The 57,671-nt window shown below is 65.8% G+C and carries 53 protein-coding genes and 1 pseudogene (1 of these 54 running past the window's edge); 38 read left to right on the top strand and 16 right to left on the bottom strand.

The features are described 5' to 3' along the window. Positions 1-348: pseudogene (locus HNO81_RS11540) on the bottom strand (hypothetical protein); the annotation flags it as partial. A 126-nt stretch (positions 349-474) separates the two neighbouring features. Continuing rightward, positions 475-1,344 (bottom strand): Fpg/Nei family DNA glycosylase, encoded by an 870-nt coding sequence (locus HNO81_RS11545; protein WP_175318270.1) that lies wholly within the window; start codon positions 1,342-1,344, stop codon positions 475-477. A gap of 167 nt (positions 1,345-1,511) precedes the next feature. Here HNO81_RS11545 and gcvH point away from each other — a divergent pair, with 167 nt between their 5' ends. The 5 genes from gcvH to HNO81_RS11570 all read left to right on the top strand — a co-directional run bounded on the left by gcvH (position 1,512) and on the right by HNO81_RS11570 (position 4,602). Continuing rightward, the gene (gcvH, locus tag HNO81_RS11550; RefSeq protein WP_159632264.1) at positions 1,512-1,898 is read left to right on the top strand and encodes a glycine cleavage system protein GcvH; all 387 of its coding nucleotides are present in this window, start codon (positions 1,512-1,514) and stop codon (positions 1,896-1,898) included. A 157-nt stretch (positions 1,899-2,055) separates the two neighbouring features. Then, complete coding sequence (locus tag HNO81_RS11555) at positions 2,056-2,532, top strand: FHA domain-containing protein (RefSeq protein ID WP_175318271.1); 477 nt, start codon at positions 2,056-2,058, stop codon at positions 2,530-2,532. A 23-nt stretch (positions 2,533-2,555) separates the two neighbouring features. After that, positions 2,556-3,272, top strand: coding sequence for a MerR family transcriptional regulator (locus HNO81_RS11560; protein ID WP_175318272.1), 717 nt, complete (start codon positions 2,556-2,558; stop codon positions 3,270-3,272). Then, a complete protein-coding gene (locus tag HNO81_RS11565) occupies positions 3,272-3,775 on the top strand; it encodes a bifunctional nuclease family protein (protein ID WP_175318273.1) in 504 nt (167 codons plus the stop codon). Before HNO81_RS11560 ends, HNO81_RS11565 begins: the two co-directional genes overlap by 1 nt. A 233-nt stretch (positions 3,776-4,008) precedes the next feature. Further along, positions 4,009-4,602, top strand: coding sequence for a MerR family transcriptional regulator (locus tag HNO81_RS11570; protein ID WP_175318274.1), 594 nt, complete (start codon positions 4,009-4,011; stop codon positions 4,600-4,602). Between the two features lie 99 nt (positions 4,603-4,701). Here the strand turns inward: HNO81_RS11570 and HNO81_RS11575 are convergent, their stop codons facing one another. After that, positions 4,702-5,520: a ParA family protein gene (locus tag HNO81_RS11575; protein WP_175318275.1), complete on the bottom strand. Its 819-nt coding sequence runs from the start codon at positions 5,518-5,520 to the stop codon at positions 4,702-4,704. Between the two features lie 301 nt (positions 5,521-5,821). Here HNO81_RS11575 and HNO81_RS11580 point away from each other — a divergent pair, with 301 nt between their 5' ends. After that, on the top strand, positions 5,822-9,220 hold the full coding sequence (locus HNO81_RS11580) for a pyruvate carboxylase (RefSeq protein ID WP_175318276.1): 3,399 nt from the start codon (positions 5,822-5,824) through the stop codon (positions 9,218-9,220). A 153-nt stretch (positions 9,221-9,373) separates the two neighbouring features. On the opposite strand, the gene HNO81_RS11585 is transcribed toward HNO81_RS11580, so the two are convergent. Together HNO81_RS11585 and HNO81_RS11590 are read right to left on the bottom strand one after the other, a co-directional pair. Next, positions 9,374-10,420, bottom strand: a complete 1,047-nt coding sequence (locus HNO81_RS11585; protein WP_175318277.1) for an AAA family ATPase — start codon at positions 10,418-10,420, stop codon at positions 9,374-9,376. A 96-nt stretch (positions 10,421-10,516) separates the two neighbouring features. Beyond that, on the bottom strand, positions 10,517-12,325 hold the full coding sequence (locus HNO81_RS11590; protein WP_175318278.1) for an AMP-dependent synthetase/ligase: 1,809 nt from the start codon (positions 12,323-12,325) through the stop codon (positions 10,517-10,519). A gap of 171 nt (positions 12,326-12,496) precedes the next feature. On the opposite strand from HNO81_RS11590, the gene HNO81_RS11595 reads away from it, so the two are divergent. Continuing rightward, complete coding sequence (locus HNO81_RS11595) at positions 12,497-13,585, top strand: ROK family glucokinase (RefSeq protein ID WP_175318279.1); 1,089 nt, start codon at positions 12,497-12,499, stop codon at positions 13,583-13,585. Between the two features lie 28 nt (positions 13,586-13,613). Here the strand turns inward: HNO81_RS11595 and HNO81_RS11600 are convergent, their stop codons facing one another. Genes HNO81_RS11600 through HNO81_RS11610 form a run of 3 tightly spaced genes read right to left on the bottom strand, consistent with a single transcriptional unit; the run spans position 13,614 to position 15,755 of the window. Beyond that, on the bottom strand, positions 13,614-14,177 hold the full coding sequence (locus HNO81_RS11600) for a hypothetical protein (RefSeq protein ID WP_175318280.1): 564 nt from the start codon (positions 14,175-14,177) through the stop codon (positions 13,614-13,616). Further along, positions 14,164-14,970, bottom strand: a complete 807-nt coding sequence (locus HNO81_RS11605; RefSeq protein ID WP_175318281.1) for a carboxylesterase — start codon at positions 14,968-14,970, stop codon at positions 14,164-14,166. Before HNO81_RS11605 ends, HNO81_RS11600 begins: the two co-directional genes overlap by 14 nt. Beyond that, the gene (locus tag HNO81_RS11610) at positions 14,967-15,755 is read right to left on the bottom strand and encodes a carboxylesterase (RefSeq protein ID WP_175318282.1); all 789 of its coding nucleotides are present in this window, start codon (positions 15,753-15,755) and stop codon (positions 14,967-14,969) included. Before HNO81_RS11610 ends, HNO81_RS11605 begins: the two co-directional genes overlap by 4 nt. Positions 15,756-15,865: 110 nt before the next feature. Here HNO81_RS11610 and HNO81_RS11615 point away from each other — a divergent pair, with 110 nt between their 5' ends. After that, entirely contained in the window at positions 15,866-16,651 is a 786-nt protein-coding gene (locus HNO81_RS11615) for a lysophospholipid acyltransferase family protein (protein WP_175318283.1), read from the top strand. Positions 16,652-16,749: 98 nt separating this feature from the next. After that, entirely contained in the window at positions 16,750-18,141 is a 1,392-nt protein-coding gene (locus HNO81_RS11620) for a class II 3-deoxy-7-phosphoheptulonate synthase (RefSeq protein WP_175318284.1), read from the top strand. Between the two features lie 44 nt (positions 18,142-18,185). On the opposite strand, the gene pknB is transcribed toward HNO81_RS11620, so the two are convergent. After that, positions 18,186-20,207, bottom strand: coding sequence for a Stk1 family PASTA domain-containing Ser/Thr kinase (gene pknB, locus HNO81_RS11625; protein WP_175318285.1), 2,022 nt, complete (start codon positions 20,205-20,207; stop codon positions 18,186-18,188). Between the two features lie 98 nt (positions 20,208-20,305). Then, positions 20,306-21,694 carry a LysM peptidoglycan-binding domain-containing protein gene (locus HNO81_RS11630; RefSeq protein WP_175318286.1) on the bottom strand — a complete coding sequence of 463 codons (1,389 nt, stop codon included), beginning with the start codon at positions 21,692-21,694 and terminating at the stop codon, positions 20,306-20,308. A 249-nt stretch (positions 21,695-21,943) separates the two neighbouring features. Between HNO81_RS11630 and HNO81_RS11635 the strand changes: the two genes are divergently transcribed. Then, positions 21,944-22,297, top strand: a complete 354-nt coding sequence (locus tag HNO81_RS11635) for a helix-turn-helix domain-containing protein (protein WP_175318287.1) — start codon at positions 21,944-21,946, stop codon at positions 22,295-22,297. 9 nt (positions 22,298-22,306) lie between these two features. Here the strand turns inward: HNO81_RS11635 and HNO81_RS11640 are convergent, their stop codons facing one another. Both HNO81_RS11640 and HNO81_RS11645 read right to left on the bottom strand, forming a co-directional pair. Next, positions 22,307-23,401: a polyprenyl synthetase family protein gene (locus tag HNO81_RS11640; RefSeq protein WP_175318288.1), complete on the bottom strand. Its 1,095-nt coding sequence runs from the start codon at positions 23,399-23,401 to the stop codon at positions 22,307-22,309. Next, positions 23,398-23,922 (bottom strand): hypothetical protein, encoded by a 525-nt coding sequence (locus HNO81_RS11645; RefSeq protein WP_175318325.1) that lies wholly within the window; start codon positions 23,920-23,922, stop codon positions 23,398-23,400. The genes HNO81_RS11640 and HNO81_RS11645 overlap by 4 nt, the downstream gene beginning before the upstream one ends. A gap of 124 nt (positions 23,923-24,046) precedes the next feature. Here HNO81_RS11645 and dinB point away from each other — a divergent pair, with 124 nt between their 5' ends. The 23 genes from dinB to dnaE all read left to right on the top strand — a co-directional run bounded on the left by dinB (position 24,047) and on the right by dnaE (position 50,992). Beyond that, the gene (dinB, locus tag HNO81_RS11650; RefSeq protein ID WP_175318326.1) at positions 24,047-25,279 is read left to right on the top strand and encodes a DNA polymerase IV; all 1,233 of its coding nucleotides are present in this window, start codon (positions 24,047-24,049) and stop codon (positions 25,277-25,279) included. Between the two features lie 252 nt (positions 25,280-25,531). Then, entirely contained in the window at positions 25,532-25,903 is a 372-nt protein-coding gene (locus HNO81_RS11655) for a DUF3040 domain-containing protein (protein ID WP_175318289.1), read from the top strand. Between the two features lie 354 nt (positions 25,904-26,257). Continuing rightward, a complete protein-coding gene (gene mraZ, locus HNO81_RS11660; RefSeq protein WP_175318290.1) occupies positions 26,258-26,686 on the top strand; it encodes a division/cell wall cluster transcriptional repressor MraZ in 429 nt (142 codons plus the stop codon). Positions 26,687-26,853: 167 nt separating this feature from the next. Continuing rightward, positions 26,854-27,846 carry a 16S rRNA (cytosine(1402)-N(4))-methyltransferase RsmH gene (rsmH, locus tag HNO81_RS11665; RefSeq protein ID WP_175318291.1) on the top strand — a complete coding sequence of 331 codons (993 nt, stop codon included), beginning with the start codon at positions 26,854-26,856 and terminating at the stop codon, positions 27,844-27,846. Continuing rightward, positions 27,843-28,562, top strand: coding sequence for a hypothetical protein (locus HNO81_RS11670; protein WP_175318292.1), 720 nt, complete (start codon positions 27,843-27,845; stop codon positions 28,560-28,562). Before rsmH ends, HNO81_RS11670 begins: the two co-directional genes overlap by 4 nt. A 48-nt stretch (positions 28,563-28,610) precedes the next feature. Next, on the top strand, positions 28,611-30,413 hold the full coding sequence (locus HNO81_RS11675; protein WP_175318293.1) for a penicillin-binding protein 2: 1,803 nt from the start codon (positions 28,611-28,613) through the stop codon (positions 30,411-30,413). A 96-nt stretch (positions 30,414-30,509) separates the two neighbouring features. Beyond that, positions 30,510-32,141, top strand: a complete 1,632-nt coding sequence (locus tag HNO81_RS11680) for a UDP-N-acetylmuramoyl-L-alanyl-D-glutamate--2,6-diaminopimelate ligase (protein ID WP_175318294.1) — start codon at positions 30,510-30,512, stop codon at positions 32,139-32,141. A gap of 6 nt (positions 32,142-32,147) precedes the next feature. Further along, entirely contained in the window at positions 32,148-33,611 is a 1,464-nt protein-coding gene (gene murF, locus HNO81_RS11685) for a UDP-N-acetylmuramoyl-tripeptide--D-alanyl-D-alanine ligase (RefSeq protein WP_175318295.1), read from the top strand. Further along, positions 33,608-34,717 (top strand): phospho-N-acetylmuramoyl-pentapeptide-transferase, encoded by a 1,110-nt coding sequence (mraY, locus tag HNO81_RS11690; RefSeq protein WP_175318296.1) that lies wholly within the window; start codon positions 33,608-33,610, stop codon positions 34,715-34,717. Before murF ends, mraY begins: the two co-directional genes overlap by 4 nt. Beyond that, complete coding sequence (gene murD, locus HNO81_RS11695) at positions 34,699-36,276, top strand: UDP-N-acetylmuramoyl-L-alanine--D-glutamate ligase (protein WP_175318297.1); 1,578 nt, start codon at positions 34,699-34,701, stop codon at positions 36,274-36,276. Before mraY ends, murD begins: the two co-directional genes overlap by 19 nt. A gap of 2 nt (positions 36,277-36,278) precedes the next feature. Next, a complete protein-coding gene (gene ftsW / locus HNO81_RS11700; RefSeq protein WP_175318298.1) occupies positions 36,279-37,613 on the top strand; it encodes a putative lipid II flippase FtsW in 1,335 nt (444 codons plus the stop codon). 6 nt (positions 37,614-37,619) lie between these two features. Then, positions 37,620-38,720, top strand: coding sequence for an undecaprenyldiphospho-muramoylpentapeptide beta-N-acetylglucosaminyltransferase (murG, locus tag HNO81_RS11705; RefSeq protein ID WP_175318299.1), 1,101 nt, complete (start codon positions 37,620-37,622; stop codon positions 38,718-38,720). Further along, entirely contained in the window at positions 38,717-40,093 is a 1,377-nt protein-coding gene (gene murC, locus HNO81_RS11710) for a UDP-N-acetylmuramate--L-alanine ligase (protein ID WP_175318300.1), read from the top strand. The genes murG and murC overlap by 4 nt, the downstream gene beginning before the upstream one ends. Continuing rightward, positions 40,086-41,012: a cell division protein FtsQ/DivIB gene (locus HNO81_RS11715; RefSeq protein ID WP_371818238.1), complete on the top strand. Its 927-nt coding sequence runs from the start codon at positions 40,086-40,088 to the stop codon at positions 41,010-41,012. Before murC ends, HNO81_RS11715 begins: the two co-directional genes overlap by 8 nt. A 188-nt stretch (positions 41,013-41,200) precedes the next feature. Further along, on the top strand, positions 41,201-42,454 hold the full coding sequence (gene ftsZ / locus HNO81_RS11720; protein WP_175318301.1) for a cell division protein FtsZ: 1,254 nt from the start codon (positions 41,201-41,203) through the stop codon (positions 42,452-42,454). A gap of 8 nt (positions 42,455-42,462) precedes the next feature. Continuing rightward, positions 42,463-43,152 carry a polyphenol oxidase family protein gene (locus HNO81_RS11725; protein ID WP_175318302.1) on the top strand — a complete coding sequence of 230 codons (690 nt, stop codon included), beginning with the start codon at positions 42,463-42,465 and terminating at the stop codon, positions 43,150-43,152. Beyond that, positions 43,145-43,891, top strand: a complete 747-nt coding sequence (locus HNO81_RS11730) for a YggS family pyridoxal phosphate-dependent enzyme (protein ID WP_175318303.1) — start codon at positions 43,145-43,147, stop codon at positions 43,889-43,891. The genes HNO81_RS11725 and HNO81_RS11730 overlap by 8 nt, the downstream gene beginning before the upstream one ends. Positions 43,892-43,981: 90 nt before the next feature. Beyond that, positions 43,982-44,512, top strand: coding sequence for a cell division protein SepF (locus tag HNO81_RS11735; RefSeq protein WP_175318304.1), 531 nt, complete (start codon positions 43,982-43,984; stop codon positions 44,510-44,512). Positions 44,513-44,650: 138 nt separating this feature from the next. After that, the gene (locus HNO81_RS11740; RefSeq protein ID WP_175318305.1) at positions 44,651-44,938 is read left to right on the top strand and encodes a YggT family protein; all 288 of its coding nucleotides are present in this window, start codon (positions 44,651-44,653) and stop codon (positions 44,936-44,938) included. A gap of 175 nt (positions 44,939-45,113) precedes the next feature. Further along, entirely contained in the window at positions 45,114-45,797 is a 684-nt protein-coding gene (locus tag HNO81_RS11745; RefSeq protein WP_175318306.1) for a DivIVA domain-containing protein, read from the top strand. Positions 45,798-45,890: 93 nt separating this feature from the next. Next, positions 45,891-46,463, top strand: a complete 573-nt coding sequence (gene lspA, locus HNO81_RS11750) for a signal peptidase II (protein ID WP_175318307.1) — start codon at positions 45,891-45,893, stop codon at positions 46,461-46,463. Beyond that, positions 46,456-47,382 carry an RluA family pseudouridine synthase gene (locus HNO81_RS11755; protein ID WP_175318308.1) on the top strand — a complete coding sequence of 309 codons (927 nt, stop codon included), beginning with the start codon at positions 46,456-46,458 and terminating at the stop codon, positions 47,380-47,382. The genes lspA and HNO81_RS11755 overlap by 8 nt, the downstream gene beginning before the upstream one ends. A gap of 49 nt (positions 47,383-47,431) precedes the next feature. After that, positions 47,432-50,992, top strand: coding sequence for a DNA polymerase III subunit alpha (gene dnaE / locus HNO81_RS11760; RefSeq protein WP_175318309.1), 3,561 nt, complete (start codon positions 47,432-47,434; stop codon positions 50,990-50,992). A gap of 73 nt (positions 50,993-51,065) precedes the next feature. Here the strand turns inward: dnaE and HNO81_RS11765 are convergent, their stop codons facing one another. Next, on the bottom strand, positions 51,066-51,566 hold the full coding sequence (locus HNO81_RS11765; RefSeq protein WP_371818239.1) for a flavin reductase family protein: 501 nt from the start codon (positions 51,564-51,566) through the stop codon (positions 51,066-51,068). A 126-nt stretch (positions 51,567-51,692) separates the two neighbouring features. On the opposite strand from HNO81_RS11765, the gene HNO81_RS11770 reads away from it, so the two are divergent. From HNO81_RS11770 to nrdR, 3 genes are all read left to right on the top strand, one after another. Then, positions 51,693-52,223: a hypothetical protein gene (locus tag HNO81_RS11770; RefSeq protein WP_175318310.1), complete on the top strand. Its 531-nt coding sequence runs from the start codon at positions 51,693-51,695 to the stop codon at positions 52,221-52,223. A gap of 4 nt (positions 52,224-52,227) precedes the next feature. Continuing rightward, positions 52,228-53,601: a histidinol dehydrogenase gene (gene hisD / locus HNO81_RS11775; protein ID WP_175318311.1), complete on the top strand. Its 1,374-nt coding sequence runs from the start codon at positions 52,228-52,230 to the stop codon at positions 53,599-53,601. A gap of 136 nt (positions 53,602-53,737) precedes the next feature. Next, a complete protein-coding gene (gene nrdR, locus HNO81_RS11780; RefSeq protein WP_175318312.1) occupies positions 53,738-54,223 on the top strand; it encodes a transcriptional regulator NrdR in 486 nt (161 codons plus the stop codon). A gap of 52 nt (positions 54,224-54,275) precedes the next feature. Here nrdR and ppgK read toward each other — a convergent pair whose 3' ends face one another. Next, positions 54,276-55,079, bottom strand: coding sequence for a polyphosphate--glucose phosphotransferase (gene ppgK / locus HNO81_RS11785; RefSeq protein ID WP_175318313.1), 804 nt, complete (start codon positions 55,077-55,079; stop codon positions 54,276-54,278). 108 nt (positions 55,080-55,187) lie between these two features. Next, the gene (gene map, locus HNO81_RS11790; RefSeq protein WP_175318314.1) at positions 55,188-56,066 is read right to left on the bottom strand and encodes a type I methionyl aminopeptidase; all 879 of its coding nucleotides are present in this window, start codon (positions 56,064-56,066) and stop codon (positions 55,188-55,190) included. 119 nt (positions 56,067-56,185) lie between these two features. Between map and HNO81_RS11795 the strand changes: the two genes are divergently transcribed. After that, a complete protein-coding gene (locus tag HNO81_RS11795) occupies positions 56,186-56,350 on the top strand; it encodes an SPOR domain-containing protein (RefSeq protein WP_175318315.1) in 165 nt (54 codons plus the stop codon). Between the two features lie 15 nt (positions 56,351-56,365). Here HNO81_RS11795 and panB read toward each other — a convergent pair whose 3' ends face one another. Continuing rightward, positions 56,366-57,262 carry a 3-methyl-2-oxobutanoate hydroxymethyltransferase gene (panB, locus tag HNO81_RS11800; RefSeq protein ID WP_175318316.1) on the bottom strand — a complete coding sequence of 299 codons (897 nt, stop codon included), beginning with the start codon at positions 57,260-57,262 and terminating at the stop codon, positions 56,366-56,368. A gap of 284 nt (positions 57,263-57,546) precedes the next feature. Here panB and glnA point away from each other — a divergent pair, with 284 nt between their 5' ends. After that, on the top strand, positions 57,547-57,671 hold the start of the coding sequence (gene glnA / locus HNO81_RS11805; protein WP_141160830.1) for a type I glutamate--ammonia ligase. The gene runs 1,216 nt beyond the window's last position; the window shows 125 of its 1,341 coding nt (coding positions 1-125); the start codon lies at positions 57,547-57,549; its stop codon lies off the right edge, out of view.

Below are 57,671 nucleotides of genomic sequence, written 5' to 3' on the forward strand. Positions count from 1 at the left end.
GCCGAGTTCTGCGTAGTGTCCGCCGATTGAGCCGTGCACTTCGTGGGCGCCGGTGGCGGGGCTCCAGTAGATGGTGCCGCCAGTGTAGTTTTGGGCGCGGCCCCCTGCGATGTCATACGGGCTGCCGACCGGCGTGCCGAGGAACGATGCGCCGCCGCCGAGTTGCACGTAGTGCTGGTTGATCTCGTCGTCGCCAACCTGCCGGGCCACGATTGGCGCTGGAATGCTCTGCTGCGAGGCTGCCGCTGACGCTCCGGCCACGGGCGGACCCAGGGCGGTACCCCCGAGGCCGTTGCCGAGGGCGAGGGCCAAGGCCATTCCGAGGACGGCGGGTCGAGACCTGCGCATTGTGGCCCCTTCGTGCTGATCGAGACTTGCGAGCCTTGATCACGACGCTACGCCGGGGAGCCACGCCCGGGCAGGACCGGAAGTCCCGAATCTTTGCGGACCGTCCACCTGAGTTTCAGGGGCCTCCTACTTCAGGAACTTCGACGTCCTCCGGTCAGCCAGGATCTTCCCCTTCGTTTGGCACGTGGGACAGTACTGCAGGGCAGTATCCGCAAACGACACCTCATGGACGGTGTCACCGCAGACCGGGCAGGGCTGGCCCGCACGCGCGTGGACCCGCATATGGCTGCGTTTGACGTCCTTGAGGTCCTTCGGCGGCTTGCCGGCCGCCTCTGCCAGAGCTTCGCCCAGTACGCTGTGGATGGCGTCATACAGCACCTGAACGGTCTCCCGGTCCAGGGACTTAGCGACGGCGAACGGCGAGATCCGGGCGGCGTGCAGGATCTCGTCACTGTAGGCGTTGCCGATGCCCGCAATCACGCTCTGGCTGCGCAGGAGGCCCTTGATCTGCTGCGAACTGCCGGCCAGGATCTCTGCCAGCATGTCGGCGTCGAACGCCTCAGTGAAAGGATCCGGGCCCAGCGAAGCGATGCCCGGCACTTCCTGCGGATCACGCACCACGTAAACGGCCAGGCTCTTCTTGGTGCCTGCTTCCGTCAGGTCCAGGCCGCGGGGACCGCCGGGCCCGGAGAAAGTACACCGGACGGCGATGAGGCCCTTGCCCATCCTGAGCTGGCTGTCGGCCGGGGAATCCGTGAAGCGCACCCAGCCGGCCCGGGCCAGATGGAACACCAGGGAGATCCCGCCGGCATCGATGCTGATGAACTTCCCGAACCGACGGACGCCGGACACGGTGCGGCCCTCGATGGCGTTGAAGGGAGGATCCGCCGTCTTGAGCACCGCGAAGGAGACAACCTGGAGTTTGGTGACCGTGCAGCCGCGCAGCTGTTCGTCAAGGAACGTTGCCAGGCCTGCGACTTCCGGGAGTTCCGGCATGGCCTACCCCACCTTCCCCAAAGATGCTGCACCGGTGCTTGCACTCATGGTTCCATCTTGTCAGAAAGGCCCGTGCCGGCCCCGGCAGTTATGCCTATACTTTCACCGGCGGCCCGATTTTCCGGGCCCCTTGTGACATTGGCGCGTACCCCGATGAAAGGCCCCCCATGAGCAACATTCCCGAAGACCTGTCCTACACCGCCGAACACGAGTGGGTTACCGCCCCTAATGCCGACGGCGTGGTCCGCGTGGGAATCACGGATTTTGCCCAGGACGCGCTCGGCGATGTGGTGTACGCCCAGATGCCTGAGGTCGGCACGAAGATTACGGCAAACGAAGTTGTGGGCGAGGTCGAGTCCACCAAGAGCGTCAGCGACATCTACGCCCCGGTTTCCGGCGAAGTCGTGGCCCGCAACGACTCCCTGGACAGCGATTCGGCCCTGATTAACACCGATCCATATGGTGACGGCTGGCTCATCGAGATCAAACTGGCTGAACCTGACGCCGTTGAGTCGTTGCTCAGTGCATCCGAGTACGAACAACAGGTAGGCTAAAGCTAACCGGTATTTCCGGTCCGGCCCCGCATCGCGGGCATGACGTCTGCGCACGTCAAGGCCTGGATCGGGAGCCGGCGCCGGACCTGCCGGACAGGGCCGGCGAGTAACCGTTGGTTGCGGGTTGAGTGCCTGCAACGTCTATGAGGAGGAATCCATGGCTGGCCACAGACACAACCCTGCCGATGGGGAATACGGCACGGGTGCGGCTAGGTCGTCGGAGACCACCTCGATCCATCTCACCCCCGTCACTGACGAACCCATCGTCGCCCCCAAGCTCTCCTCGGAAGAGCGGAACTCCGTGGAGGCCCTGCCCGCCGGTTCGGCTCTGCTGGTTGCCCACAGCGGCCCCAACGCCGGTGCGCGCTTCCTGCTGGATTCGGACGTGACCACCGCGGGCCGCCACCCGGATGCGGACATCTTCCTGGATGACGTCACCGTGTCCCGGCGGCACGTTGAGTTCCGGCGCACCGCCCGCAGCTTCGAAGTGGTGGACAAGAACAGCCTCAACGGCACCTACGTCAACCATGACCGCGTGGACAGCGTGGAACTGAAGTCCGGCAGCGAAGTCCAGATCGGCAAATTCCGCCTCACCTTCTACCTGAGCCCTGCCACGGCTGCAGGCCGCAGCTGAACCGGGGACCGCTGCCTGTGGCAATGGCACAACCGGAACGGCGGGGCCCCCAGGTCCTGAACATAGGCGAAGTCCTCGCCCAGCTGAGCGCCGACTTCCCTGGTATGACCGCGTCCAAAATCCGGTTCCTGGAGGAAAAGGGCCTGATCAATCCGCGCCGCACTCCGGCAGGTTACCGCCAGTACTCCGACGGCGACGTGGAACGGCTGCGGTTCGTGCTGGCCCTGCAGCGCGACCAGTACCTGCCCCTGAAAGTCATCAAGGACTACCTTGACGCCATCGACAGGGGGGAGCGGCCGGAAAACCTTCCGCCCGGCGTCGTGGTTTCCCCCCGCATCGTCTCCGACGAACTCGCTGCCGAACTGCAGAACCGCGGCCGCAAACTGAGCGAGGAGCAGCTGCGCACTGAGTCCGGCGCCAGCGTGACCCTGCTCCAGTCACTCCTCAGCTTCGGCCTCATCAGCCACAGCAACGGCCATTTCGACGAACACGCGCTCCAGGTGGCCCGCGCCTGCGTCCAGCTGGAAAGCCATGGCCTGGAACCCCGGCACCTCAGGCCATTCCAGGCGGCGGCCGAAAGGGAATTCGGCCTGGTGGAACGCGCTGTTGCGCCCCTCGCTTCGCGCAGGGACTCGGCGTCACAGGCACGCGCGGCGGAGGCGGCCCGCGAGATCAGCGATCTTTGCCTCACCCTGCACCGGGCGCTGGTGCAGGACCACATCTCACGCATGGACATCTGATGATCGAAGTCGAGATTGTAGGCGTTCGCATTGAACTGCCATCCAACCAGCCACTGGTCCTGCTCAAGGAGATGCACGGCGAACGCCACGTTCCCATCTGGATCGGCACTCCGGAGGCCAGCGCCATTGCCCTCGCCCAGCAGGGCGTGGTCCCGCCGCGGCCCATGACCCATGACCTCCTGGTGGATGTGGTGGAGTCGCTGGGCCATTCCGTGGTCAGCGTTAACATCGTTGCCGTGGAGGACAACATTTTCTACGGGCAGCTGCAGTTCGAGAATGGCACTACCGTGAGCTCCCGCGCATCGGACGCGCTGGCTGTCGCGCTGCGCGCCAAGTGCCGGATCTGGTGTGCCGACTCCGTCATGGACGAAGCCGGAGTCCGTATCACCGAGCACGATGAGGGGGAGGACACCGAGCCTGGCCCCACTGCCGACGAGGAGCGCGAATTAAGGCGCTTCCGCGAATTCCTGGATGACGTGGAACCAGAGGATTTCGACGGCTAAGGTCACGTTAAGGTTAAAGTTAAGCCTGAATGTTTCGACACGCCTCTTCGAAGCCCCCAAGGTCTTTGACCTCGGGTCCCCCCGGGCCTAACGTCGAAGTATCAAGTTCCCTTGCTTACGGCAGCCGCGCAAGTCACACTGGAAAGTGCGCCCCGCGGAGAAATTACACCCATGGTCTTCACGCCACGGTTGCTGTACAAGTTCCGGGGGAGCGTACGACAAGGAGGATCCAGGTGAGTCCCAAAGGCGAAGCAGGCGGGCTAAAGCAGCCCACGGCCGGTGGTGCTGTGCCCGTGAGCGGTGCCCAGGGCCTCCTGTTTACCGAAGACCTGCCGGTACTGGACGAGGACGCCGGCTACCGTGGCCCCACCGCCTGCAAGGCTGCAGGCATCACCTACCGCCAGTTGGATTACTGGGCCCGCACCGGCCTGGTTGAGCCCGCCGTCCGCGGAGCTGCCGGCTCAGGCTCGCAGCGGCTCTACGGATTCCGCGACATCCTGGTCCTCAAGGTGGTCAAGAGGCTCCTGGATACTGGCGTTTCCCTTCAGCAGATCCGCACCGCCGTGGAACACCTCAGGGAGCGCGGCGTTGAGGACCTCGCGCAGATCACCCTCATGAGCGACGGCGCCAGCGTCTACGAGTGCACGTCCGCTGACGAAGTCATCGATCTGGTCCAGGGCGGCCAGGGTGTGTTCGGTATTGCCGTGGGCCGCGTCTGGCGGGAAGTTGAGGGCAGCCTGGCGTCGCTGCCCAGCGAGCACGCCGCCGAGCAGTCCTTTCCGGACGACGAACTGAGCAAGCGGCGGGCTGCCCGGAAGATCAGCTGACCCGCCTGCTACCCAAAAACCAGGGGCCGCCCTCCATCCGGAGGGCGGCCCCTGGTTCGTTCAAGGATTCAGCCACCTGTGACCCGTGGAACGCCCTGTTCAGCGGGCGCGGCTGCGGAGTCCGCTGCCGGCGGTCATCACGTTGGACAGCAGGTCGTCGAACAATTCAGCCGCGGACTTTGCCGAGTCGCCCGGCCAGTGGTGGACCGGGTGGGCTGCACCCTGGATCTGCTGCCAATTGGCCTGTTCGGGAATGCGCGGGCTCAGCAGCAGGTCGCCGAACATCGATTCCATTTCCGCGAGCCGGTACGTGTGCTCGGAGGACCCGCTCCGGACCCGGTTGGCCACAATTCCGGCCGGGGACAGATTCGGTGCGAATTCCCGCCTGAACAGCTGGATCGCCCTCATGGTGCGTTCGGTGCCGGCAACGGAGAACAGGCCGGGCTCGGCAACAAGGACCACTTTGTCACTTGCCGCCCAAGCGATACGGGTCAGTCCATTGAGGGAGGGAGGGCAGTCAACCAGCACCAGCTGGTAGTTTCCCGCGCCGGCGAGCACGGCCGAGAGCCGCCTAAGGTCGCGGCGGCCAAGATCCGGGCGGTCGTAGATTCCGGCGTAGGCGGAGCCGACGGCGACATCCAGGACAGCGGGCCCGGAACCGTTGGCGGGTGCACGGTCAGCCCAGCTGCTCCGCGCCACGTTCTCGGCCAGTTTCGCCCTGCGCGGGCTCTTCAGCATCCTGCCAATATCGAGCTGGTCACCGGGCTGTACTCCCAGTGCGGTGGTGGCGTCAGCATGCGGATCCAGGTCCACCACCAGCGTGCGGATTCCGGCGGCCAGCGCCGCAGACGCCAATCCTGTGGTGACGGAAGTCTTGCCGACTCCACCCTTAAGGCTGCTGATGCTGACTACTTGCACTTGAGAGACCAAAACCTAACGCCGGATGCCGTGTTGGGGGTATTGTTTGCCTCGGCAGAGCCGAAGCCGGACGGTCCTGCCGCCCTACTCATCATATGTTGATGCGTCGGCGAATCCTGCTTTATCGGGCGTCGGCATGGCACCGACTGTGCTGCCGGGGCGGTTTCCGCCAGCCAGGCTGAAAGCGTTCGGGACATGACGGGAAATTCTGTGACCGTGGACACAAAGATTTGTGTTTGTCCTTGCAGGTCTTAGACACTGTGACCACTCACCGATCCACCCGCGATGATGCAGGAGAAGTATGTTTTCCAAAGTTCTGGTGGCCAACCGCGGCGAAATCGCGATCAGGGCCTTCCGCGCCGGCTACGAGCTGGGCGCAAAGACCGTTGCCGTTTTCCCCCAGGAGGACCGTAACTCGATCCACCGCCAGAAGGCGGACGAGGCATACCTGATTGGCGAGGAAGGACATCCCGTCCGGGCCTACCTGGATGTTGCGGAGGTGGTGCGCGTCGCGAAGGAGTCCGGCGCAGACGCCATCTACCCCGGCTATGGCTTCCTCTCGGAGAACCCGGAACTGGCGCGCGCGGCAAAGGAAGCAGGCATCACCTTCGTTGGTCCGCCCGCGGAAGTGCTGGAGCTCGCAGGCAACAAGGTGGCGGCCCTGAAAGCCGCCCGCGAGGCCGGTGTACCGGTCCTGAAGTCCAGTGAGCCGTCCAAGGACCTGGACGAGCTGCTGGCTGCCGCTGATGAGATTGGTTTCCCCATCTTCGCCAAGGCAGTGGCCGGCGGCGGAGGCCGCGGCATGCGGCGGGTGGATACCCGTGAGGCATTGCCGGAAGCCTTGAAGTCGGCCATGCGCGAAGCCGACGCCGCGTTTGGGGACCCCACCATGTTCCTGGAACAGGCGGTCCTTCGGCCCCGGCACATCGAGGTCCAGATCCTCGCAGACGCAGAGGGCAACGTCATGCACCTCTTCGAGCGTGACTGTTCCATCCAGCGGCGGCACCAGAAGGTCATCGAGATCGCCCCCGCACCCAACCTGGATGACAACATCCGCCAGGCCCTGTACCGGGATGCCGTGAAGTTTGCGCGGGCGCTGAACTACGTCAACGCCGGTACCGTCGAGTTCCTGGTGGACACCGAAGGCGAGCGGGCGGGCCAGCACGTGTTCATCGAAATGAACCCACGCATCCAGGTGGAGCACACGGTCACCGAGGAAGTCACGGACGTGGACCTGGTCCAGGCCCAGATGCGGATCGCCTCCGGTGAGACCCTGGCCGACCTTGGCCTCTCCCAGGACACGGTCAGGCTGCGCGGTGCCGCCCTCCAGAGCCGCATCACCACCGAGGATCCGGCCAACGGGTTCCGGCCGGACGTGGGAAAGATCACCGGATACCGTTCTGCAGGCGGCGCAGGGGTGCGCCTTGACGGCGGTACGGTCTACTCCGGGGCCGAGATCAGCCCCCACTTCGACTCGATGCTGGTCAAGCTGACCTGCCGTGGAAGGGACTACCCGGCCGCGGTCGCCCGCGCCCGCCGCGCCCTGGCCGAATTCCGGATCCGCGGTGTTTCCACCAACATCCCTTTCCTGCAGGCTGTGCTTGATGACCCCGACTTCATCGCCGGCGACGTGGCCACCAACTTCATCGACCAGCGCCCGGAACTCCTCAAGGCCCGGGTCTCGGCGGACCGCGGCACCAAGCTCCTGACCTGGCTGGCAGACGTTACCGTCAACAAGCCCAACGGTGAATTGACTGTGCATTCGGACCCGGCCCACAAGCTGCCCGACGTCAAAGACGTGCCGGCCGCTGCCGGTTCGCGGCAGAAGCTCCTTGAGCTTGGCCCGGAAGGCTTTGCCAAGGCCTTGCGCGACCAGACTGCGGTTGCCGTCACCGACACCACCTTCCGCGACGCACACCAGTCCCTGCTGGCCACGCGTGTCCGCACCCGCGACCTCGTCGCCGCCGGTCCCGCCGTGACGGCCCTTATGCCGCAGCTGCTGTCCGTCGAGGCCTGGGGCGGCGCCACCTACGACGTGGCCCTGCGCTTCCTGGGCGAGGACCCGTGGGACCGCCTCGCGGCCCTGCGCAAGGCCATGCCCAACGTCTGCATCCAGATGCTCCTGCGCGGCCGCAACACCGTGGGCTACACGCCCTACCCGGAGGAAGTCACGGAGGCTTTCGTCAACGAGGCTGCCGCCACCGGCATCGACATCTTCCGCATCTTCGACGCCCTGAATGACGTCAACCAGATGGCTCCGGCCATCCGCGCCGTGCGGGCCACCGGCACCGCCGTTGCAGAGGTGGCCCTCTGCTACACCGGTGACATGCTGGACCCCAACGAGAAGCTCTACACCCTGGACTACTACCTGGGGCTGGCGCAGAAGATCGTCGACGCCGGCGCCCACATCCTGGCCATCAAGGACATGGCCGGCCTGCTCCGGCCCGCCGCAGCGGCCAAGCTTGTCGCGGCGCTGCGGGAGCGTTTCGACCTCCCCGTCCACCTGCACACGCACGACACCGCCGGCGGCCAGCTTGCCACACTCCTGGCGGCTGTCGACGCCGGCGTGGATGCCGTGGACGTGGCCTCGGCGTCACTGGCGGGCACCACCAGCCAGGTGTCGGCGTCGGCGCTTGTGGCGGCCCTGGCCCACACGCCCCGGGACACCGGCCTCAACCTGGAGGACGTCAGCTCGCTTGAGCCGTACTGGGAGGCAGTCCGCCGCGTCTACGCGCCGTTCGAGTCCGGCCTGCCCGGCCCCACCGGGCGCGTCTACAAGCACGAGATCCCCGGCGGACAGCTCTCCAACCTGCGCCAGCAGGCCATGGCCCTTGGCCTGGGGGAGCGCTTCGAGGCGATCGAGGACATGTACACGGCAGCAGACCGGATCCTTGGGCACCTGGTGAAGGTGACGCCGTCGTCCAAGGTGGTGGGCGACCTTGCCCTGCACCTGGTGGGCCTGAACGCGGATCCGGCCGACTTTGAAGCGAACCCGCAGAACTATGACATCCCCGATTCCGTTATCGGCTTCCTCTCGGGCGAGCTCGGTGATCCTCCCGGGGGCTGGCCGGAGCCTTTCCGCACCAAGGCCCTGCAGGGCAGGAGCGTGAAGGTTCGCGACGTGGAGCTCAGCGCCGAGGACAGCGCCGCGCTCAAGTCCGACTCCAAATCCCGCCAGCATACGTTGAACCGGTTGCTCTTTGACGGACCCACCAAGGACTACCTCAAGAGCGTGGAGACGTACGGCAATATCTCGGTCCTGGACACCCGTGATTACCTTTACGGGCTGCAGCGCGGCACCGAACACGAGATCCAGCTGGAGCGTGGCGTGCGCCTGATTGCCTCACTGGAGGCTGTGTCGGAGCCTGACGAGAAGGGCATGCGCACCGTCATGTGCACCCTGAACGGCCAGTCCCGGCCCGTGGTGGTGCGCGACCGGTCAGTGGTGAGCAACGTCAAGGCCGCCGAGAAAGCCGACCCCGCCCAGCCGGGCCAGGTGGCCGCTCCGTTCGCCGGTGCCGTCACCGTCACGGTCAAGCCGGGGGAGACCGTCAAGGCCGGAGACACCGTGGCCACCATCGAGGCAATGAAGATGGAAGCATCCATTACGACGCCGGTGGCCGGCAAGGTGACCCGGCTCGCCATCTCCGCCGTGGAGCAGGTCCAGGGCGGAGACCTGCTGTTGGTCATCGACCAGTAGGAATCCCTGGAGCCGGCGGAGGGGTTCTCCCGTTCGTGAACTGCTCCCCGGGCGCCGGACTGACGAATTCAGTTCCGGCGTCCGGGGAGCAGTTCTTTTATGGACAGGTGGCGTAACGCCGTTCAGGAACGCCGTGAAGCAGCGCTGGTCCGGTCAGGCCAGGAGCCAGCGCTTCCAGCGCGGCTGCTGCCCCGGTTCCGGCGTTGGTTCAGGCTCCGCCTCCGGCTCCTCGCCGAGGGCCAGGGCGGCCTCGACGAGGTCGTCCGAGGTGAGCGTCATGACGGCGTCGCGGTCCAGTGCGTCGAGGCTCTGACCTGCGTCGAGGGACAGGCGCAGCGCCTGGCGGTTGAGGGCCTGTTCGAACAAGGTGCGGGCAAACCGTGCGTTGCCCGAGTCCCCGCCCGCATGGAGCCCGGAGAGGATGCGGCGCAGCATCTGCTCTGCGTCCGGCTCCAGCACGTACCCGTTGTGGGCCAGCATTTGATGGAAAATCGTTTGGAGCGCGTCCACGGAGTAGTCGGGGAAGGTGATCTCGCGGGCGAACCGGGAGCGCAGCCCGGGGTTCGAAAGCAGGAAGGCCTCCATCAGCCGTGGATACCCGGCGACAATCACCACCAGTCGGTGGCGGTGGTCCTCCATCCGCTTGAGCAGGACCTCGATCGCTTCGGAACCGAAGTCCATCCGTCCGTCTTCCGGGGCCAGTGCATAGGCCTCGTCAATGAAGAGGACGCCGTCCAGCGCACGGCGGATCACGCGGTCGGTCTTGATGGCGGTCTGCCCGACGTACTGCCCCACGAGGCCGGAACGGTCCACCTCCACCAGATGGCCTTTCTGCAGCAGCCCCACAGCGCGGTACATTTCCGCCAGGAGGCGTGCGACGGTGGTTTTGCCGGTGCCCGGGTTGCCAAGGAACACCAGGTGCTGCGAGGTGGCCACCTCCGGCAGGCCGTGGGCCTTGCGGCGTGCCTGGACCTGGAGCAGTGCCACGAGGGCACGCACTTGTTCCTTGACGGTCTCCAGTCCCACCAGGGCTTCGAGCTCGGCCTGCACCTCGGACAGCGGCCGGGCCGGCCCGGGCCTTGACCCCATGAGATCGCCCACCAGGTCGTCGACGCGTTCGGAGCCGGGCAGCTTGAGCTGATCGGCCAGGTGGCCGATGGTCTCGCGGAGATCGTCGAGCGGTTTTCGACTGGCAGCCATGCGTCCACTGTAGACCCCGCGTCCCTGGCGGAGGCGGTCCGGGAAACAGGTAAGGGTCCTCCCTGACAGGGAGGACCCTTACCTGTCATGCCGTAGTCAGGGGCGGGGAGCCGAGTACATTTCCTCGATGACGGTTTCGAAGTCCTTCATCACCTGTGCCCGCTTTACCTTCATGGACGGAGTCAGGTGACCGGAGGCTTCGGTGAAGTCGGCCGGGACGATCCGGAAGGACTTGATGGCCTCGGCCTGGGAGACAGAGGTATTCGCTGCGGTAATCAGGTCCTGGATGGCGGCTTTGACCACCGGGTTCGAGGCCGCCTGATCCAGGGTGGTGTCCGCAGGGAGGCCGTGGCGCTGGAGCCAGCCCGGCAGGGCTTCCTGGTCCAGGGTGACCAGGGCCCCGATGAAGGGCCGGTTGTCGCCCACCACCAGTACCTGCGACACCAGGGCGTCGGCACGGATCTGGTCCTCCAGCAGTGCCGGGATGACGTTCTTGCCGCCGGCGGTGACAATGATTTCCTTCTTGCGGCCGGTGATCCACACGAACCCTTCGTCATCCAGGCGCCCGATGTCCCCGGTGTGGAACCAGCCGTCGGTGAACGCTTCGGCGGTGAGGTCATCCCGGCGGTAGTAGCCACGCATGACGCAGACGCCCTTGGCCAGGATCTCGCCGTCGTCGGCAATCTTTACCGCGTTGCCCGGCAGGGGCTTGCCCACGGAGCCGATCTTGATCCGCGACGGGGTATTTACTGTGATGGGCGCGGTGGTCTCCGTGAGGCCGTAGCCCTCCAGCACCTGCAGCCCGATGCCCTGGAAGAAGTGTCCCAGCCGCTCGCCCAGGGGTCCGCCGCCGGACACGGCGTGGGCCACATGCCCACCCATGGCAGCCCGGAGCTTGCCGTAGACCAGTTTGTCGAACAGGGCGTGGCGCAGCTTCAGCCCCAGCCCCACCCGTCCGTCCTGCCGGGCCTTCGAGAATGCGATGGCAGTATCGGCGGCCCGGTGGAAGATGGCGCCCTTGCCGCTGTCCTCGGCCTTGGTCAGCGCCGAGTTGTAGACCTTCTCGAAGACCCTGGGTACCGCAAGGATGAACGTCGGCTCATAGCTCTGCAGGTCGGCCAGGAGGTTCTTGATGTCAGGGGTGTGGGCCACGGTGGTTCCGGCTGCCATGGCCAACACGGAGATGAAGCGGGCAAACACGTGCGCCAGGGGCAGGAACATGATGGTCTTGGCCTTCTCATGCACAATTTCGCCGATGATCGCCAAGGCGTTGTCCGAGAGTTCCACGAAGTTGCCGTGGGTCAGTTCGCAGCCCTTGGGGCGCCCCGTGGTTCCGGACGTGTAGATGATCGTGGCCACGTCCTGCAGGCCGGCCGTTCTGCGGCGTGCCTCGAGTTCCTCGTCGCTGACTCCGCGGCCCGCCTCGCGAAGGCCGTCCAGCCCCTGGCCCTCAAGCTGCCACACGTGCTGCACGTCCTTCAGGCCCTCGGCAGTGACAGCCTGGCGGATAACGTTCTCGTGGTGCGCTGATTCGCCGAAAGCGGCAACGGCGCCGGAGTCACCGAGGTTCCAGGCCACCTGCGACGGTGAGGACGTTTCATAGATGGGCACTGACACGGCGCCTGCGAACCAGATGGAAAAATCCACGAGAGACCACTCGTAGCGGGTGCGGGACATGATGCCCACACGGTCACCCGCGCCCACCCCGCTTGCCATGAGGCCCTTGGCCAGGGCCTTGACGTCAGCCAGGAATTCAGTGGCGGACACGTCGCGCCATGATCCGGCGGAATCCAGGCGTGAAAACAGTGCCGGGTTGCTGGCTTTGTCCGCCTGGCGCAACACCAGGTCGGTGATGTTGGTAGTGGGTGGGACAACAACCAGGGGCGGAACACTGAATTCGCGCACAATAGCTCCTTTGATATCTGAAGTCCCGCACAGGGGTTTTGCCTAAAGACTAGTACCCCGGGCGGAACAGTGCAGTATACAAACCTACTGGCGAGTAACTTAGCCGTCAATGGAGGCCAGCGCGGCCCTCCATGTCAAGACAATCTCTCCCCGCGCCTAGAATGGTGCACTATGTACGGACCGTTGCCCGGCGATCAGGCCGGCCCCTTGAAAAGACCCGCTCCTTGGCGCCGCCGTCCCGCCACCCACCGCGCAGGCCAGCTCCATGGCGGCGCGGGCGGCCATCTCCGCCTGGGCCGCAAGGGACTTGCCATCGGGATCGACATCGGAGGCACCAAGGTGGCCGCCGGGGTAGTGGACGCCGAAGGCCGGATCCTCAATGAGGCCCGCCGCTCCACTCCTGGAACGGACCCGCGGGCGGTGGAGCAGGTCATAGTGGAACTGGTGGAGGAACTCGGCCGGGGGCACCGCATCTGGTCCGTTGGCATCGGGGCAGCCGGCTGGATGGACCTGGCCGGTGGAACTGTCCTCTTCAGCCCGCATCTGGCCTGGCGCAACGAGCCCCTGCGGGAAAACCTCCAGCGGCTTCTCCGCCGTCCGGTGCTGCTGACCAACGACGCCGATGCGGCCGCCTGGGCTGAGTGGCGCTTTGGAGCCGGCCAGGGGGAGGACCGGCTGGTCTGCATCACCCTGGGCACCGGCATCGGTGGCGCCATGGTGATGGACGGCAGGGTGGAACGCGGCCGGTTCGGGGTGGCAGGGGAATTCGGCCACCAGATCATCATGCCCGGCGGCCACCGCTGCGAATGCGGCAACCGAGGCTGCTGGGAACAGTACGCCTCAGGCAACGCCCTGGGGAGGGAAGCCAGGCTCCTGGCCCGGTCCAATTCGCCGATGGCCCAGGACCTGCTGGCAGCCGTGGGCGGCCGCCCCGAACTGATTACCGGGGCCATCGTGACCGAGTTGGCCCTCGCCGGGGACCCCGCGTCGCGGGAGCTGATCGAGGAGGTCGGCGAATGGCTGGGGCTTGGACTGGCCAACCTGGCGGCGGCCCTCGACCCGGGGCTGTTCGTCATCGGCGGCGGGCTTTGCTCGGCAGGGGACCTGCTGGTGGAACCGGCCCGCAAGGCGTTCGCGCGGAACCTCACAGGCCGCGGATTCCGCCCGGCGGCAGGGATCGAACTGGCCGCCCTTGGGCCCAACGCGGGCCTCATTGGTGCCGCCGACCTTTCGCGCGTCAGCAGCCGCGTCCGCAGATAACCCCGACGGCGGCCGGTGGCCGGGGCAGCTAGACCCTGGCGCCGTCGTCGTCGCCGTTTTTCTCCTGGGGCAGCTTCATCATCAGGTACACCGTAGCCAGCACAAATGCCGCAACAATGCCAACGATGGCGAGCAGGGGTGCTGAGCGCCAGAACATGGCCGAGAGCAGCAGCGCGACCGGCCCGCCCACGGCCCCCAGCCACGCGAGCATGGTGAGGGGATCCGTGCCGGCCAGGCTGGGCGGTTCCTCCGGCACGAACTCTTCGCCGTCGTCGTCCACGCCGTAGTCCCGGGGCCCTTCCGCCGGAGTCTCCTTTTCAGGGCCGGGCAACGCCTCTGCCTGGCGTTCGGCTGCAGACTTTTCGGCAGGCGGGGTCCCCGCCAGCCCCAGGGGATCGAAATCGCGGAAGGAGGGCCGCGCCGGCGCATCGGGCACAGCGGCAGCGGTACCTTCTGGGGCTTGTTCCTCCGGAGCAGGGTAGCCGGGGCGGAACGCCACGGTGTCCGATTCGAGCCGTGCCACCAGGTCCAGCCAAACGGCGTCATCCTGGTTGGCGCCCTGGTCGGGCTGGCCGGAGTCAGGCCTGTTCACTGCGAACCTCCTGTGCCGGCCGTGCCTGGCAGTCGGATGCATCCTGCGTAATTCGCCGGATAAAGTCGACGGACCCCTCGAAGATGCGGTCCGCGTCGTTGTCCAGGGTGGCGACGTGGTAGCTGTTCTCGAGCCGCACCACTTCCAGCGGGGCGTGCGTCAGCCCGCGCCGAAGGGCGTTCATGCTGGCATCCGACACCACGTGGTCAACGGTGGAACGGTAGACCTGTACCGGTGCGGTCACCCGGGGAAGGAGCCGGACCGTGTCCTTGAACATCTTGTTCAGTTCATGGGCTGCGGCCACGGGCGTGCGCGCATAAGCCCCCTCATCCATCCCCGCCTTGAGGATGTCATTGCCGATGGACGGGGTGCTTTTGAGCACCAGCTTCAAGATCCCGGCCAACGGTGCGCGGGGATCGTCAATGACCAGGCCGGGGTTCACCAGGACCACCCCGGCGACGGGCCGGGTGGCCGCAATGCGCAGGGCCAGTGCGCCACCCATGCTCAGGCCGGCTGCGAAGACCTGGTCGCATTCGGCGTCCAATTCCAGGAAGGCGTCATCCAGGGCGCCGTGCCACTGCTGCCAGCGCGTTCGGGCCAGGTCCTGCCACGAGGTTCCATGGCCCGGAAGCAGCGGCATGCGGACGGCGAAACCGGCTGCGGCGAAGGCTGTGGCCCAGGCACGCAGGCCGTGGGGGCTTCCCGTGAAGCCGTGGGAGAGGATGACGCCCGTGCGCGGTCCTTCGCCACTGAAGGAGCTGGTAAACGGGCTGTGGTCCGGACCGGAGGTCATGGCGTCTCCAGGGCACTGGTACGGCGGGCATGGGCGGCGACGAATTCTCCGGACCTCGTGAAGATCGCGGGTGCGTCAACGTCCAGAGTAGCCACATGGCCGCTGCTGGCAAGCTCCACCACGTCGGCCAGGTGGGGGCCCAGCCCTTTCCGCAGCAGGGCCAGCGATGTGGGCGGGACCACGGCATCGGTGCGCGACTTGAAGACCTGGACCGGGACGTCCACGCCGGGCAGCGCCTTCACCGTTGCACCGAACAGCTTCTTGAGTTCGTGCACCGCCGCCAGCGGCGTCAGCGAGTAATCGCCATCGTTGGTCGCAGGCGCAGTGGCCTGCTCCTCCTGGATGGGGACCGTGGTCCGCTGGAAGTATTTAAGGAGGCCGATGACCCGCACCCGGCGGTCGTAGAAGCTGAGGCCCGGGTTGACCACGCTGACCCCAGCCACCTGGTGGCGGGATGCGGCGAGGAGGGCAATGGCGCCGCCCATCGACAAGCCCGCGGCGAAACAGGAATCCGTCCGTTCCGCCAGGTCCAGCAGGGCCTTTTCATAGGTGCGGTACCAGTCTTTCCAGCCCGTCTTCGCGAGCTGGCGCCAGTCTGTCCCGTGCCCCGGCAGAAGGGGGACGGATACGGCGTAACCCTGTGCCGCGAGGTGCTCTGCCCACGGCATGATGCTCAGGGGACTGCCCGTGAAACCGTGGCAGATGGCCACCCCGGTACGCGCGTTGGGGCCGTGGCCCGGGTAGCTGAAGGCGGCCGGAGGGGACGGGGGGCTGCTTTCAGTCATGACTCCATCGTGTCACTGTTCCAGCCAAATCTCACTAGAGTAGGGTTGCATTGAATCGCTGGCCAGGCCCGACGCTGGGCTTGGGGCTGCCTTCCGGAGAGGTTCACCACGTGTTCTATTGGGTCATGAAACGGATCTTCCTCGGTCCAGTGATCAAGCTGCTCTTCAGGCCCTGGGTCAAGGGCCTGGACAACATTCCGGTGGAGGGGGCTGCGATCATTGCCTCCAACCACCTGTCGTTTTCCGACTCCATCTTCATGCCGCTCATGGTGCGCCGGCCCGTGGTCTTCCTGGCCAAGTCGGAATACTTCACGGGGACCGGCATCAAGGGCCGGCTCACGGCCGCGTTCTTCCGCCTCACCAACCAATTGCCCATGGACCGCTCCGGCGGCGCTGCCTCCGCCGCATCCCTGAACGCCGGTATGGAAGTACTCTCCACCGGCGGCCTGCTGGGGATCTACCCGGAGGGCACGCGCAGCCCCGACGGCCGGTTGTACCGCGGCAAGGTGGGCGTGGCACGGCTGGCGCTCCAGGCCGGGGTGCCCGTGATTCCCGTTGCCATGATCGGCACCGACAAAGTCCAGCCCATAGGCAAGCGGCTGCCCAACATCCGCAGGATCGGCATGATCTTCGGCGAACCACTGGATTTCAGCCAGTTCAAGGACCAGGCCGAGGACCGCACGGTCCAGCGCCAGGTCACGGACGAGATCATGTCCCAGCTGCTCAGGCTTTCCGGCCAGGAGTACGTGGATGAATACGCGGCCGTGGTGAAGCTGCGGCTTGCCGGCAAGCCGGAGGAACCAAGCGCCGCGGCGGAACCCCTTGCAACCCCGGCCCCCGCCCCCACAGCCGGGGACGGTGCAGAGGACGACGCCGGCACCCAGGCCACGGGATAGCGGAACCTTCCGGCGCGCCCGCCGCAGTTGTGACGGGGACAGCGCGCAGCGTGACGGCCCGGTGCCCGCGGCTGCCGCCCTGCCGCTAGTCTTAGAGGGTGACTGAGCTATCTGCAAAACCAGCCTTTTCTCTGTCCAGCACCGCCCAGAGCGGAGCGGCCAACTATCCGGGCCTGGACCACTGGCGGGACCTTCCCATTTCCCAACAGCCCAGCTGGCAGGACCGGGACGTCTTTGAGGCTTCGGTGAAGGAACTGTCGGTGCTGCCACCCTTGGTGTTCGCCGGCGAAGTGGACGTCCTCCGCGAGCGGCTGGCTGCTGCCGCCCAGGGCAAGGCATTCCTGCTTCAGGGCGGGGACTGCGCCGAGACCTTCGAAGCCGCCACCGCGGACAAGATCAGTGCCCGCGTCAAGACCATCCTCCAGATGGCTGTGGTGCTCACCTACGGTGCCGCGATGCCGGTCATCAAAATGGGCCGGATGGCAGGCCAGTTCGCCAAGCCGCGTTCCTCCAACGACGAGACCCGTGACGGCGTGACCCTGCCCGCCTACCGCGGCGACATCGTTAACGGCTACGACTTCACTCCCGAGTCCCGTGGCCACGACGCCGCACGCATGCTGCGGGCGTACCACACGTCCGCTTCCACCCTGAACCTCATCCGCGCCTTCACGCAGGGCGGTTTCGCGGACCTGCGCTCCGTGCACCAGTGGAACAAGGGGTTCACCGAGAATCCGGCGCATGCCCGCTACGAGTCGCTGGCCCGCGACATCGACCGTGCCATCAAGTTCATGGACTCCTGCGGCGCCGACTTCGAAGCCCTCAAGCGGGTGGAGTTCTTCGCAAGCCACGAAGCCCTGCTCCTGGATTACGAACGCGCGCTGACCCGCATCGACTCCCGCACCGGTTTCCCCTACGACACCTCGGCCCATTTCCTTTGGATCGGTGAGCGGACCCGCGAACTGGACCACGCGCACGTCGACTTCCTCTCGCGGGTACGCAACCCCATCGGCGTGAAGTTGGGCCCGTCCACCACCGGTGATGACGCACTGCGCCTGATCGACAAACTCGACCCCGAGCGCGAACCCGGCCGCCTGACCTTCATCACGCGCATGGGCGCCGGCAACATCCGCGAAAAGCTGCCGGCCGTCGTCGAAAAGGTCACCGCCTCCGGGGCGCAGGTCCTCTGGGTCACCGACCCCATGCACGGCAACACGGTCACCTCACCCAACGGGTACAAGACCCGCAACTTCGACGACGTCATCGACGAAGTGCGCGGCTTCTTCGAGGTGCACCACGGCCTGGGCACAGTGCCGGGTGGCCTGCATGTCGAAATGACGGGCGACGACGTGGCGGAGTGCCTGGGTGGGGCCGACCCCATCGACCAGGACGCGTTCCTCGACCGGTACGAGTCGGTCTGCGATCCCCGTCTGAACCACATGCAGTCGCTCGAAATGGCTTTCCTGGTGGCCGGCGCGCTCTCCAAGCACTAGGACGGGCTGAAGGAGAAGGGAGGCCGGCATTGCCGGCCTCCCTGCTACACCACGGTGATGGTGACGACGGACCCTTCCGGGACGTCCCGGTTGACCGGGGACTGGTCCCGCACGGTGCCGAAGAAACCGCCCAGGATGTTGTTGACGCGGACCTGGAAGCCCAGCGCCTCGAGCGCTTTGCGTGCCTCTGACGCCTGTTTGCCGATGAAGCTGGGGACGGTCACCATCCGGGGACCCTTGGAGATGGTCAGGGTCACCGTCCCGCCCTTGGTCAGGGTCCCGTTGGCCGGGGACTGGCTGACCACCGAGCCCTGCGGAACGTCCCGGTCGAACACCTGGTCGGGAGCGTCCTTGGCGGTAAGGCCGGCAGCTTCCAGTGCAGCTACGGCGTCGTTCCTGGCCTTGCCCACCACCGACGGGACGGGAATGGGTTGCGGGCCTTTTGACACGGTGAGTTCCACGGGCGTCCCGTGCCGGGCTGGCGTGCCAGCGGCGGGATCCTGGGAGAGAACGGTTCCGGCAGTTGCTTCTTCATCAAACTTTTCGGTGACCGCCCCCAGCGCCATCTCTGCCGCATTAAGGGCGCTCTTCGCTGCGTCCAAGCTTCCGCCCGTCAGTTGGGGCAGGGGGAAGAGCTGGGGACCTTTGGACACCAGCAGCGAGACCGGCTGGAATTTCCGGATTTCCGTCCCTGCAGCGGGGTCGGTGCCCACCACGATTCCGGTGGGCACTTCGTCGTCGAAAACATCGTTCGTCGTGGAACGGAATCCCACCCCATTGAGCAGCTGCTGGGCCTGGGCCACCGTTTTGTTGGCCACCGGGGGAACGGCGGCGGCGGCACCGGGACCCATACCGAAGAACCAGCCCGCTCCGGTTGCCAGCAGGGCCGCGAGGATGAGGACCACTGCCCAGATGAGGCCGCGGCGCCGCGGATTTCCCTCCCGCAGGGTCCGGACCGGCGTGGCGGCAGCCACAGATCGGAGTTTCTCGCTTTCCCTGGCCGCCTTCCGTTGCGCCCGCTTGCCCAGCCTCGGCGGCGGGGGAGACCAGCCGTCGCCGGTATCGTCGTCGTCCGGCAGCGCCAGGCCGGGCGGGTAGGCCGGTGCTGCAGGCCGGGAGGGCGGAAGCAGCGTTGTCGGATTGCTGGTGCGGCCCAGGATTTCGGTCGCGTGCTGCGACGCTGCGGCGGCCGCTGCCGGCGGTTGAAGGTCCAGTTCGGCATCAGAGAGGTTGGTCCGGATGTGGCGCAGTTCCTGGAGCAACGCGCTGCCATCCACTGGCCTGTTCTCGGGATCGTTGGCGGTGCACCACTGCACCAGCTCATCCACTTCGCCGGCCAGCCCGGGGACCAAGTCCGACGGCGGGCCCACCGTGGCGTTGACATGCTGGTACGCCACTTGGACGGGCACGTCGCCCTCGAACGGCTGGCGCCCGGTGAGCATCTCGTAGAGCATGATGCCCACTGAATAGACGTCGCTGCGCGCGTCCGCTGGCTTGCCGAGGACCAGTTCCGGGGAGATGTAGGCGACGGTTCCGATCAGGGCGCCGGTACTGGTGGAGCTGGTCACTGCCCGCGCCAGGCCGAAGTCGCCGATCTTGATCCGGCCGTCGTCGGCGATCAAGACGTTTTCGGGTTTCACGTCGCGGTGGATGAAGCCGGCCGAATGTGCAGCCGCCAACCCTTCCACCACCGGATCGATCAGGGCCAGCGCCAGCCGGGGAGGCAAAGCGCCCCGGTCCTTGAGGACGTCCCTGAGCGTATGGCCCTTGATGTATTCCATGACGAGGTACGCCGTGTTGCCGTCGTTGCCCTGGTCTAGGACACCCACCACGTGGGGATGGGAGAGCCGGGCAGCGGCCTTCGCCTCACGGCCCAGCCTGCCCAGGAAATTCTCGTCGACCGACAGGTGGGGATGCAGCACCTTGAGGGCCACTTCACGGTCCAGCCGTTGGTCCACGGCAAGGTAGACGGTGGACATCCCGCCGCGGGCAAGCCTGGCGGTGACGGCATAGCGGTTGTCCACCAGCGTCCCTACAACTGGGTCTGACACGTGTTCCTGCACCATACGATCCTAATCCCGGAGCAAAACGCGCCTGAAATGAAAACGGGTCCGAACCGGTAACGGTTCGGACCCGCAATCATGTGTTGGTCAGTGGCCGGAGCTCAGCTGAAGTTCTTCTGGTGCGCCTTGATGGCGGCAAGGTAGGCCTTGGTGTCCTCGTACAGCCCGTACTTGCTCACCGAGTACTGGCCCTGGTAGTAGCCCGCAATGGCGGTGTCCTGGTCCTTGCTGGTGGCAAGAAGCTGCCGGATGATGGCGACGCCGGCCGTGGCATTGTCATAGGGGTCCAGCAGATTCAGTTTCCGTCCCACCAGGTCCGATGCCCACTGCCCGGAACTGGGAATGACCTGCATGGTGCCGATCGCGTTGGCCGGGGACACCGCGCGCTGGTTGAAGCCGGATTCCTGGAACGCGAAAGCCAGGGCCAGCGACGGTTCCACGCCCATGCGGCGGGCAGTGTCGGCCACGATGTTCTTCATCTCATCACGGGAGGGTACCGGCGAGGCGTTCAACAGGGCCTTGTTTTCATTGGCGGAGCTGACAACAGCGGCCGGGTAGCTGAATCCCAGGAAGGAACTGGGTACCAACGGTGCAGCCGGCGCGGGTGCGGCTGCAGGCTGGGCTGCGGGGCCGGAGCCGCCGGGAATCACCAGCTTGCTGCCGGGGTAGATGATGGTGGTCATCCCCAGGTTGTTGGCCGCGAGCAGGTCCGAGAGCTTGACGCCGTTGCGGGACGCAATGGCTGAAAGCGTGTCTCCGGCCTTGATGGTGTACGAACCAGCGGCCGGGGCAGCAGTGTTCGCCAGGGCCGGTGCCGCCGGGGCAGGCGCAGGTGCGGCGGGTGCGGGGGCAGGCGCGGAATCGCCGCCACCAACCTTGACCTTCTGTCCCGGGTAGATGATGGAGCGCATGGAAAGGTTGTTCCAGGCGAAGACGTCGGACAGGGACACGTTGTGCCTTGCGGCGATGGCGCCCAGGGTGTCGCCGGACTTGACGGTGTAGGTGGCGCCGCCCGTGGGGGCGGGAGCAGCGGGCGCCGGTGCCGACGGAGCGGCGGGAGCAGGAGCGGCGTCCGCGGAACCGGACAGCTTGATCTTCTGGCCCGGGTAGATGATGGTGTTGGCCTGCAGGTTGTTAAGCCTCAGGACGTCCCCTGTGTTCAGACCGAAACGGCCGGCGATCGCGCTGACGGTATCGCCGCGCACGATGGTGTATTCAGCCGGCGCTGCCGGCTGCGCAGGCTGGAACGCCGCGGGAATGGTAGTGGAGACAACGGCCTCGGGAATGATGGTGCCCGTTGCTTTCGCTTCCGCCTGCGCTTTCATGGCTGCTGCCAGGCTGCTGGGGATACTGCGTGACGGCTGTTGGGCTGTGGCTGGCTGGGCGAGGGCCAAGGATGACAATACAACCGCTGGCAGCGCCGCAGTGGTGGCGGCAATCATCGGCAGACTCGGCTTGGGGGGCTGCTTGCGCGAGCGGGACAACGTCATCGGAAAGAATCCTCTTCTCAACTGCGGGGTGCGGACGCGGGCGGGGATGCCGCTGTCAATCTTGATACTACTGTGACTCAAGTTATAAGTGTTACAAATGTGATGTGTGTGAATCTCTCACGAATTCGCGGTTAGCACAAGAATTTTGGGAGTTCGCTTATTGGCCGCTTTTGGGAGTGTCTGCAGGTCAGGGGCGGCCTGTAATGCGCCGACTAGGCGGCAGGGTGGGCGGCGTGGCAACCTTGATCCGTGAGTAATGTAGAAACCCTGGTGGGCGAGTGGTTGCCCTTGCCCGATGTGGCCCGTTTGTTGAATGTCTCTGTCACTAAAGTGCACAGCCTGATCGACGAGCATTCCTTGGCGGCCCTGCGCGTGGGCGACCGGAAGATCAGGTCCGTACCCGCGGCGTTTATCCAGGATGGCGAGGTTGTGGACAGTCTTCGTGGAACAATCGTGGTGCTGGCTGACGCCGGTTACTCAGACGAGGACCTTATTGTCTGGCTGTTCACGGAAGACGAATCACTGCGCGGACGCCCCATCGATGCCCTGCGTGAAGGCCGCAAAACGGAGATCAGGCGCAGGGCCCAAACTCTGGCCTGGTAACAGTCCGCCCTAGGAGGCCCGGCTGACGGTCGCCTCGGCCAGCCTCCGAAGGGCGGTCTTGGGCAGTTCGTCCAGATCAAGACCCTCCAGCGCGTCGAAGGCTGCCGCACCGAATTCACCAATGAGGACCTCGGTGGCCTGGAGTGCGCCGGAATCCTGGATGATCCGCCGGATCTCCAGGATGTCGGCGTCCGAAAGATCCGGGCTGCCGAGGCTGGCATCAATGAACGCGGACTCTTCCGGCGAAGCCTGGTCCAACGCCAAAGCCACCAGGACCGTCCGCTTTCCTTCGCGCAGGTCGTCGCCCGCCGGCTTCCCGGTGGTCAACGGATCGCCGAAGACACCCAGGACGTCGTCGCGGAGCTGGAAGGCCTCACCCAGGGGCAGGGCGAACGCCGAATAGCTGCGGAGCAGCTCATTGGAGGCTCCCGCCAGGGCCCCGCCCAGGGCCAGGGGGTGCTCAGTGGAATACTTGGCGCTTTTGAAGCGGATGATCGACTGCGCCCTGCCCACGGCGCCGGCCCGGTCACGGACCGGGCCTGCTACTTCTTCCAGGATGTCAAGGTACTGGCCGGCCATGACCTCCGCCCGCATCAGGTTGAAGATCAGCCTCGCCCGGCTTCCCGAGGCAGCCCGCTCGCCGATGTCCGTAAAGGCCTCCTCGCTGAAGGAAAGGCAGAGGTCGCCCGCAAGGATTGCTGCGGCCTGGCCAAAACGCTCGCTGTCCAGGGCCCAGCCCTGGGCGGTGTGCAGCTGGCTGAAACGGCGGTGCACGCTGGGACCGCCCCGCCGGGTATCCGAACGGTCAATGATGTCGTCGTGGATCAGGGCTGCTGCCTGGAACAGCTCAAGTGCTGCCCCGGCGGTCACCACCTGGCTGGCCCCGGCCTCGCCGCCCGCGCCGCGCCAACCCCAGTAGCACATCAAAGCCCGGAGCCGTTTGCCGCCGGTCACCAGATTGGATATGGATCCCATGATGGGTTCGATATCGGGTGAGATGCCGGACATGACGGACTGCCGTGCCGTGAGGAAGCCCGTGAGTTCACCGGCCACGCCTGCGACAAAGTCGGCCTGTTCATTGCGCAGCTGCTCGGCGGCGGTCACTTTACGGACTCAGCAGCCACGTTGGCACCGATGGTGAAGGTGGAGGCGCCGGCAGTTTCAACGACCGAGAGGTTAACAGTCTCGCTATCGCCGCGGACAAAATCCTTTGAGGCCAATCCGCCCACGTTGTCCCCGGGAACCGCCTTGAAGCCTTGCCCCTCCAGCGCTTTGCTGTAGAAGTCAATGACCGCGGCGGTGGGGGCGTTCACGCTTCCCACGAGTGCTGCGGTGGCAGGGGAGGAGGCCTTGTCAAAGCTGCTGGACACCACCGTTGCCCCGGGCATCAGTGGCAGGAGCTGCTGAGGAAAGCCTTCCACCACCGCGCCAACTGTGGCGGAGGTATTGGGCGACGCCGACGGGCTGGGTGAAGCGGTCAGGGACGGCTGCGTGGCGGCGGCCGAAGCAGAAGGGGAAGGCTGGACCTGTTCAGACGGTGACTGGCTGCAGGCGGCCAGGGCCAGGGCCCCAACGGTGGCAAGTGCAGCCAGGCCAGCTGGCTTGAAGAATCCAATAGCCGTCACGAAGACTTTCCTCCTGGTGTTGTGGGCTGAACCAGCCTCCAGTTTAGCCAGCATGCAGTGCACTCCTGACAAACCGGTGCAGCGCCTGCAAGCCGATAGGATGGCAGCCGTGGGGCACGCAGGTATGAACCAGGCATCCGCCGCGGGCCTTTCCGGCCGGCGGCGCACGTGCATCATGCACGTTGATATGGACGCCTTCTTCGTCTCCGTGGAACTGCGCACGCGTCCCGAACTTCGCGGCAAGCCCGTGATCGTCGGCTTTCCGGGGGAGCGTTCGGTGGTGCTCTCGGGGTCCTATGAGGCCCGTGCCTTTGGTGTGAAGTCCGCGATGCCCATGGCCGTGGCCATGCGGATGTGTCCTCAGGCAGTTGTTATTGAACCCCGGCACAAGCTCTACTACGAGGTGTCCGGGCAGCTGATGGCCATCTTCGAATCCATCACGAGCCTCGTCGAGCCGCTGAGCGTGGACGAAGCATTCCTTGACGTCACGGGGGCGCTTAGGCGGTTGGGGCCGCCCAGGGGAATCGGCGAGCTGATCCGCCGCCGGGTGGCGGCGGAACTTGGCATCACCGCCTCCGTCGGCATCGCGGAGACCAAGTTCGTCGCCAAGATTGCGTCCACCCGCTGCAAACCGGACGGCCTGTTGCTCATTGGCCCGGATCAGACCGTCCCTTACCTGCACAGCTTGCCTGTAGGTGCGCTTTGGGGTGTGGGTGCCAAAACCAAGGAGGTGCTGGCAAAGATGGGGATCAGCACCGTGGCAGACGTCGCTGCAACGCCGGTCTCCTCGCTGAAGAAAGTCCTGGGGGCAACAGGGGAGCATGTCCACCAGCTTTCATGGGGCATCGACCCGCGGCCGGTGACGCCGGTGCGGTTGGAAAAGAGCATCGGAGCGGAGGAAACCTTCAGCGTCGATACCCACGACGACGCCCTGCTTCGCCGGGAACTTCTGCGGCTTTCACACCGCACGGCGTCCCGTTTGCGGAGCTCTGGAATGGTGGCCCGGACAGTGGCACTCAAACTGCGGTTCTCCGACTTTTCCACGATCACCCGCAGCCGGACCGTCCAGACTCCGGTGGACAGCGCCCAATTGCTCTATGCGGTGGCGCTCCAGCTGCTGGAGTCCGTCGGCGCCAGGCCGATGGCCGTCCGGCTCGTGGGGGTCAGGGCCGAACAGCTCGAGGAAGCAGCGCGGACCTCGCTTCAGCTGAGCATCGACCGGAGGGATGACAACTGGCGGGCGGCCGAGCAGGCGCTGGACCAGGTGGCGCGGAAATTCGGCAACAAGTCGGTTCTCCCCGCACGCCTGATGGAGCCGGAAAACCGGCCGGACGACGGCGCCGGACGTCCCGCCTGAGAGGGCCCGGCGAAGTCATTGCCGTCTTTCAGATCAGCCCTCAACAATCTATCCTTATAGATACATAGTTTCGAGTGAATGGACTTACTGCCGGACCCTCTTGGACATGCTCCCGCTCCCGCGAACGCATGCTGGGTTTCCGCTTTGGCAAAGGCTGCCCAGGCGGGAACTTTTCAGCAACAGCAGGCGTTCATCGGAGTAGAAGTAGTGGCTGGGATCAGCCCGGACGTTGGCCTACAAAAGGAGGTCGTGATGCCGCTGTCGGAGCACGAACAGAAGCTGCTTGAGCAGCTTGAGAAGCAGCTTCACGAGGATGACCCCAAGTTCGCGAACTCAATGGGTTCGGATCCGGGGCGGTCATGGTCAACCAGGCATGTGGTCATCGGGGTTCTCGGTGCTCTGGCCGGCGTCTTCCTGCTGCTGGTCGGAGTCACCCTGCAGAACATCTTTGTGGGAGTCCTTGGCTTCGTGGTCATGGGTGGCGGGGTGTACTTCGCCACGATGCGCAGTTCGCGGGGCACTCCGGGAACCAAGGCCGGTGGGGGAAAGCCCGGCAAGCAACGGAGTTCCTTCATGAGCACCCTGGAGGAACGTTGGGACGAACGCCGCAGGGGTGAGCCCTAAACACTCCAGGAGGCTCCTCACCAACGTCCTCCATTTCACTCCCCGGCCCACCGGGGGGCAACAGGAAAAGACCCGCTCAGGCGGGTCTTTTCCTGTTTAACCTGACACCCGTTCCGCCGGCGTCCTGCAGTGGATCCACAGCTTCCAGGCTGGTTGACCGGGGCGCCGAATTTCCTCCACTTCCCACCACCGCCTCCAATCCGCGCCATTTCAAGGGCGCAGTCCCATAGATCAGCCGCGCGCGGGGCCGTTTTGCGTTGACTGTGGTGGAAAGTGGAGTAATGTGGAGGACATAAGAGGGTGGTTGCAACATAGGGGATGTGCAGTTCCTGACGGCGGACAGGCGGTGGGCCAGTGTTTCTGGGCACACACTCGCCGCGTCTGGATGAAAAGGGGCGGATCATTCTCCCTGCCAAGTTCCGTGAGGAACTTGCCGGCGGCCTGGTGCTCACAAGGGGCCAGGAGCGTTGCATCTACGTCTTCAGTGAGAAGGAATTTGAGCGGGTCCACGAGCAAATGCGGGAGGCTCCAATTTCCTCCAAGCAGGCACGTGACTATATCCGCGTCTTTCTCTCTGGAGCCTCTGACGAGGTACCTGACAAGCAGGGGCGCGTGACCATTCCACCCGCGCTCCGGGAGTACGCAGGGCTCGGAAGGGAACTTGCCGTCATCGGCGCCGGTACCCGCGCCGAGATCTGGGACGCCCAGGCTTGGAATGAGTACCTTGCGGAGAAGGAGACGGCCTTTTCCGAAACTGACGATCCCATTCCGGGCATTCTGTGAATTCCGGAGCGGGGCAGCGGGGGTTTCTTGGATGAGATCTCCAGCCGGCCCACCGGCTGCCAACCTGGCTCACCTTCCCCGGAGCCAGGCGGGCGGAACGGTAGGTGCGGATGGGGATCTGATCCCAGAAGCAGTAAGGGGACAATGACGGCGGGAAAGGACCAGGCATGACCGATCAACCCAAGCCCACGTCCGAACGCCATGTACCGGTCCTTCGCGACCGGTGCATCAATTTGTTGGCACCGGGATTCGAAGCAGCACGGCTTCGCGGCGAAACCCCGGTTGCGGTAGACACCACCCTCGGCATGGGCGGGCACTCCGAGGCCATGCTGGAACGTTTTCCCGACCTGCACCTCATCGGCATCGACCGGGACGAGGAAGCCCTGGCCCTTGCCGGTGAACGGCTCGCCCCCTTTGCCGCCCGGACAGACCTGGTCCACGCGGTGTACGACGAAATCCAGGACGTCCTTGCAGACCTTGGCGTAGGCGAAGTGCACGGAATCCTCATGGACCTTGGCGTTTCCTCCCTCCAGCTTGATGAGCGCGGGCGTGGCTTCGCATACTCATTCGATGCTCCGCTGGACATGCGCATGGACACCAGCCGGGGACAAACCGCCGCTGACGTGGTCAACACCTACAGCGAAGAGGACCTGGTCCGGATCATCCGCAAGTGGGGCGAGGAGAAGTTCGCCGGGCGGATCGCCAACAGGATCGTCGCAGCGCGTGCCGCCAAGCCGTTCACCACTACCGGCGAGCTCGTGGAACAGATCCGCTCCGTTGTCCCCGGATCTGCGGCAAAGTCCGGCGGCCACCCCGCAAAGCGGACATTCCAGGCTTTGCGGATCGAGGTCAACGAGGAACTTGACGTCCTGGAACGTGCCGTTCCGGCCGCCGTCGATTCACTGGCCCTCGGCGGTCGCATCGTGGTCATGTCCTACCACTCACTGGAGGACAAGATCGTCAAGGGTGTGTTCCAGTCCCGCTCCAAATCGTCGGCCCCCTTGGGTTTCCCGGTGGAGCTGGAAGAGCATAAACCCGAACTCAAGACCCTGACCAAAGGCACCGAGGTGCCCACCGCCGTCGAAATCGCCGAAAATCCACGCGCCGCCTCCGCCCGGCTTCGCGCGGCAGAACGAATCAGAGCCAGGAGAGCTGCATGAGCACCGCCGCCGTCAAGAACTTTCCCGTTGTTTCCGGCAGCTCGGCGCCCGAAATCAGGCCCGCGGGCAAACCGGGTGGGGCGCAAAAAGCCCGTACCCCGCTCTCAGTGGTCCGCACGGCTCCGCAGAAGCGGCGTGCCCCGTTCGTTGTGCTGTGCTTTGCCATGCTCGCCGTGGCCCTGGTTGCCGTGCTGGTCCTGAACATTTCGGTGTCCACCGCGCAGTACCAGTTGGTGGAGCTGCGCGCCAAGCAGAGCTCGCTGACCAAAGCGAACCAGGACCTCACCCAGCAGGTGCAGAACTACGAGGCGCCACAGAACCTTGCAGCCAAAGCCACCGAGCTGGGCATGGTGGCTTCCACCGTAAAGGGCCAGATCGACCTGTCCACGCTCTCGGTCACTGGAAAGGCCACCCCCGCGGTCAAGGGGGCAGCAACAGGAGCAGTCATTCCGTCGCCCGCCGTGGCAGGGCAGCTCATTGTGCCGCCGGCGTCTAAGGGCGCCGACCCCAAGGCGGCAGATTCCAAGAGCGCGGCTTCCAACTCCACTGCCGCTGACAAGGCAGCCGCAGCGGGCACCGCAACCAACGAGCCCGCCGCGGATGCGTCCCAGGCCGCAGCAGCCCAGGCCGCAGCCGCAGCGGCGGCGGCCAAGCCGGCCCCCGAACTGCACGGCGGCTCCGTCCCGGCGCCCCAGCAGAAGGTTCCCGGACAGTAAACCTGCAGGCAGGTCAGTCAGCAGCGTCGAGCAGCAAGGATATTCACGGTGGCGAAGACGACCGGCACAGCAGGAAAAGGCAAGGCCCCCAACGCCACGAGGCGCTTGCGGCTGGGGCTGGGCGTCATGCTCACACTCCTGCTGGTGGTGGGCGGAAAGCTGTTCCTGGTCCAGGGGCTGGACGTTGGCGGAATGGCGGAAGCCGCACTGAACAGCCGGATGACGTCAGCCATCCTGCCGGCCGAGCGCGGCAGCATCCTTGACTCGCGCGGCACCGTCCTCGCCAACAGCGTGATCCGTTACAACATCGTCGTTGACCAGCGGGTCAACACGAAGACCGAATCGTACAAGCGGCTCGAGCCAAGCGACGGACACGAAAAACTGGTGGACGTCAGCCGCGACCAGGCAATCTCCGAACTCGCGTCCGCCCTGGGCATGGACACCAACGCCGTCAGGGACGCCGTTACCGGCCAGCAGCCGTACTACATCGTGGCCAAGGACGTGAAGCCCGATGTTGAAGACCGCATCTCCAAGCTCCAGGTACCCGGCATCGTCGCCGAAGGTGTCAGCAAGCGCGTCTACCCGAATGGCGCGGTTGCCGGGGGAGTGGTGGGCTTCCTCCAGGACGGCACCACCGGGCAGGCCGGCATTGAGCAGACGCAGGATGACAAGCTGAAGGGAACGGACGGCAAACGCCTGTTCGAGATCGGCGCAGACGGCCTCCGCATCCCCGTGGGCCTCGACGAGCTGACCCCGCCCCAAAACGGCAAGGACGTCAAACTCACGCTCAACTCCGACCTGCAGTACTTCGCCCAGCAGGCCATCCAGAGCCAGGCTGACAAACTCAGTGCAGAGTGGGGCGTCATCATCGTCATGGACGCCAAGACCGGGAACCTGCTTGCCCTTGCGGACACGAACTCCCCGGACCCCAACAACCCCGGGCTGGTGGCAGCGAAGGACCGCGGCGTGCGCTCCGTAACGGCAGCGTATGAGCCGGGATCGGTGGAGAAAATGATGACGGCCGCAGCCGTGATCGATGAGGGCCTTGCCAAGCCGTTGGACACCTTCACCATTCCTCCTACCTACACCGTGGACGGCCAGACCTTCAGCGACGCCTTCACGCACGGCACCGAGGAGCGGACGCTGGCGGGAATCATCGGGTACTCCATGAATACCGGCACGGTGATGGCCGGCCAGCGGCTCAGCAAGGAACAGCGCTACGACTGGCTGAGGAAGTTTGGGATTGGCGAGGCTCCGGACATCGGGCTTCCCGCCACGGCGGCCGGCATCCTCTCGCCTGCGGATCAGTGGGACGGGCGCCAGCAGTACACCGTCCTTTTCGGCCAGGGTGTATCGCAGTCCACGCTCCAGACGGTCCGTGCCTACCAAAGCATCGCGAACAACGGCGTCATGCTGCAGCCGCGCCTGATCGATTCCTATATTTCCCCGGACGGCACAGAAGAGAAGGTGCCGGCCCAGCCGGCCAAGCAGATTGTCTCGGACAGCACGGCCCAGCAGGTCCAGGACATCCTGGAAAGCGCCGTCACCGAAGGTGAAATCAAGGACGCCGGCATCGACGGCTACAGGGTTGGCGCCAAGACGGGGACATCCGAGTCCCCCTGCGACGATGGCAAGTCCGGCTATTGCGGCTACACCGCCTCCATTGTGGGGATGGCGCCGATGGATGATCCGCGGTTTATTGTGGAGGTGGTGCTCCAGCGGCCTAAGGGCAGCATCTACGGCATCACCAACGGGCCGGTGTTCCGGTCCGTCATGAGCCAGGCGCTGCGGACCTACAACGTCCAGCCGTCAACCGGCGAACCGGCCAGGATGCCCCAGTACGCCAAATAGCACCTGTTCAACGCCGGAAGTACCAGCAGCATCCAGCGCATCACAGTGCCCGGAAAGAACCACTCGGGGCACGCACTAGCACCATCGGAGATTCCCTTGTCAGAGTTCACTACGCCCGGCAGCAGCGCTGCCCGGGATGAAAGTGCGGGCCGCTTCCGGCCTTCAGCCGTCGCACCCGTCCCGTTGGCCGCCGTCGGGCAGGCCCTCGGAGTTGCGGTGCCCGCCTCTGCTGCTGACCTGGACATCACCGGAATATCCATCAATTCCCGCACCGTGCAGCCCGGGGACCTCTACGTTGCGCTGCCCGGAGCCAGCCGGCACGGCGCCGACTTCGCCAGGGACGCCATCGACGCAGGGGCCGTGGCCCTTTTGACGGACGACGCCGGCGCGCGCCTGCTCGCCCTCTCCGCGGACACCCCGGTGCCCGTGCTGGTGGTGGCAAAGCCCCGCAACGAGGTGGGGCCCCTGTCCGCCATGATTTACCGCAGCCAGCCCGGCGGCGACCGTCCGCTGCAGCTGTTCGGTGTCACCGGCACCAACGGGAAGACCACCACCACGTACTTCATCAGGTCCCTGCTGCGCGCCCTGGGCCGGCAGGCCGGATTGATCGGAACCATCGAGATCCTTGCCGGCGGGGAAGCGATTCCCAGCCTCCTCACCACGCCGGAATCAACCGAGGTACACGGCCTGCTTGCCCTCATGCACGAACGCGGGCTTGATGCCGCTGCCATGGAAGTGTCCTCGCACGCCATTTCCTACCAGCGCGTGGACGGACTGGTCTTTGACGTGGCGGGGTTCACCAACCTCACCCAGGACCACCTGGACCTGCACAACACCATGGAGGAATACTTCGCCACCAAGGCGGAACTCTTCACGCCCGCCCGTGCGCGGCGTGCGGTGGTCATGGTCGACGACGAGTGGGGCCGGCGGCTGGCCGGCACCGCCGTGGTGCCGGTCACCACGCTCAGCACCACCGGCTCCGGCCCTGCGGACTGGACGGTCACTGCTGCCTCACCGCGGGGACTCGGCACCGGTTTCACGCTCACGGGCCCGGACGGGGCCGTGCTTGACGTCCACACCGGGCTGCCCGGCGGATTCAACGTGGCGAACGCCGCCCTGGCAGTGCTCATGGTGCTGCAGTCCGGGGTCCAGCCGTCAGACCTGCAGGCGGCCCTTGACAGTGCCGACCCCTTCACCGTGGCCGTGCCGGGACGCATGCAGCTGGTGTCGGAGCGGCCTGCGGCCGTGGTGGACTTCGCCCACAACACCGATGCCCTGGCCAGGGCACTGGAAGCGGTCCGATCTCCGGAGCCTGACTCCCGCCTGATTGTCGTTTTCGGCGCCACCGGCCAGCGCGACCAGGGCAAGCGCCCCGCGATGGGTGCCATCGCGGCCCGCCTCGCCGACACCGTGATCATCACCGACGACGACCCCCACGAAGAGGATGCCGCAGCGATCCGTGCCGATGTAATGGCCGGGGCGCGGGAAGCCCTGGAAAAGGAATCCCTGGGGGCCGAACTGCTGGAAGTCTTCCCCCGCGAAGAGGCCATTCGGCAGGCCGTGGCGCTGGCACGTCCGCAGGACACCATCCTGGTCGCGGGCCGCGGCCACGAAGTATGGCAGGAAGTGAAAGGCGTCAACATCGCCCTGGATGACAGGGTGGAACTGCGGACCGCCTTGACAGCCAGGGGATTCAACGTTCTCCATGACGACCGGATAGAGTCCTAGACCGAGATGATTGCATTTACTGCGGCGGAAATCGCCGAAATCACCAGCGGGCGCCTGGACGCCGATCCCGGAATTACGCCCCTCTCGGTGGTGACGGATTCACGCGAAGCCACCCCGGGTTCGCTGTACGTCGCGAAGCCGGGCGAGCACGCCGATGGCCACGACTTCCTTGATGCCGCTTTCGCTGCCGGTGCGGTGCTGGCCCTCGTTGAGCGCCCCGCAGCCGGCCCCGACGGCACCGTCTACCCCTCAATCGTGGTTCCCGACGCCGTCCTGGCGATGGGAGCCCTCGCCGCCGAAGCCGTCCGCCGGATCCGCCACGCGCGTGGGGAAGCCGGCAGCACGCTGACGGTGATGGGCATCACCGGTTCCGCCGGCAAGACCACCACCAAGGACCTGCTGGCCGGGATCCTGGCGACACAGGGCAACACCGTGGCGCCCCAGGGGTCCTACAACGGTGAGGTGGGCGTTCCGCTTACCGTCTTCCGGGCAGATACCGACACCCGCTACCTGGTCATCGAAATGGGAGCCACGGGCATCGGCCACATCCGCTACCTCGCGGAAATGGTCAAGCCGGACATCGGCGTCGTCCTGGCAGTGGGCACCGCCCACGCCGGCGAGTTCGGCGGTGTGGAAAACATTGCGCTGGCCAAGGGCGAAATGGTCGAAGGCCTTACCGCCCAGGGCACCGCCATCATCAACCTCGACGACGACCGCGTTGCAGCCATGCGCAGCCGCACCCAGGCCAACGTCCTCGGCTTTTCCGCGGAAGGCCGCAGCGACGCCCAGGTGCAGGCCCTGAACGCCGACACCAACACCGGGGGCGGGCCCGAGTTCGATCTCCAGCTGCCCGACGGCGCTCCTCCGCGGCACGTGAGCAGCAAACTCATCGGAGCCCACCATGTGGGCAACCTGCTGGCAGCTGCTGCCGCGGCATGGGCTGCGGGGGTGCCCGGAGACCACATCGCTGAGTCCCTGGGCAGCCAGGCGGCTGCCAGCCGCTGGCGCATGGAACGCACCGAGCGCCACGACGGCGTCACCATCATCAACGACGCCTACAACGCCAACCCGGAATCGATGCGGGCCGCCCTTCGCACCCTGGCCGACCTCGGCCGCGGACGGCGGACCTGGGCCGTGCTGGGAGCCATGCTGGAACTCGGCGACGACTCAATCCGCGAACACACCGCAGTGGGCACCCAGGTGGTACGCCTGAACATCTCCCGGCTGCTGGTGGTGGGCCGGGAGGCGCGGGCGCTGTACGTATCCGCCGTCCAGGAAGGGTCCTGGGGCGACGAATGCCTCTTCGCGGAGACAGTCGATGAAGCCTACGACGTCCTGGCAGCTGAACTCCAGCCAGGTGACCTGGTGCTCTTCAAGTCCTCCAACAGCGTAGGTCTCCGCCATTTGGGCGATCGGATAGCATTACCCCCAGCCCACACCCCTGCCGACGAAAGGAGCACTCTGCTGTGATTGCTCTGCTGATCGGCGCAGGCCTCGCCCTGCTCTTTGCCCTGGTGGGCACACCGCTGTTCATCCGCCTGCTGGTTCACCGCGGCTATGGACAGTTCATCCGCGACGACGGCCCCACATCCCACCACACCAAGCGCGGGACACCCACCATGGGTGGCACCGTGGTGGTGGCAGCGGTCCTGCTGAGCTACGGGCTCACTCACCTCATCATGCTGATGATGAACCCGGACTCGCCCGGCCCTTCGGCCTCGGCCCTCATCCTGCTGTTCCTGATGGTGGGTATGGGCCTGGTGGGGTTCCTTGACGATTTCATCAAGATCTCCCGGCAGCGGAGCCTGGGCCTGAACGCTAAGGCCAAGCTCATCCTCCAGGCCGCCGTGGGCATCATCTTCGCCATCCTGGCCTTGAACTTTCCCAACAGTGCCGGGCTCACGCCGGCGTCGACAAAGATCTCCCTGGTCCGCGACCTGCCCTGGCTCGACCTCGCCTTCGGCGGGACGGTCCTGGGCGCCATTCTGTTCGTGGTCTGGTCCAACCTGATCGTCACCGCCGCCACCAACGGCGTGAACCTCACCGACGGACTGGACGGCCTCGCCGCCGGAGCCTCGATCATGGTCTTCGGCGCCTACACCCTCATGGGCATCTGGCAAAGCAACCAGGCGTGCGGATCGCCCCGGGAAACCGGCAGCGGCTGCTACTCCGTCAGGGACCCCCTGGATCTGGCCCTCCTGGCCGCCATCCTCAGCGCCGCACTGGTTGGCTTCCTCTGGTGGAATACCTCGCCGGCGAAGATCTTTATGGGCGACACCGGATCGCTGGCCATCGGTGGAGCTGTTGCCGGCTTCGCCATCCTGTCCCGCACCGAACTGCTGCTGGGCATAGTGGGCGGCCTCTTCGTGCTGATCACCCTGTCCGTCATCATCCAGGTGGGCTACTTCAAGGCAACCGGCGGAAAACGGGTGTTCAAGATGGCCCCGCTGCAGCACCACTTCGAGTTGAAGGGGTGGGCCGAGGTAACCGTCGTCGTCCGGTTCTGGATCCTGGGCGGACTGTTCGTCGCCGTGGGCCTGGGCATCTTCTACGCTGAATGGGTTGTACTGCTGTGACCGTTTCCCCCCGCCTGGCCAACCTCGTCTCCTGGGACTCCGACTGGGCCGGCCTGCGCGTGGCCGTGACCGGCATAGGCGTCTCCGGTTTCGCCGCCGCGGACACCCTGATTGAGCTGGGCGCCCGCGTGGTGGTGGTTGATGCCGCCACCAGTGAAACTGCGCGCGCACATGCCGACACCCTGAAAATCGTCGGTGCCGCCGACGTACTCCTGGGCCCAGACGCGGTCACCCACCTTCCGCGGATCGACGGCGAACTTCCGGAACTCATCGTGACCTCGCCCGGGTGGCGGCCGGACCAAGCCCTGCTGGCCGCCGCGGCAAGGGCGCACATCCCGGTGTGGGGCGACGTCGAACTCGCCTGGCGCGTCCGGATCAGGGAAGGCCGCAAGACCGCCGACTGGCTGGCCATCACCGGGACCAACGGTAAAACCACCACCGTGGGCCTGACGGAATCGATGCTGCGGGCAGCGGGGCTCAAGGCAATCGCCGTCGGCAACGTGGGCACCCCTATCCTCGATGCCCTCCGTGACCCCGTGGAATACGACGTCTTCGCGGTGGAACTTTCCAGCTTCCAGCTGCACTGGTCCGAGTCGGTCTCACCGGTGGCCAGCGTGTGCCTCAACGTGGCCGAAGACCACGTCGACTGGCACGGCTCCTACGATTCCTACCTGGCGGACAAGGCGAAGGTCTACGAACGGACCCAAAAAGCCTGCATCTACAACGCCGAGCAAGTGGAAACCGAACGCATGGTGGAAAACGCCGACGTCGTAGAGGGCTGCCGTGCCGTGGCCTTCACCACCCTGACCCCGGCCATCAGCATGCTGGGAGTGGTGGAAGGGCTGCTGGTGGACCGGGCGTTCATCGACGAACGCAGGAACAGCGCCGCTGAGCTTGCCTCAATGGCGGACCTGGGACCCCTGGCCCCCCGCCACATGGTGGCCAACGCCCTCGCGGCCGCCGGTCTGGTGCGCGCCTACGGGGTGGAAGCGAAGGCCGTACGCCAGGGCATCCTCGATTACGAGCCCGGCGACCACCGCATCCAACCCGTTGCCCGCATGAACGGTGTGCTGTGGGTCAATGACTCCAAAGCCACCAACCCCCACGCCGCGTCGGCCTCCCTGTCGGCCTTCAGCAACGTGGTTTGGATCGCCGGTGGACTGTCAAAGGGCGTCAGCTACGACGACCTGGTGAGCAAGCACGCGGCACGGCTCAAGGCCGTTGTCCTGATCGGAACGGACACCGCCCACCTCCGGGAAGCCCTCCAGCGACACGCGCCGGATGTCCCGGTGATCGAAGCGGGGGCAGGTGACACTGAAGGAGTGGAGACTGCTTCGGCGCCCGGCGGCAGCACTGCCGGAAGCCCGGGCCACGGGCAGCAGGTGATGTCCTGGGCCGTTGAGTCGGCCGCCCGGCTCGCCGAATCCGGCGATACCGTGCTCATGGCTCCGGCCGCAGCTTCCATGGATCAGTTCTCTTCCTACGCTCACCGTGGTGGTACTTTTATCGACGCTGTCCGCGAGCTGGTGGAAGGGCAGGCCCAGACCGGCGAGGAGTAACAATGGTCAGCACGCCCACCCGGCAGCAGGGTGCCAGGCCCAAGGGAGGCGCACAGCGTTCCGGCTCCACCTCCGTCCGGCGTCCTGCCGGTGCCGGGAATAAACTGCGCACCTTGTACCGCCGGTTTTGGTCAGCGCTGGAGGGCACGGGAACATCCCGGAACGGCTCCACGTACTACCTCATCCTTGGTGCCACCCTGGCCCTGACGGTCATTGGCATCATGATGGTCCTCTCCGCATCCAGCGTCGAATCGATCGCGGCCGGAAAGTCCCCTTACGGCGATGCCCTCAAGCAGGGCGTCTTTGCGGCCCTTGGCATCTTCACCATGTTCGTGCTGTCCCGCATCAACGTGGTCTGGCTTAAACGGCTCGCGTGGCCTGCCATCGGCGTCGCCGTACTCCTCCTGGGACTGGTCCAGGTGGTCGGCGACGAGATCAACGGCAACCGGAACTGGATCGACCTGGGCGGCATCACCTTCCAGCCCTCGGAGGCAGCCAAACTGGCGCTGGCCCTTTGGCTGGCCACCGTGCTGGCACGGAAAGGCAAACTGCTGGGCAAGTGGCAGCACGCCCTGATACCAGCCGTGCCCATGGCGGCGATCGTCATCGTGCTGATCCTGGTGGGCAACGACCTGGGTACTGCCATGATCATCATGATGATCATGGCAGCGGCCCTGTTCTTCGCCGGCGTTCCGCTCTACCTTTTCGGCATCGCCGGCATCATTGCCGCCGCCGGAACCGCCGTTATGGCCGTCACGAGTTCGAACCGCATGTGCCGCATCACCTCGTGGTGGACCGGCCAGTCCTGTGCCGACGGCATTGACGCCAACTACCAGGCCACCAACGGGATGTACGGCCTGGCATCCGGTGGCTGGCTGGGCGTGGGCCTGGGCCAGAGCCGGCAGAAGTACAGCTGGATCCCGGAAGCCCACAACGACTTCATCTTCGCCATCATCGGCGAGGAACTCGGCCTGGTGGGGACCGTCGTCGTCCTGGTCCTCTTCGCGATCCTCGGCGCTGCGATCTACCGCGTGGTGGTGGCGCAGGAGGATATGTTCCACCGGGTCCTGGCGGGCACCATCATGGTCTGGCTGCTGGGCCAGGCGACCGTGAACATGTCCGTGGTCACAGGCCTCATGCCCGTCATCGGCGTTCCGCTTCCCTTTATCTCCTACGGTGGCTCGGCACTCCTGATGTCACTGTGCGCTGTGGGTGTGGTCCTTTCCCTGGCGCGGGAACAGATGGCTCCCGCCATCCGCCCCAAGCGGATGCTGAAGTTCAAGCCCCGGACGGGGCGGGACAAGAACCAACCAAAGACTTCCAGAAAGCGTGCATAACCCCAGATGAATCCGACACGACCTTCCATCGTCCTGGCCGGTGGCGGAACAGCCGGCCACATCAGCCCGTTGCTCGCCATCGCCGCCGCCCTGCGCAGCCAGGCCCCGCACGCTTCGATCCTGGCCGTGGGTACGCCGTCGGGAATGGAAACCCGCCTGGTGCCGGCCGCCGGCGTCCAGCTGGCCACGATCGACCGGGTGCCCTTTCCCCGCAAGCCGTCCGCGGACCTGCTCCGCCTTCCGGCAAAGCTGGCCGGCGCCGTCCGCCAGGCCGGCGCCATCCTGGACCAGGCGCAGGCAGATGTCCTGGTGGGTGTAGGCGGGTATGTCTGCACCCCCATGTACCTCGCGGCGCGGAAGCGCGGCATACCGGTGGTGATCCATGAAGCCAACGCCCGGCCGGGACTGGCAAACCGCGTGGGTGCGCTCCTGAAGGGCCGCGTGGCCGTGGCTTTCGAGGGCACACCCCTTCGCCACGCGCTGCACGTAGGCATGCCCATGCGCAAGGAAATTTCCGGCCTGGACCGGAAGAGTGCCCGCACCGCCGCCCGGGAAGCCCTGGGACTGGACGCCCACCAGCCGACCCTCATCGTCACCGGCGGGTCCTCCGGAGCGCAAAGCATCAACCGGACAGTCGCGGACTCCGTAGCCCTGCTGGCGGAAGCGGGCATCCAGACCGTCCACGTCACCGGACGCGGAAAGACCGTCCTGGACGCGTCCGGCCAGCCCCTCGCAGCCGAGGGATACCGCCAGGTGGAGTACATCGACGGGATGGAACGTGCCTACGCTGCCGCCGACCTACTCCTGGCACGGTCCGGAGCCGCCACGGTGTGCGAAGTGGCAGCCGTCGGCGTCCCCGCCGTCCTGGTACCCCTGCCCATCGGCAACGGGGAACAGGCGCTGAACGCGAAAGGCCTCGTGGCAGCCGGCGGTGCCCTCCTCGTCGCCGACCGTGACTTCACTCCCGAGTGGGTGGCGCGGGAACTGATTCCGCTGATCACCGACAAAGCCCGCCTTGCCGCCATGGAGGCGAAGTCCTACCGGCTGGGCATCCGAAATGCCGACCAGCGCATGGCTGGCCTGATCCTGGAAGCGGTAACCGCATGAGCGCCCACACCATCCCCAGCCTGGAGTCCCTTGGGAAGGTGCACTTCATTGGCATCGGGGGAGTAGGTATGTCCGCCGTTGCCCGCATCATGGTGGCCCGCGGAGTTCCCGTCAGCGGTTCCGACGCCAAGGACCTGCCCGTCATGGCAGATCTCGCCGCTGCCGGTGCCCGGATAGCGGTTGGCTATGCAGCCGGCAACCTGGGGGACGCGCAGACCGTAGTGGCCGGATCGGCAATCCGCGACGACAACCCCGAACTCGCGGCCGCGCGCCAAGCGGGCTTGCCCGTGCTGCACCGGTCCCAGGCGCTGGCAGCCACCATGGGCGGGGACACCGTGGTCACGGTGGCCGGAACGCACGGAAAGTCGACCACCACGTCCATGGTCACCGTGCTGCTGCAGGCCGCAGGCCTGGACCCATCGTTTGCGGTCGGTGCCAACATCCCCGCGCTTGGCGTGAACGCCGCGCACGGCACGTCGGGAATCTTCGTGGCTGAAGCCGACGAATCCGATGGTTCCTTCCTCAACTACCGGCCCCGCATCGCCGTCGTCACCAACGTTGAGCCGGACCACCTTGACTACTACGGCACAGCCGAGGCCGTGTACGAGTCCTTCGACCGTTTCACGGCGTTGCTGCCCGCCGACGGGCTCCTGGTGGCCTGCGCGGACGACGCCGGGGCACTGGCCCTGGCAGAACGCACCCGGTCCCGGGGCAACACCCGGGTGGTCCTTTACGGCACCAGCGCGGCGGCGGACGTGAGGCTGCACGACGACGGCCCGGGCCACGTCGCTGTTTCGGCAGGCAGCGCCCGGTTCAGTCTGTCGCTGCAGGTTCCCGGCCGGCACAACGCGCTGAATGCCGCTGCCGCTTTTGCCGTGGCCCTTGAACTTGGCGTTGACCCGGAAGCGGCGGCCGCGGGGCTGGCCCACTTCGCCGGCGCATCGCGGCGCTTCGAACTGAAGGGTTCGGTGCGGGGAGTGCGTGTCTACGACGACTACGCCCACCATCCAACAGAGGTCCGTGCTGCCTTGACTGCGGCCCGTTCGGTAGCCGGCGGCCACAAGGTCCATGTGCTGTTCCAGCCGCACCTGTTCTCGCGCACCCGTGAGTTCGCCGCAGAGTTCGCCGGCGCCCTGAACCTGGCAGACACCGCACTGGTCCTGGATATCTATCCCGCCCGGGAGGATCCCATTCCCGGGGTTACCAGCCAGCTCATCGCGGACCACCTCACCGGCAGCGGCCGCCTGGTCAACCCCGATGACGCCGCTGAAACCCTGGCGAAGGCCGCTGCGGACGGAGATGTGGTCCTCACGGTCGGCGCCGGTGACGTCACGGCCTTCGGCCCGCGGATCGTCGAGGCGCTCCGTGCCTAGCTCCCGCCGCCCCACCTACGCCCCGCCCAAACGGAACAGCCCCCCGGCCGCGTCCTCCTCGAAGGCCCCCGAGCCAGAGCCGCGCCCGTCCGGGACGCCGGACGGCGACGCCCGTCCGGACGTGATCACGGCATCACGCAGCCTCCCGGACCAGGCGGGGGCCTACAAACCGGCGAAGGGGGAGGAGCGGCCCGGGGCGACGGTGCTGGCATTCCCTGAGCCCAAAGGCCGCCGCCGCCGGAAGCATATCCTGGCCGCCCTGGGAACAGTCGTGGCGCTGGTGGTTGGGCTGCTGGTGGCAGCCATCTATTCGCCGGTCCTCGCCCTGCAGACCGTCGCCGTCACGGGTACCCATTACGTGACGCCCGCCCAGGTTCAGTCCGCACTGGAACCGCTTCGGGGCAAGCCGCTGCCCCAAATCAGCGACGACGAGGTACGGGGCCTGCTCGGCCCCCTGGTGCAGGTCAAGTCCGTTTCCGTGGAGGCGCACCCACCGTCCACGCTGGCCGTTGCCGTGCACGAGCGGGTTCCCGTGGCCCTGATCAAGCAGGGGGAGCAGTACCAGTTGGTGGACGTGGACGGTGTCCAGTTGGCCACCACTGATGATCCTGCAACGGCGTCGCTGCCGGTCATCGACGGCGGCGCCGGCGCGATCGGCCAGGATCTCTTCCGGGCCACGGCTGCGGTCCTGGCCGCCCTGCCTGCCGACGTCCTGGCGAAGCTGTCCAACGCGTCAGCACAGTCCGTTGACGCCGTGGAACTCAAGCTCGTCGACGGCCAGACGATCGTCTGGGGCAACGCCTCGGAGAAGGAACTCAAGGCCAAGGTCCTGGCTGCACTGCTCAAGGCACCGGTGGATCCGAAGAACCCGGTCAAGGTCTACGATGTCAGTGTGCCCCGGCACCCCGTGACGCGCTAAGCGCTTTCTTTTCCCCGTATTAATCCGACACGCGGACCCGGTTATTGAATGTGTGTTCCAGAGGAAATACCGTCACAGACAAGAGTTACTTGACATAACTCTAACCTTCAACTCGAAGGTTAGGGTTGAAAGTTTCAAGCTCACCAATCAGTTTTTACGCAATAAGACACGAACAAGGGACCCGTAACGTGGCAGCTCCGCAGAATTACTTGGCCGTCATCAAAGTCGTCGGCATCGGCGGCGGTGGCGTGAACGCAGTCAACCGCATGATCGAGGTCGGCCTCAGGGGTGTTGAGTTCATCGCCATCAACACCGACGCCCAGGCACTGCTCATGAGTGACGCCGACGTGAAGCTCGACGTAGGACGCGAGCTGACCCGTGGCCTGGGCGCCGGCGCCAACCCGGAGGTGGGCAAGCAGGCCGCCGAGGACCACGCCGACGAGATCGAGGAAGTCCTCCGCGGCGCCGACATGGTCTTCGTCACCGCAGGTGAAGGTGGCGGCACAGGCACCGGCGGCGCGCCCGTCGTCGCACGGATCGCACGTTCGCTGGGCGCACTGACCATTGGTGTGGTCACCCGCCCGTTCACTTTCGAAGGACGCCGCCGCGCCGGTTCCGCCGAAGCCGGCATCGACGCCCTGCGCGACGAGGTGGACACCCTCATCGTCATCCCCAATGACCGGCTGCTGTCCATCAGCGACCGCAACGTATCCGTCCTGGACGCGTTCCGCTCCGCCGACCAGGTCCTCCTGTCCGGCGTCCAGGGCATCACCGACCTCATCACCACCCCCGGCCTGATCAACCTTGACTTCGCAGACGTGAAGTCCGTCATGCAGGGTGCAGGCTCCGCCCTCATGGGCATCGGCTCCGCCCGCGGTGAAGACCGTGCCGTCAAGGCCGCCGAACTGGCCATTGCCTCGCCGCTGCTGGAAGCATCCATCGACGGTGCCCACGGCGTACTGCTGTCCATCCAGGGCGGCTCGGACCTCGGCCTGTTCGAGATCAACGAGGCCGCCCGCCTGGTCCAGGAAGTGGCACACCCCGAGGCAAACATCATCTTCGGCGCCGTCATCGACGATGCCCTCGGTGATGAAGCACGCGTCACCGTGATCGCTGCTGGCTTCGACGACGTCAAGGCCACCTCGCCCTCCATGGACCAGTCCCAGCCGCAGACCGCACCCCAGCGCCCGGCCGCCCCCGCAGCTGCTCCCGCCTCGGCGCACCAGCAGGGCGGAAGCCACCAGGGCAACGGAAACCACCAGCAGAACGTCCAGCCCATCCACGCCGGGGTCGGCGCGGCCGGGCTCAGCAATTGGGGTCAGCAGCGTCCGCAGGCCGTTCCGGCTGACTCCGGCTTCGACGTCGACCTGCCGTCCGTTGTGGAGCCGGACCTGACCGGCAACCACCCGGATGACCTGGATGTTCCCGACTTCCTGAAGTAGGCGGCGGCTTGTTTCACTGGCGCGCCGACATCCTGCCCGGGGTGTCGGCCGCTTTTACCGATGCGGGTGCGGGAAACCTCGCCCTGCACGTCGGGGACGACCCCACTGCAGTCCGGTCCCGCCGTCGGCTGCTGGAGGAATCCATCGCCGTGGCGGCCGGCTCGCTGCACTTCATGAACCAGGTCCACGGCAACACCGTGGCCGTCATGGACGCACACTCACCTGCCCCTGAGGCCGATGCCATGGTGTCCCGCGGCGAGCCGCTGGCCGTCATGGTGGCAGACTGCATTCCCGTGCTGCTGGCGGGGGAGTCCGCCGACGGGCCGGTCCTGGCGGCGGTGCACGCCGGCCGGCCCGGGATCGCCAGCGGGGTGCTCCCCGCCGCCGTGCGAAGCATGGAATCCCTCGGCGCGTCGCGGATCCGGGCCTGGATGGGCCCGTCGATCTGCGGGTCGTGCTACGAAGTTCCCGCTGACCTGCGCGACGAAGTATCTGCCCTGGTTCCGGAAACGCGGAGCACCACCTCCTGGGGAACGCCGGCACTGGACCTTCCTGCCGGCGCCCGTGCCCAGCTTGAGACCTCCGGCGTAGCGCTCGAGTATGCCGGCCCCTGCACGCTGGAAACAGAAACGCTCTACTCATACCGGCGGGACCACAACACGGGCCGCTTCGCAGGGCTGGTCTGGTGCCATGACTGAGCAGCCGGACAACACGCCGGGGTCTGATCCCCGCAGCACAGAGCTCGCCGAACGCCTGGCCAAGGTGCGGAAACGGATCGCCGTGGCGGCGGAAAGCGCAGGCCGCGGTGACCACCCGCCGTCGCTGATCGTGGTTACCAAGTTCCACCCGGCTGAGGACATCCGGCGCCTGGCCGTTCTCGGCATCACCGACGTCGGGGAGAACCGGGACCAAGAGGCTGCCGCCAAGGCACTTGAACTCGCCGATCTCAACCTGACGTGGCACTTCGTGGGCCAGCTGCAGACAAAGAAAGCCAAGTCCGTGGCACGCTACGCCGCCGCAGTCCACTCGGTGGACCGGCCACAGCTGGTGGATGCCTTGGCAAAATCGGTACGCAACGAGATGGAAGCCTCCGGGAGGTCCCGGTTGGACTGCTTCATCCAGGTCAGCCTTGAGGACGACGGCGGTACGCACCGAGGCGGCGCAGCCCCCGGGGACGTGCCCATCCTGGCGGAACAGATTACAGGTACGGACAGCCTGAACCTCGCCGGCGTCATGGCCGTCGCGCCCTTGGGCGCGCCACCGGAACCGGCATTCGAAAAGCTCGCCGGAGTATCCGCCCGGCTCGCTGCGGCATACCCCGGCGCCACCGGCATTTCGGCGGGCATGAGCCAGGATCTCGAGGCTGCCATCCGGTTCGGGGCGACACACCTGCGAATCGGTTCCGATATTCTCGGTTCCCGTCCCGCCGTGGGGTAGCGTCGGACCTGTTGGAAGTGATGGGCGGGGGACTCCAGTGCTGTCAAATCATTGGGCGGCCCGCTTACGGGACACGATTAGGAGTCGACCATGGCCGGCGCTCTGCGCAAGACAATGATCTATCTTGGGCTCGCCGACGGCGATGAGCATTACGAGTCCGAGCAACAGACCACACATAAGGATGAGGACGAACCGATGGAAGTTGACCGCGAGGAACGCCGTGCTCCGGCACCGGTCCGCGAAGTCAGCCGCGAGGCGTCCTACGCCCCTGAAGAGGAATACCGCGCCCCTGTGACCCCGATTAAGCGCGCGGCCTCGAGCCGCGAAGAGAACACCGGACTTCGCCAGATCACCACCATCCACCCGCGCTCTTACAACGATGCCAAACTCATCGGTGAGAGCTTCCGGGACGGCATTCCGGTGATCATGAACGTGACGGACATGGGTGAAGCAGACGCCAAGCGTCTTGTGGACTTCTCGGCAGGGCTCGTTTTTGGCCTGCGCGGGAGCATTGAACGGGTTACCAATAAGGTGTTCCTGCTCTCACCGTCGTACGTCGAAGTCATCGGTGACGACAAGAAGGCCAGCGATACGCAGGCCAGCTTCTTCAACCAGAGCTAGGCGCAGCAGGCTGCGCCCGGATGCCAGGCAGGGACACCTGCCTGGCATCTGTGCTGAAATGGACAAGACACAACAGCAGTACGGCCAGCGGCCGGCACATGGGACCGGCTGCACGAACATGGAGATATGAAATAAGTCATGGGAATTGTTTTCGGACTTGTCTATCTCGCCCTGCTGCTGTTTTTTGTGGCCCTCATCATCCGCCTTGTTTTTGACTGGGTGCAGATGTTTGCGAGGGAATGGCGCCCCCGGGGCGCAGCCCTGGTGGTGGCGCATGCCGTCTACTCAATCACGGACCCGCCCCTCAAGGGCCTGCGGCGGCTTATTCCGCCCCTCAGGCTCGGTGGAGTCTCCCTGGACCTGGGCTTCCTGATCCTGTTCATCGGCGTCAGCATCGCAATGAACGTCACCAGGGGACTGGCCTGATTTTTCCGCCAGGACCGGCAATGCAATGTGTTCCCTCCCGGAACAGCTACTGTAAAGCGAAGAAACCTCCTGTTTGACACCGCAGTGTTGAATTAGAGGAAGCAGACCAAATTTAGGTACCTTAGTTTTGACGGCCGGAAGGCCTACTGACTAACCAGACCAGTGAGGTGACCAGATGGCTTTGACGCCAGAAGACGTTGTCAACAAGCGCTTTCAGCCCACCAAGTTCCGTGAGGGCTATGACCAGGACGAAGTTGACGACTTCCTGGACGAAATCGTCGTTGAACTCCGCCGCCTGAACCAGGAAAACGACGAGCTCCGCAAGAAGCTCGCCGATGCAGGTTCCAGTGTTCCGGCCAGCTCCACCGCCGCCCCCGTAGTGGAGAAGGTCCCCGCGCCGGTCAAGGCCGACAAGGACGAAACCAGCGAGAAGGCAGAAGCTGACGCAAAGCCTGCCGAAACCGGCAAGAAGAAGGACGTGCAGCCTGCCGCTCCGGCCGCTGCAGCCCCGGCAGCGCCCGTTGCCGCAACACCTTCCGCTGAGTCCGCCGCCGGCCTGCTGGCCATGGCACAGCAGATGCACGACCGCCACGTGGCCGACGGCCAGGCCCAGAAGGACAAGATCATCGCCGAGGCGCAGATCGAAGCCAGCAGCCTCGTCAACGACGCCCAGGAAAAGTCCCGCAAGATCCTTGGCGCCCTGGAGCAGCAGCGCTCTGTCCTGGAACGCAAGGTGGAGCAGCTGCGCGGCTTCGAACGCGACTACCGCTCCCGCCTGAAGGCCTACATCGAAGGCCAGCTCCGCGACCTGGAAGCCCGCGGCTCCGTCGCGACGCCGGAAGTCAGCGAAGCCAACTAAGCCTGGCAGCACGTATTCTGAAAGCCGGTGGCTGAGGATTCCTCGGCCACCGGCTTTTGGCATTAATACCCGGTTCCACGAATTGAAAGCACCATGACTGACGAACTTGCCGCAGACGCGGCACGCCCTGTCCCACCCACGCCGCGGCCACGCCGGGCCGTGCTGCTGTCCCTGTTCGCAGGGTTCGCGGTCTTCGCCTATGTCCTGGACCAGCTGACCAAACTGTGGGTCACTTCCACCATGGTGGAAGGGGAGCGGATTCCGGTCCTGCCGCCCCTGCTGCACTGGTACTTCATCCGGAATTCCGGTGCCGCGTTCTCCATCGGCGAGAACGTCACCTGGGTGTTTTCCATCATCATGGCGGGTGTGGCCATTGCCATCCTCTTCCAGGTCCGCCGGGTGGGCTCGGCCTGGTGGTCCCTTGCCCTGGGCCTGCTGCTGGGCGGCGCGCTGGGCAACCTGACGGACCGGCTCTTCCGTGAGCCGTCCTTCGGCATGGGCCACGTGGTGGACTTCATCCAGCTTCCCAATTTCGCAATCTTCAATATCGCCGACTCCGCGGTGGTATCCGCCGTCGCGATCATCTGCATCCTTACCATCCGTGGAATCGCCCTGGACGGGACCCGGTTGGGAAACCCGGCAAAGGACAAGCCCGGCCATGACTGACCGCATCGTTGTCGCTGAAGAGTTTGGCGGTACACGGGCCGATGCCGGCCTGGCCGCCATCCTGGGGGTGTCGCGTTCCGCTGCGGCGTCCCTCCTTGCCGATGGCCATGTGCTGAACCGGGGCAAGGCCCTGGGCAAGTCGGCAAAACTCGTGGCCGGGGACACCCTCGAGGTCACCGTCCCGGAACGGCGGGACCCGCTTGAAGTCGTGGAGGAACCTGTGGAAGGCCTGAACATCCTGCTCGACGACGATGATTTCGTCGTCGTCGACAAACCCGTTGGCGTGGCGGCACACCCCTCGCCCGGCTGGGTGGGACCCACCGTCGTGGGCGGCCTTGCCGCTGCCGGTTACCGCATCTCCACCTCCGGCGCACCCGAGCGGGCGGGCATCGTCCACCGGCTCGACGTCGGCACCTCCGGCGTGATGGTGGTGGCCAAATCCGAGCGCGCCTACACGGCCCTCAAACGCGCCTTCAAGGAGCGCACGGTGGAGAAGGTCTACCACGCTGTGGTGCAGGGGCTCCCCGATCCACTGACGGGAACCATTGACGCCCCCATCGGCCGCCACCCGGGCCACGACTGGCGTTTCGCAGTCATCGAGGACGGGCGTCCTTCCGTCACCCACTATGAGGTCCTGGAGGCTTTCGGGAAGGCCAGCCTGGTGGAGGTCCACCTTGAAACCGGCCGGACGCACCAGATCAGGGTCCACTTTTCTGCGCTGCGCCACCCCTGCGCAGGGGACCTGACGTACGGTGCCGACCCGCGCCTGGCCGCCACCCTCGGCCTCACGCGGCAGTGGCTGCACGCCCGGCAGCTGGCCTTTGACCATCCCGTCACCGGGGAGCGCGTCACAGTCACCAGCGAGTACCCACAGGACCTGTCCTACGCATTGGAAGTGCTGGAGTCGGGACAGGCCTGACACAGCCGTCCTGGCAGGATGGCCAAGGCGCAGCGCTTAGAATAGTGCGGTGAGTTCCAGCAATGATTCGTTTGTCCACCTGCACACCCACACCGAATATTCCATGCTGGATGGAGCTGCCCGCCTGGGGGAGCTCTTCGATGAAACCGAGCGCCTGGGCATGCCTGCCCTTGCCACCACGGACCACGGCTACCTGTTCGGTGCGTTCGATTTCTGGCGCAAGGCCACGGACAAGGGCATCAAGCCGATCATCGGTGTCGAGGCCTACGTAACGCCCGGGACGGCCCGGACGGACAAGGAACGCGTGCGCTGGGGCGATGAGTCCCAGCGGAAGGACGACGTCTCCGGCGGCGGTTCCTACACGCACATGACCCTCCTGAGCTACAACAACGTGGGCATGCGGAACCTCTTCCGCGCCTCGTCGATTGCTTCCCTGGATTCGGTCTTCGGCAAGTGGCCCCGGTTGGACCGGGAACTGCTCAACACCTACTCCGAGGGGCTCATTGCCACCACCGGCTGCCCTTCCGGCGAGGTCCAGACCCGGCTCCGCCTGGGCCAGTACCGCGAAGCACTTGAGGCTGCGGCCGAGTTCCGGGACATTTTCGGCGCCGAGAACTACTTCTGCGAATTGATGGACCACGGTCTGGACATTGAGCGGCGGGTCACCGGCGACCTGCTGCGGCTTGCCAAGGACCTGAACCTGCCCCTGGTGGCCACCAATGACCTCCACTACACGCACGAACACGATGCCAAGGCGCACGAGGCACTGCTGGCCATCCAGTCCGGTTCCACCTTGCTGGAACCCACCTACGACAACGGTGGCTCGAGGTTCGCGTTCTCCGGAAGCGGCTATTACCTGAAGTCACCGCAGGAGATGCGGGAGCTCTTCCGCGACCACCCGGACGCGTGTGACAACACCCTGCTAATTGCCGAGCGCTGCGAAGTGTCCTTCAATACGGACGCCAACTTCATGCCGCGGTTCCCCTGCCCGCCCGGCGAGGATGAAACCTCCTGGCTGGTGAAGGAAGTGGACAAGGGCCTGCAGTACCGTTACCCGGGCGGCATCCCGGATGAAGTCCGCAAGCAGGCCGATTACGAGCTCGGCGTCATTACGTCCATGGGGTTCCCTGGCTACTTCTTGGTGGTGGCCGACTTCATCAACTGGGCCAAGAACAACGGCATCCGCGTTGGCCCCGGCCGTGGCTCGGGTGCAGGCTCCATGGTGGCCTACGCCATGCGCATCACCGACCTCGACCCCCTCCGCCACGGGCTGATCTTCGAACGCTTCCTCAACCCGGACCGCGTTTCCATGCCTGACTTCGACGTCGACTTCGATGACCGGCGCCGCTCTGAAGTCATCGACTACGTGACCCGGAAGTACGGTGACGAGCGCGTGGCGATGATCGTCACCTACGGCACCATCAAGACCAAGCAGGCCCTCAAGGACTCCTCACGCGTCCTGGGCTACCCGTTCAGCATGGGCGAAACGCTGACCAAGGCCCTGCCGCCCGCGGTCATGGCCAAGGACATTCCGCTCGCGGACATCCAGAACCCGGAGTCCAAGCGATACAGCGAGGCCGGGGACTTCCGGCAGCTGATTGCCACCGACCCCGAGGCCGCCAAGGTCTTTGAGACGGCCCTGGGCATCGAAGGGCTGAAGCGCCAGTGGGGCGTCCACGCCGCAGGCGTCATCATGTCCTCGGACCCCATCATCGACGTCATCCCCATCATGCGCCGTTTCCAGGACGGCCAGGTGATCACGCAGTTCGACTACCCCACGTCCGAGGGCCTGGGCCTGATCAAGATGGACTTCCTGGGCCTGCGGAACCTGACGATCATTTCCGATGCCCTTGAGAACATCAAGATGAACCGTGGCATCGACCTTGACCTCGAAAACCTTGAACTCGATGACGCCCCGTCCTATGAGCTCCTGGCCCGCGGCGACACCCTGGGCGTGTTCCAGCTCGACGGCGGACCCATGCGGTCCCTGCTCAAGCTCATGAAGCCTGACAACTTCGAAGACATCTCCGCCGTCCTGGCGCTTTACCGTCCCGGTCCCATGGGCGCCAACGCCCACACGGACTACGCGCTCCGCAAGAACGGGATCCAGGAAGTCATCCCCATCCACCCGGAGCTGGAGGAGCCGCTCAGGGAAATCCTCGGTGGCACGTATGGCCTGATCGTGTACCAGGAGCAGGTCATGGCCGTGGCGCAGAAGCTGGCCGGCTACTCCCTGGGCCAGGCAGATATTCTCCGCCGCGCCATGGGCAAGAAGAAGAAGTCCGAGCTGGACAAGCAGTTCGCGGGATTCTCGCAGGGCATGCAGGACAACGGCTACTCCATGGAAGCCGTCAAGACCCTATGGGACATCCTGCTTCCCTTCTCCGACTACGCCTTCAACAAGGCCCACTCCGCCGCGTACGGCGTGATCTCCTACTGGACCGCCTACCTGAAGGCGCATTACGCGCCGGAGTATATGGCGGCCCTGCTCACCTCCGTGGGCGATGACAAGGACAAGTCAGCGATCTACCTCAACGAATGCCGGCGGATGGGTATCACCGTGCTCCCGCCGGACGTCAACGAGTCCGCGCTGAACTTCACCCCGGTGGGCAACGACATCCGGTTCGGCATGGGCGCCATCCGCAACGTGGGCGTCAACGCCGTCGAGGCCATGGTGGCCGCCCGCGAAAGTGAAGGCGCCTTCACCTCGTTCAAGGATTACCTGATGAAGGTCCCGGCCGTGGTCTGCAACAAGCGGACCATCGAGTCGCTGATCAAGTCCGGTGCCTTCGATTCGCTGGGACACCACCGCCGGGCCCTGGCCATGATCCACGAAGAAGCCATCGACTCCGTCATCACCCTCAAGCGCAACGAGGCGATTGGCCAGTTCGACCTCTTCGCCGGGTTTGAGGACGCCGGGGAGGAATCGTCCTCCCTCAGCATCGAGATTCCGGACCTGCCCGAGTGGGAAAAGAAGGACAAGCTCTCCTTCGAGCGGGACATGCTGGGCCTCTACGTTTCGGACCATCCGCTGCAGGGCCTGGAGGGCCTGCTGGCGCAGCACGCCGAGATGAGCATTACCTCCATCATCGGCGAAGACGGGCCCAATGACGGCGCCATCATCACCATCGCCGGCATGATCACCTCGCTGAGCCGGCGCATCGCCAAGGCCAGCGGCAACGCCTACGCCCGGGCGGAAGTGGAGGACCTGGGTGGTTCCATCGAGGTCATGTTCTTCGGCCAGGTCTACGGGCCGATTGCGTCGGTACTCGCGGAAGACCTGATCGTGGTGGTCAAGGGCCGGCTGCAGAAGCGCGACGACGGCGCCATCACGCTGAACTGCATGGAGCTGTCGGTTCCTGATCTCAGCGAAGGGCTGAACGGGCCTTTGGTGATCACCATGCCCACCCATAAGGCCACCGAGGCCGTGGTCACCGAACTTGGCGACGTACTGCGGACGCACCGGGGCAACTCAGAGGTGCGGCTGCACCTGCAGGGTGACACCCGCACCGAAATCATGGGCCTGCCGGTCCACCTTCGCGTGAACCCCAGCCCCTCGCTGTTCGGCGATCTGAAGGTCCTGCTGGGTCCGGCCTGCCTGGACGCCTGACAAAGGAGCGGCCGACGCCGGGAGCCACCTCCCGCCGTCGGCCGCCTTTTGGTTGTGCCCCGGTCCGCGGGCGTCAGATTTCGTAGTCGAGCGGCACCGGCTGCCCATAGGCGCCGCCGTGGTACAGCAGCGGCGATCCTTCGCCGCCCACCTGGCCGTCCACCACCTGGACCACCACCACTGCGTTGTTCTCGAAGGAGAGCCGCATCTGCACCTCACCGATCAGCCAGCCGGCCACGTCCTTGAGGACGGGCACCCCGTGCGGGCCCAATTCCCAATGGTTGCCCTCGAACCGGTTGCCGGGGCGGGCAAACCGGTCCGCCAGTGACTGGTTTTCGAGGCCCAGCATGTGCACGCCCACGTGCTGCGTATTGGCCACGGCGGGCCAGGACCTGGAACTGCGGGCCATGTTGAACGTGAACCGGGGCGGCTTCGCCGACAAGGACGCGACCGAGGTTGCCGTGAAGCCGTAGGGCTCACCCTGGTAATTCACGGTAATGATGGCCACGCCGGCGGCATGCCTGCGGAACATCTCCCTGAACGTCTGCTCGAACGGCTCGATGTTGTCGGTCACCGGGAACTCCTGAACTAAGTGGCGTAACTCTTTCCCCAAGCGTATTGGCCCGCGGGCACGGCGGAGAACAGATGGCGCCACACAACGGGGGATGTCCCCGCAGGAACCTTTGTTAAGGTGTGTTGCATGACGAACTTCACCCGCCCCGCCAGGCGGCAGCTGCCCTGGCCCCTGCTGCTGGCCCCGGCGGCGGCAGGCATTCCGGCGGGAATCCTTTGGTGGGTCCTCGCGCCGGGCGGCCTGAACCTTCTAACCCGGGACCCGGCCCTGGCCGCCGGCACCGTGCCCCTGGTCTGGCTGCCGCGCGATCTCACCCTTGCAGGCATCCTGGTGCTGGCCGGCTGCCTCCTTGCCGTGTTCCTGGCGGACGGAAAACGCCCGGACCCGCAGGCTGCCCTGCTGGCCGGCCTGCTGGGAGCGCTGGCCGGAAGTGCCGTGGCGTGGGGGACCGGCGTCCTGGCGGGACGGCTGTGGGGGCCTGCCGTCGATGTGTCCGCGAATGCCAGCATCGCTTTCTCGCTTCGGGCCTGGCCGGTGCTGCTGCTGTGGCCTGCCGCCACCGCAGTGTCTGCCTTCATCCTGGAGCTGGTGGGCTCCACGTCCCGGAAGCCGGATACCGGCGTGGAAACAGCAGGCATGCACAGCCCCGTAAAATAGACCGGTGACCACATTCCCGGAGTTCCCCGCCCCTGTGACAGCCGCCGTCGACTTCCGCACCATCGACCTTCGGGGCCGCCACCTGAGCCTCGCGGCGCTGCGTGCAGCGGTGCCCCGCGCCAAGGGACAGACCGTGGCGGACGCAGAAGAAAAAGTCCAGGACATCATTGCGGGCGTCCGGGAGCGCGGTTTTGAGGCCTTGGCTGAGCTGGCTGAACGGTTCGACGGCGTGGCGCAGGAACACCCCCTGGTCCCGGGTGAGGCGCTCACCGCAGCGCTGGACCAGTTGGATCCGGCGGTGCGGGCTGCCCTGGAGGAGTCCATCAGCCGCGCCCGGAAGTTTGCGGACGGGCAGCGTCCCCGCAACGTGGACGTGGAACTGGGTGACGGCGCCGTGGTCTGCCAGAACTGGGTGCCTGTTGCCCGCGTCGGCCTGTACGTTCCCGGTGGCCTTGCCGTGTACCCGTCCTCGGTGATCATGAACGTCGTTCCGGCGCTGGCAGCGGGCGTGGAATCCATTGCCCTGGCCTCGCCGCCGCAGAAGGAATTCGGCGGACTGCCGCACCCCACCATCCTCGCCGCAGCTGCGCTGCTGGGCATCACCGAGGTCTACGCCATCGGCGGCGCCCAGGCCATCGCCGCCTTCGCCTACGGCGTCGGCGCAACCGATGCCGGTCCCGGCCTGGAACCCGTGGACGTCGTCACCGGCCCCGGCAACATCTTCGTTGCCACGGCCAAGCGGCTGGTCAAAGGCGTGGTGGGGATTGACTCGGAGGCCGGGACCACGGAGATCGCCATCCTGGCCGACGACTCCGCCCAGCCTGCGCTGGTTGCGGCCGACCTGCTCAGCCAGGCCGAGCACGACCCCAAGGCGGCGTCAGTGCTCATCACCGATTCCGAGGACCTGGCCGCCGCCGTCCGTGCTGAGCTGGCGCTCCAGGCCGCGGCCACCAAGCACTCGGCCAGGGTCCAGGAAGCGCTGTCCGGGCCCCAGTCCGGCGTGGTCCTGGTGGACGGGCTGGAGCAGGGAATCGCCGCCTGCGACGCCTACGCCGCAGAGCACTTGGAAATCATGACCCGGGACGCAGCCGCCGTGGCAGCACGCATCCGCAACGCGGGAGCCATCTTCGTTGGCGACTATAGCCCGGTCAGCCTTGGCGACTACTGCGCCGGGTCCAACCACGTGCTGCCCACCAGCGGCACCGCCGCCTTCTCGTCCGGCCTGAACGTGACCACCTTCCTGCGCGCCATCCAGGTGGTCAACTACAGCCGCGACGCCCTGGCCGAGGTTAGCGGACACATCGTGAGCCTGTCACGGGCCGAGGATCTCCCGGCCCACGGGGACGCCGTCACGGCACGGTTCCCCGGCGACGCGTGATACCACTACATGTGGTAATTACAGGATTGTTATTACCCCAGATCTGCCCGTAAACTGGAGTACGCCACGGCATCGCCCCCCGGCGGTGCTGCTGGCTTCCTACGTTGCTGAACACCAAGCGGAAAGGGGGAACGCCATGTACTGTCCGTTCTGCCGCAACCCCGATTCCCGCGTGGTGGACAGCCGGATGGCGGACGACGGCTCGGCCATCCGCCGCCGCCGGCAATGCCCGGAGTGCGGCCGCCGCTTCACCACAGTGGAAACCACCAGCCTGTCCGTGATCAAGCGTTCGGGCGTCGGCGAGCCCTTCAGCCGCAGCAAGGTGATCAACGGTGTCCGGAAGGCCTGCCAGGGACGCCCTGTGAGCGAGGATGACCTCGCCATGCTGGCCCAGGAAGTCGAAGAACAGATCCGCGCTTCCGGGGCTGCTGAGATTGACGCCCACGAGGTTGGCCTGGTGATCCTCGGGCCGCTGCAGAAACTCGATGAAGTTGCCTACCTGCGCTTTGCCAGCGTGTACCAGGCCTTTGAATCGCTCGAGGATTTCGAGACTGCCATTGCCCTGCTCCGCCATGAGGCCGGAGAAGGCGCGGCGAAGAGCTCCGAGAAGAGCCCGCTCTAAGACTCCGGTGGCGGCAGCGGAGGGGAAGCCGCAGCCGCCACCGGCACCACTCCTACTTGGCCAGCTTGTGCTGGAGCGCGATTTCCAGTGCCGCACCCACGATGCCTGCCTCATTGCGCAGCACGGCCGGAACGATCGGCGTGCGGAGCTTGAGGTTGGGGAGGTATTCATCGGCACGCTTGGAGATGCCGCCGCCCACAATGAACAGTTCCGGCGAGAACAGGAACTCCACGTGCGAGAAGTAGCGCTGCAGGAGCACGCTGTATTCGTCCCATGACAGTCCGTCCCGCTCGCGGGCAACGGCGGAGGCCTTTGATTCGGCGTCGTGTCCGTCAATCTCAAGGTGGCCCAGTTCGGCGTTGGGGACCAGTTTGCCGTCGAAGATGAAGGCGGAACCGATGCCGGTGCCCAGGGTGATTACCAGGACGGTGCCGGAGACGCCGGCGCCGGCGCCGTAGCGCGCCTCTGCCAGGCCTGCTGCGTCGGCGTCGTTGATGACTTCCACCGGGCGGCCGAGGCGTTCGGTGAGGAGGGCGTCGATGTCCGTGTCCAGCCAGCTCTTGTCCACGTTGGCGGCGGAGTGGACCACGCCGTGCTGGATGATGCCGGGGAAGGTTACGCCCACGGGGGAGCCGGCTTCAGGGGCTTCCGGGCGCGCAGAGAGCTCGGCCACCACCAGGGCTACGGCCTCGGCCACCGCTTCAGGGGTGGCAGGCTGCGGGGTGGGCACGCGGAAGCGCTCTCCGAGGAGCTTGCCCTTCTTCAGGTCGACAATGCCGCCCTTGATGCCCGTACCACCGATGTCGATGCCGATCAGCGGTGCGTTCTTGTGCGACTTTTCGTCCTTCTTGGCCAATGGAATTCCGTTCTTGACAGGGGCGGGCGGGAAAAGGGAGCGGCGTGGGCCGCCCGTAACAGGGTGGGGGGCGGTCGGCACCGGCGGCATGCCCTGGGGCATGGCGGGCTAAGGCAGGGTGAGGATTTCGGCGCCGGACTCGGTGACCAACAGGGTGTGCTCGAACTGTGCGGTGCGCTGACGGTCCCGGGTAACGACGGTCCAGTCATCGCTCCACATGTCCCACTCCACGGTGCCCAGGGTGAGCATCGGTTCGATGGTGAACACCATGCCGGTTTCGATCACGGTGTTGTAGGCAGGGGCTGCATCGTAGTGCGGGATGATGAGGCCGGTGTGGAAGGCCTCGCCGACGCCGTGGCCGGTGAAGTCGCGGACCACGCCGTAGCCGAACCGCTTGGCATAGGACTGGATGGTCCGGCCGATGACGTTGATTTCCCGCCCCGGCGCCACAGCCTTGATGGCGCGGTTCAGCGATTCCTGCGTGCGCTCCACCAGGAGCCGCGATTCCTCATCCACGTCCCCCACGAGGAACGTGTAGTTGGTGTCGCCGTGGACGCCGTTGAGGTACGCGGTGATGTCGATGTTCAGGATGTCGCCATCCTGGACCACGGTGCTGTCCGGGATGCCGTGGCAGATGACCTCGTTCAGCGAGGAGCACAGGGACTTGGGGAAGCCCCGGTAACCGAGCGTGGAGGGGTAGGCGTTGTGGTCCAGAAGGAATTCGTGGCCTACCTTGTCCAGTTCGTCCGTGGTGACGCCGGGCTGGATGTGCTTGCCTACTTCCACGATGGCCTGCGCCGCGATCTTCCCGGCAACCCGGATTTTCTCGATGGTCTCTGCGCTCTTGACCTCGGAACCGGTGAACTTGGCGGGAGCCGGCTTGCCGACGTATTCCGGACGGGGGATGGACGCCGGGACGGGACGCTGCGGACTTAAGGTACCCGGGGTGAGGGTGCCGATGGGTGCAGTGGAGGCAAGGGAAGGCATAGATTGATCATATAAGGCACCACAGAACGCCTAACAACCGACAAGCTGGGGAGGGTGCGCGTAAGTGTTTGTGTTACGCGGATCACCCCGGGTTCCTGTCGCCGGAACAAGGAGCAACGATGACTGAGTACTGGTTCAACGTCAATACCCACGAAGTGGAAGAGGACCGGTTGTCGGACTGGAGCCAGCTCATTGGGCCGTACAAGACCCGCGAGGAAGCGGAGCACGCCATCGAGAAGGTCAAGGCCCGCAACGACGCCTGGGACAAGGGCGACGACGACTGAGCGGCTGGTTCCCGCCTAGAAGGAGTGTTCGGGGCCGGGGAATTCGCCGGACCGGACGTCCCTGCCATAGGCCGTGGCGGCGTCGTGCAGGGTGCTGCGCAGGTCCGCGTACTGCTTGACGAACTTTGCCATCCGCCCGCCCCGGAGCCCGGCCATGTCCTGCCAGACCAGGACCTGGCCGGTGGTTGCCTTTCCCGCGCCGATACCCACCGTGGGCACGGCTACGGCCGCGTCGACCGCCGAGGCCGTCTCCGCGGGAACCATTTCCATCAGCACGCAAAAGGCGCCGGCCTCTTCAAGAGCGCGGGCGTCCTCGATCAGCCGCTGGGCGTCGTCGCCGCGGCCCTGGACGCGGTATCCGCCCAGGGCGTGCTCGCTCTGGGGCGTGAAGCCAATGTGCGCCATGACCGGGATGCCGGCCTGCACCATCGCCCGGACTGTGGGGGCGTAGTACTTCCCGCCCTCGATCTTAACCGCGTGGGCCAGCCCTTCCTTCAGGAACCTGACGCCGGCGGCAACGGCCTGCTCCGCGCTCACCTCGTAGCTGCCGAACGGCAGGTCGGCCACCACCAGGGCACGCCTGGCCGACCTGGCGACAGCCCGGCACAGGGGGAGCAGTTCGTCAACGGTCACCGGAAGGCTGGTCTCGTTCCCGAAGACGTTGTTGGACGCCGAGTCACCCACCAGGAGCACCTCGATGCCGGCGGCATCGAAGATTTCGGCCGTGTACTGCTCGTAGGCGGTCAGCATGGCGAACCTGGTGCCGTCCCGCTTGGCCTGCTGGAGGTGGTGGACACGGACCTTGGCAGGCTTCCTTTCCGACGCAGACGCGGCCGCTGCGCCGGGGCCGTTGCCGTACGGGGCAGGTACTTCTGCGGACGCGCTGGAGTCTGAGCTGTTGCTGGAGGCCATGGGAAGAGCGTAGTGCGGGACATGCCGGACTAGCTACTGCGGGCATCCCCGGCAAAAGGTGATTAGCGTCATAGCGGCAGGCTGCTGCCGGGGGTTCGGCGATTCCGCTGCCCGTGGCGCCGCCCGGAGGCATGATTCGGGGACCGCCAGGTTAATGCTGTGTTACGCACGGCGCAGGCTGAAGCATCGGCGCCGAATGATTAGTACAGTGATGATGAACTGCTGCCGGCTTTCCCCTTTGCGCGGACCCCGGAGCATGGACGTTGACCGGAGAAGAGGCCATCATGGACCGCCAGCAAGAATTTGTCCTGCGCACAATCGAAGAGCGCGACGTACGTTTCGTGCGCCTGTGGTTCACCGACGTCGTGGGATCGCTGAAGTCCGTAGCGCTGGCCCCGGCGGAGGTCGA

The organism is Pseudarthrobacter sp. C4D7, from assembly GCF_013359725.1.
Classification (GTDB): domain Bacteria; phylum Actinomycetota; class Actinomycetes; order Actinomycetales; family Micrococcaceae; genus Arthrobacter.

Bases quoted from the DNA above. Each gene is read 5' to 3' on its own strand.
- gcvH (WP_159632264.1), top strand. From the start codon at position 1,512: ATGAGCAACATTCCCGAAGACCTGTCCTACACCGCCGAACACGAGTGG.
- rsmH (WP_175318291.1), top strand. From the start codon at position 26,854: ATGACCGATCAACCCAAGCCCACGTCCGAACGCCATGTACCGGTCCTT.
- HNO81_RS11670 (WP_175318292.1), top strand. From the start codon at position 27,843: ATGAGCACCGCCGCCGTCAAGAACTTTCCCGTTGTTTCCGGCAGCTCG.
- HNO81_RS11565 (WP_175318273.1), top strand. From the start codon at position 3,272: ATGATCGAAGTCGAGATTGTAGGCGTTCGCATTGAACTGCCATCCAAC.
- HNO81_RS11795 (WP_175318315.1), top strand. From the start codon at position 56,186: ATGACTGAGTACTGGTTCAACGTCAATACCCACGAAGTGGAAGAGGAC.
- map (WP_175318314.1), bottom strand. From the start codon at position 56,066: ATGCCTTCCCTTGCCTCCACTGCACCCATCGGCACCCTCACCCCGGGT.
- dinB (WP_175318326.1), top strand. From the start codon at position 24,047: ATGAACCAGGCATCCGCCGCGGGCCTTTCCGGCCGGCGGCGCACGTGC.
- HNO81_RS11630 (WP_175318286.1), bottom strand. From the start codon at position 21,694: ATGACGTTGTCCCGCTCGCGCAAGCAGCCCCCCAAGCCGAGTCTGCCG.
- murD (WP_175318297.1), top strand. From the start codon at position 34,699: ATGGGTTGTACTGCTGTGACCGTTTCCCCCCGCCTGGCCAACCTCGTC.
- HNO81_RS11740 (WP_175318305.1), top strand. From the start codon at position 44,651: ATGGGAATTGTTTTCGGACTTGTCTATCTCGCCCTGCTGCTGTTTTTT.
- HNO81_RS11735 (WP_175318304.1), top strand. From the start codon at position 43,982: ATGGCCGGCGCTCTGCGCAAGACAATGATCTATCTTGGGCTCGCCGAC.
- HNO81_RS11595 (WP_175318279.1), top strand. From the start codon at position 12,497: ATGTACGGACCGTTGCCCGGCGATCAGGCCGGCCCCTTGAAAAGACCC.
- HNO81_RS11610 (WP_175318282.1), bottom strand. From the start codon at position 15,755: ATGACTGAAAGCAGCCCCCCGTCCCCTCCGGCCGCCTTCAGCTACCCG.
- murC (WP_175318300.1), top strand. From the start codon at position 38,717: ATGAGCGCCCACACCATCCCCAGCCTGGAGTCCCTTGGGAAGGTGCAC.
- nrdR (WP_175318312.1), top strand. From the start codon at position 53,738: ATGTACTGTCCGTTCTGCCGCAACCCCGATTCCCGCGTGGTGGACAGC.
- HNO81_RS11555 (WP_175318271.1), top strand. From the start codon at position 2,056: ATGGCTGGCCACAGACACAACCCTGCCGATGGGGAATACGGCACGGGT.
- HNO81_RS11745 (WP_175318306.1), top strand. From the start codon at position 45,114: ATGGCTTTGACGCCAGAAGACGTTGTCAACAAGCGCTTTCAGCCCACC.
- HNO81_RS11545 (WP_175318270.1), bottom strand. From the start codon at position 1,344: ATGCCGGAACTCCCGGAAGTCGCAGGCCTGGCAACGTTCCTTGACGAA.
- HNO81_RS11605 (WP_175318281.1), bottom strand. From the start codon at position 14,970: ATGACCTCCGGTCCGGACCACAGCCCGTTTACCAGCTCCTTCAGTGGC.
- murF (WP_175318295.1), top strand. From the start codon at position 32,148: ATGATTGCATTTACTGCGGCGGAAATCGCCGAAATCACCAGCGGGCGC.
- lspA (WP_175318307.1), top strand. From the start codon at position 45,891: ATGACTGACGAACTTGCCGCAGACGCGGCACGCCCTGTCCCACCCACG.
- HNO81_RS11655 (WP_175318289.1), top strand. From the start codon at position 25,532: ATGCCGCTGTCGGAGCACGAACAGAAGCTGCTTGAGCAGCTTGAGAAG.
- HNO81_RS11580 (WP_175318276.1), top strand. From the start codon at position 5,822: ATGTTTTCCAAAGTTCTGGTGGCCAACCGCGGCGAAATCGCGATCAGG.
- murG (WP_175318299.1), top strand. From the start codon at position 37,620: ATGAATCCGACACGACCTTCCATCGTCCTGGCCGGTGGCGGAACAGCC.
- HNO81_RS11585 (WP_175318277.1), bottom strand. From the start codon at position 10,420: ATGGCTGCCAGTCGAAAACCGCTCGACGATCTCCGCGAGACCATCGGC.
- HNO81_RS11560 (WP_175318272.1), top strand. From the start codon at position 2,556: ATGGCACAACCGGAACGGCGGGGCCCCCAGGTCCTGAACATAGGCGAA.
- HNO81_RS11770 (WP_175318310.1), top strand. From the start codon at position 51,693: ATGACGAACTTCACCCGCCCCGCCAGGCGGCAGCTGCCCTGGCCCCTG.
- HNO81_RS11755 (WP_175318308.1), top strand. From the start codon at position 46,456: ATGACTGACCGCATCGTTGTCGCTGAAGAGTTTGGCGGTACACGGGCC.
- ftsW (WP_175318298.1), top strand. From the start codon at position 36,279: ATGGTCAGCACGCCCACCCGGCAGCAGGGTGCCAGGCCCAAGGGAGGC.
- panB (WP_175318316.1), bottom strand. From the start codon at position 57,262: ATGGCCTCCAGCAACAGCTCAGACTCCAGCGCGTCCGCAGAAGTACCT.
- pknB (WP_175318285.1), bottom strand. From the start codon at position 20,207: ATGGTGCAGGAACACGTGTCAGACCCAGTTGTAGGGACGCTGGTGGAC.
- HNO81_RS11730 (WP_175318303.1), top strand. From the start codon at position 43,145: ATGACTGAGCAGCCGGACAACACGCCGGGGTCTGATCCCCGCAGCACA.